This window comes from Methylobacterium sp. Leaf123, from assembly GCF_001423405.1.
Lineage (GTDB): Bacteria > Pseudomonadota > Alphaproteobacteria > Rhizobiales > Beijerinckiaceae > Methylobacterium.
The window spans coordinates 281,670-337,473 of the sequence record NZ_LMNS01000039.1; the positions used below are offsets into that span (position 1 = coordinate 281,670).

Here is a 55,804-nt window from a genome sequence, read left to right on the forward strand (position 1 = left end):
GTCGGCGGTCAGGTCGCCCTGCTCGACATGGAAGGGGCCGGCGACCTCGAGAACGGCGTGGCGCGGATCGTAGACCTGCACCACGGCGGTGGTCGGCCCGAGGGTGAACTTCCCGTCGGAACGGGCGAAGCGGACCGAGCCGCAGCGCAGTTCGAGGCGGAAGGGATAACCGGTGATCGAGCGGTCGGCGCAGGTCCATTGCCGGCCGGCCTGCGCCTCACGGGCGAGCCACGCATCCATCTCGCTCTCGGCCTTGCCGCGGATGAAGAACCACGCGGTGGTCCAGGCGATGACGAGGGTGGCAAGCAGGATATAGGGGAGGAACAGGCCGATTCGCCGCCGCCGGGGGGGCGGTCCGCCGGAAATCGGATCGGGTGTCTGCGCCATCGGCCTCGTTCCTGCGCGGCCCGGCAGGAGAGGCCGGACGCCCCCGTGTTTGGAGACCGGGGCTGTCCAAGGCAAGGCCCCTGCCCACCCTCCGGCTTTCACAGCCCGGAAAGGGGAGGCCGGCCGAACGCCGGATCAGGCGTTCGTCGGCTCCGTGTCGGCGGCGAGGTCCTGCACGACGGCGCGGCGCTCGTTCTCTCCCTCGGCGAGGCGGTGAACATGCATCTCCGTCGCGCCTTCCTGGCGGGCGCGGGCGAGCCAGTTGCGGTGCAGGCGCTCGCGCGGCCCCTTGCCGGTCGCGGCAATGGAAACGGCCTGGGCAATGCCGGCCTCGTCTCGCCGCACGGCGATGACCACCGCCTCATCGACCTCGGCGAGGTCGGGCTCGGCGAGTTCGTGGACGCCGACGACGTAGCGGCGGCCGGACCGCCCGCGCCACGCGCTCAGCGCGGGGGCGGCAACGCCGCGCAGGCCCGCCATGGTTCGGAGACGCTCCTCGCGCACATCCGCTCTCCGGGATCGATCGTCCTTCAGATCGCGGAGCGCGACCGACCAGGACAGGGCTCGTTTGTTCGCCATTTGTTCTGTTCTACAGCGCTCGTCCGATCGCCGTCAAGGCGCTGGTTCGGAACGGTTTCCGGGGTCAGGATAAGGTGGGGATCGCCGCTTGGTTCCACAAGCGATATTGCCCCCCGGCGTCCCGATTCGAATGCGCGATCATCGTCCCGCCGCACAGCATTCTTAAAGCATGAGTCTGGCAGGGTGACCGGGCGCGATGCCTGCCGTACAAGCGAAGCGGTGTGCTGCGCTTGGGGTCGGAGCGACGGTTTTCGGACGGATCGACGTGACGCGGCGGGGAACAGCCTTGGGGCAGGGTATGGGTGTGGCGAGGAACAGGCCGGGGGTTCGGATCGCGCGGCTCGCGCTCGCCGCCGGCCTCGCGCTGAATCTCGGTGCCTGCTTTCGTCCCCTCTACGGGCCGACGGCCTCGGGCGAATCGATGCAGGGCCTGCTCGCCGCGATCCAGGTCGATGACGTGAACATGGCGCAGGATCAGGAGCGCCTCGGGCACTACCTGCGCAGCGAGTTGATCTTCGATCTCGACGGTTCCGGCCAAGCGGCTGTGCCCAAGCGCTACCGGCTGAAGATGCAGGGCTCCGAGCAGGTCCAGACGCCGATTGTCTCCTCGACCACGGCGCGAGCCGAGGCGGGTACCATCGTCGGTACGGTGAAGTTCTCGCTGGAGAGCCTGGACGGGCGCCGCGTCCTCACCGAGGGCGTCGCGACCGGCACAGCGACTTACGACCGTTCGATCCAGCGTTTCGCCTCCCTGCGCGCCGCGCGTGACGCCGAGATCCGCCTCGCCAAGGTGCTGGCCGAGCAGATCAAGACCCGGATCGCCTCCGTCCTTACCGTCAAGACGAACCCCTGACGGGCCCGGCATGACGGCGGTCAAAGCCGGCGATGTCGAGGGGCTGGTCCGGCGCGGCCCCGATCCGCGCATCGCGGTGGTTCTGGTCTACGGGCCGGATGTCGGGCTCGTCGCCGACCGGGCGATGCGGCTGGTCCGGGGGATGGTCGCCGACCCCGACGACCCCTTCGCGCTCATCAGGATCGACGGCGACACCCTCGCCTCCGATCCCGGTCGCTTGGTGGACGAGGCCGGCACCGTTGGCCTGTTCGGCGGCAGCCGCACGATCTGGGTGCGCTCCGGCAGCCGCAACTACGCACCGGCCGTCGATACGGTGTTGAAGGCGTCAACCGACGGGGTCCGCATCGTCGTGGAGGCCGGCGACCTCGCTCGCTCCGCCCCCCTGCGCACGCTCTGCGAAGGCTCACCCAAGGCGCTTGCCCTACCCTGCTACCCAGACGACGAGCGCACGCTTGCCGACCTGATCGAGCGCACGTTGCAGGAGGACGGGCTGCGCATTGATCGCGACGCCCGCGACCTGCTGACCGGCAGCCTCGGCAGCGACCGCCGCGCCAGCCTCTCCGAGATCGGTAAGCTCGCCCTCTACGCCCGCGGCCAGGGCAGCGTCGGCGTGGATGATGTCGAGGCGATCGTCAGCGATGTCGGCGCAAGCGTGCTCAACGCCCTGATCGACGCGGCCTTCGCCGGCCGGGCCAGCGAGGCCGAGCGCGAGTATCGCCGCTTCCGCCATGAGGGGATGGACCCCTCGGCGATGCTCGGCGCCGGTTTGCGCCACGCCCTCACCCTGCTCTCTCTGCGCCTCGACAATCCGCGCGGTAGCGCCAGCCAGATCGTCGCCAATTGGCGCGGCCTGCATTTCCGCCGCAAGGCCTTGGCCGAAACTCAGCTTGCCCGCTGGTCGGCACCGGGGCTGCAACAGGCCGTGGCGTGGCTTCAGGACGCGGTGCTCGCTTGCCGTCGCTCGGAGCCGGATCTCGCTCACGCCCAGGCGCAGGGCGTGTTCCTGCGGATCGCTATCGAGGCCGCGCGGCGGCGGGCCTGAGGGCTGAGCGAAGCCACCCAGATATCCTCGGTGTCAGCACCCCGAGCCAGATGCCGTCTCGGTAGCTCGCCCCTACCGCAGCGGGGTGCCGAAGGCGAGCGGCAGGACCGTACGCTCATCGACATCGGAGCAGCCGACGACGAGGAAGCCCGTCATTGGCCGCGCCAGCACTCAGGCGCGGGTCTTCTCCCTGAAGGGGAACGGGCTCGTCACGATGTCGCGCATGACCCCTTTCGGGATCACGGCATAGGCCTCACTGAAAGCCACGCGTCCGGTATGGAGACTGTCTAGTCGGGAAGGCCGCCACTCATTTCGTGAGACCGGCGGTTCATTCTCTCAGGCTCCGCCGAGCTTGCGGCAGAGGGCATCGCGCTCCTCGGCGCTGGCGTAGCGGATGCGGATCTCGCCCTCCCCGCTCGCCTTGGCCTTCACCGCCACGCTGTAGCCGAGCGCCCGGCCGAGCACGTCTTCCAGTGAGCGCAGGGCGGCGTCGCCCTCGGCGGAGCGGCGCGGACGGCCAGGACGCGGCGTGTCGTCCTGCGGGGTCTCTGCGGCGGCCAGCGCCTCGACCTCACGCACCGACAGCCCTTCGGCCACGATCCGGCGGGCCACCGCCTCCGGATCGCGCACGGAGAGAAGGGCGCGGGCATGGCCGGCGGTGATTTCGCTGGCGATCACCCGGTCCTGAATCGCCGGGGGAAGCTGGAGGAGGCGCAGGGTGTTGGCGAGATGGCTGCGGCTCTTGCCGAGCAGGTCGGCCAGCTCGGCCTGGGTATATTTGAACTCGCCCATCAGACGCTCGTAGCCCGACGCCTCTTCGATGGCGTTCAGGTCGGCCCGCTGGACGTTTTCCAGAATTGCGTATTCGAGCGAGGTGCGGTCGTCGATCTCGACGACCACCACCGGCACCTCGTTGAGGCCCGCGCGCTGGGCGGCGCGCCAGCGGCGCTCGCCAGCCACGATTTCGAAGGTGCCCGGCACCCCTGAAAGCGCGCGCACAACGATCGGCTGGATCACGCCGCGCTGGCGGATCGAGGCGGCCAGTTCGTCGAGTTCCGGCTCCGAGAAGCGGCGGCGCGGGTTGCGCGGGTTCGGGCGCAGGAACTCCACCGCCACCTTGCGCTGCGCGTGTGCGGCGGCCGTGCGGGCCGCCTCCTCCGGTGCGTCGTCGGAAAAGTCGCCGATCAGCGCCGCAAGGCCGCGTCCGAGCCGCGGCCGCGCCGCATCATCCGCCATTGCCACGATTGAAACTCCAAACCATCAAGAGACTTAGGCGGCTGCGGCGGGCGGGGGCGCGCGGCCCTCGCGCTGGATCACTTCGGAGGCAAGCCGCAGATAGGCCTGCGATCCGGCGCATTTCAGATCGTAGAGCAGCACCGGCTTGCCGTGCGACGGCGCTTCCGAAACGCGCACATTGCGCGGGATCATCGTCTCGTAGACCTTATCGCCCATGAAGCCGCGGACATCGGCGACGACCTGGGTCGAGAGGTTGTTGCGCGGGTCGTACATGGTCAGCACGACGCCCTGGATCTGGAGTTTAGGATTCAGCGCTTGGCGAACCTGCTCCACCGTGCGCAGCAACTGGCTCAGTCCTTCGAGGGCGAAGAACTCGCATTGCAACGGCACCATCACCGCATCGGCCGCGGCGAGCGCATTGATGGTGAGCAGGTTGAGCGAAGGCGGGCAATCGATCAGCACGTAGCTGATCGGTTCCATTCCCTCCGGCATCGTGAGATCGCGCAGGATGTTGCGCAGGCGGTGGGCCCGGTCGGACGCGCTCGCCAGTTCGAGTTCGAGGCCGAGCAGATCCATCGTCGAGGGGGCGACGGAGAGGCGCGGCACCGCCGTCGGCGTGATGGCGTCCACCAGCGGCGCCTCGCCGGCCATGACATGGTAGGTCGAAACCTTGCGGCGGCGACGATCGATGCCGAGTCCGGTCGAGGCGTTGCCCTGCGGATCGAGGTCGATCACCAGAACCTGCTCGCCGATGGCGGCCAGCGCCGTGCCGAGATTGATCGCCGTCGTGGTTTTGCCGACGCCGCCCTTCTGGTTCGCGAGCGCGAGCACGCGCAGCGGTTTGGCTTGAGCAGGAGCAACCTGCGCCGGTGAGGCCGTGGGTGAGTCGGTCATGGGTCCACGCGGGAAAGCGACGTGACGCGCACAATCCGTGCCTGCGAGTCGGTGCGGCTCGGAATCAGGTCGCGGGTGAATGTCCACTCATCCTCGGCCTCGGTCAATTCCGTGGCTGCATCACGTCCCTTCGGAAACAGCCCGACGGTGCCTCTTGTCAACAAAGGTTCGGTCCAGGCGAGCAGTTGCGTCAGGGGGGCCAGCGCACGGGCGCAGACGATTTCGGTGTCGGTGAGGGTACCGATCACCGTTTCGATGCGTGCATTGTGCACGGTGACCGGTGCACCGGTGAGGCGCGCGGTCTCCGAGAGGAAGGCGCATTTGCGGGCGTTGCTCTCAACCAAGTGGACATGGAAGCCCGGTCGCTCTTTGCCGGCAATGGCGAGGATGAGGCCGGGGATGCCGGCGCCCGAGCCGAGGTCAAGCCAGCGGGTTGCATCCGGCGCGACGGTCAGAAGTTGGAGGGCGTCGTCGATGTGCCGGTGCCAGACCTCTTTCAGCGTCGCGGGACCGACAAGGTTTTTGACGGTCTGCCAGCGCGTGAGCTGTGCAACGTAGAGATCGAGAGACGCGGCTGTTTCACGTGAAACATGATGCTCGCTCAGGACGCGTGTACGCAGATCAGTGCTCATTCCGCCGTCCTTGTATCGGGGCAGGCTGGCATTCTCATGCCGAGGCCTGGACCCGGCCCCGGCGGGCATGGGCGGCAAGCAGGGTCAGAGCGGCCGGCGTCACGCCCTCGATGCGCGCGGCCTGCCCCAGGGTGGTCGGGCGCACGCCGTCGAGCTTCGCGCGCATCTCGTTGGAGAGGCCGGCGATGGCGCCGTAATCGAGGGAGGTCGGCAAGCGCACGGCCTCGTCGCGGCGGAAGGCCGTGATGTCGGCCTGTTGCCGATTGAGATAGACGGCGTAGGTTGCGTCCGTCCGCAGGCGCTCCGCGACCCGCGGCGGCACCGCTGCCAATTCGGGCCAGACCGCCGCGAGCCGGTCCCAGCCGATCTCCGGGTAGGATAGGATCTGGAAGGCACTGCGGCGCAGGCCGTCATGGTTGAGGGCGAGGCCGTGCTGGGCCGCCTCGTTCGGGGTAAGGCTCAAGCTGTCGAGCCGGGTGCGTGCCTCGGACAACGCCGTCTGCGAAGCGGCGAAATGCGCGGCCCGGACTGAGCCGACACAGCCGAGCGCCGCGCCGCGGGGCGTGAGGCGTTCGTCGGCATTGTCGACGCGCAGGCTCAGGCGGTACTCCGAGCGCGAGGTGAACATGCGGTAGGGTTCGCTCACCCCGTGGGTGACGAGGTCATCAATCATCACGCCGAGATAGGATTCGGCCCGGTCGAAGATCGCGAGTTCGGAGCCGCCGGCCAGCCGGGCCGCATTGAGGCCGGCGACGAGCCCCTGCCCTGCCGCCTCCTCGTATCCAGTGGTGCCGTTGATCTGGCCCGCCAGGAACAAGCCGGACAGACGCTTGGTCTGGAGCGTCGCGTCGAGTTCACGCGGATCGACGTAGTCGTACTCGATGGCGTAGCCGGGGCGCAGGATGCGGGTGCGCTCCAGCCCCGGGATGGCTGCGATAATGCCGGCCTGAACCTCCTCGGGAAGCGCGGTCGAGATGCCGTTCGGGTAGACGGTCGGATCGTCGAGCCCCTCCGGCTCCAGGAAGATCTGGTGGCCCTCGCGGTCACCGAAGCGCACGACCTTGTCTTCGATCGAGGGACAGTAGCGCGGGCCGCGGCTGCTGATCCCGCCGGAATACATCGGCGAGCGATGGAGGTTGGCTCGGATCAGGTCATGCACCGCCTGCGTCGTGCGGGTGATGCCGCAGGCGATCTGCGGTGTGGTGATCCGTTCGGTCAGAGTCGAGAACGGGACGGGCTCTGCGTCCGCGTGCTGCATCTCCAAAGCGGCCCAATCGATCGTGCGTCCATCGAGACGCGGCGGCGTGCCGGTCTTCAGGCGGCCGAGGCGGAAGCCGTGCCGGTCGAGTGTGCGCGCCAACCCGACGGCGGGCTCTTCGCCGACGCGGCCAGCGGGGATCTGGCGCTCGCCGATATGGATGAGGCCGCGCAGGAAGGTGCCTGTCGTGATGACCACGGCTGCCGCGGTCAGGGTGCGCCCATCCGCGAGCACCACACCCGCGACACGGCCTGAATGCACGGTCAGGTCGTCGGCCTCGCCCTCGATCACGGTGAGTTCCGGGGTCTCCGCGACCGCCGCCTGCATGGCCCGGGCGTAGAGCGCCCGGTCGGCCTGCGTGCGGGGGCCGCGGACGGCCGGGCCCTTGCGGCGATTGAGCAGGCGGAACTGGATGCCGGCGGCATCCGCGACGCGGCCCATCAGCCCGTCGAGGGCATCCACCTCACGCACGAGGTGCCCCTTGCCGAGACCGCCGATGGCCGGGTTGCAGGACATCGCGCCGATGGTGGCCGCCCGATGCGTCACCAAAGCGGTGCGGGCGCTGACGCGTGCGGCGGCCGCAGCGGCCTCGACGCCGGCATGGCCACCGCCGACGACGATGACGTCGTAACTGGAAGAATGGGCGTGCATGACCCGTGCTTATGCGCGCGCCATCCAACAGGTCAACGCGGACCCGCTTCATCGCCCCGGTTAGCGGTGGTTCGCCGCCTTCGGCCCGGCCCCATCGTCGCTGCGACCTGGAAGGGAGGCGAAGGATCCGGCGCGGTTCAGGTTAGGCGGCGGAGCGGTGTGGCTCGGAGGCCGTCGAAGTCAGGGAGGGGCGTATCCGCAGCTCGATGCAGAAGGTCTCGGAGGTCGCCTCCTCGATCACTTCCAGCGACCACGTATCCCCGACGCTCAGCCGATGGCCCGATTCCTTGAGCAGCGAGCCGGCATAGTGGACGGCTGTGCGCAGGGCCGCTTCCCGATTGGCGCATTCGACCCCATCGTCATCCGTGATGCCGAGGCCGTCATGCACATTGAAGAAGTACTTGGGCATAGCGCAGTCAATAATTGAACGCAAAGGTAAGCAATGATGCCTTAAGTTTCGTTACGAATAAAGGCTCGTTTTAATGTTTTGTTGGGCAGTTTGCGCTCATGCGCTGCCACGAAAATCTATGTAGCGGCAAAAATTGCTCAGACTATCTTACGACTATAAGAATATGTTACGGCGTCCGACGGCAAATCGCGCGCGTCCTATCGCCCGCAATAAAATTACGGAAAATGGCACTGTCGTGGGTTGGGACGCTCTGTCCAGCCATTTGGGCCAGGGCGAGTTCTGCTTTCTCCACCCTCCCCTCCGCGGCGCCGACGGGCGCACCGAGATCTGGGCGATCGACGCATCGCGGCCCTTCAGTAGGCGGTGATCAGCTTCCGAATCATTTACGGTAACCGGATCGCGGTGTTCCCGCGCTAGCCCCTGGCGGCCGCTACTTGCCGATGCAGAAGCCGGCGAAGAGGCGGTTCAGCATCTCCTCGACGCCGACATGGCCCCCGACCTCACCGAGCGCTCGGACGGCGAGCCGGAGATCCTCCGCCACCAGTTCCGGCGGGAAGCCGATTGAGGCGGTGGCGACGCGGTCGAGATGATCCACGGCGCGGGACAAAGCCTCCCGATGACGCTCGCGGGTCACGAGGGCGTCGCCCTGGCCGAGGGCCGTTTGGGCTGCGGCCTGGATGGCATCCAAGAGCGCGTCGAGCCCGGCACCCGTGACGGCCGAGACGGCGAGACTGCCCTCCCCCGGCTCTTGCGGCGCGAGATCGGTTTTCGTGCGAACGAGTAAGACCGGGGCATCCGCAAGACGCTCGGCGTCGGCATTGCCGTCCGCCGGCACGAGATGGAGCACGAGGTCGGCGCTGCGGATACGGCTTTGCGTGCGCTTGACGCCCTCGGCCTCGATCACGTCCGTTGTCTCGCGCAGGCCCGCGGTATCGACCAGCACGACCGGCAGCCCACCGAGATCGCAGCGCACCTCGATGGCATCGCGGGTCGTGCCCGGAATGTCCGAGACGATGGCCGCATCGCGCCCACTCAGCGCATTGAGCAGCGTCGATTTTCCGGCGTTGGGAGCGCCCGCCAGCACAACGCAGAACCCCTCGCGCAGGCGCTCGCCCCGGCGTCCATCGGCCAGTGCGGCTCGGATCGCATCGCGCAAGGCTGCGGCGCGACCGGACAGGGCGGCGTCGAGGCCGGCCTCATCGACATCGCCCTCATCGGCAAAATCGAGGGCCGCCTCGGCTCCGGCGAGCAGATCGATGCCGGTCTCGCGCCATGCGGCGACTTGGCGGCCGAGGGCGCCGTCGAGCTGGCGAAGGGCCTGGACACGCTGCGCTTCGGTCTCGGCGTCGATGAGATCGGCGATCCCCTCCGCCTCGGTGAGGTCGATGCGACCGTTGAGGAAGGCGCGGCGGCTGAACGCCCCGGCCTCCGCCGGCCGGCAACCCGGCACGCTTCCGAGCGCCCGAAGCACGGCGGACCGCACGGCAAGGCCCCCATGCAGGTGCAATTCGGCCATATCCTCGCCGGTGGCGGTGGCCGGGCCCGGCAGCCATGCCACCAGGGCCTGGTCGAGGATATTGCGGGATTTGGGGTCGCGCAGGCGGCGCAGGGAGAGACGACGCGGTTCCGGGCGTCCGCCGGCCAGCCGGTCGAGCACGGTCCCCGCCGCCGGCCCGCTGATGCGCACCACGGCCACCGCCGCACGGCCAAAGCCGCTCGCCGGGGCGAAGATGGTGTCGTCGCGGTCGGGAAGGGGTGGGGGCATGGCGGTCAGGATTGTCGTGCCGCCGCGCCCGCTTCCTCTTGCGTGGAGGAGAGGCGCGGCAGCCGCGAGACCTGTTGATGTGAGGGGCCGGTCAGACCACGAGATTCACGATCCGCCCCGGCACGACGATGACCTTGCGCGGAGCCCGGCCTTCGAGGGCGCGTTGCACCGCTTCCAGGGCGAGCGTCGCGGCTTCGACGGCCTTGGCGTCGGCGTCGCGCGGAACGGTGACGTCCGCCCGCTTCTTGCCGTTGATCTGGACCGGAAGGGTGATTTCGTCCTCGACCAGCAATGCCTGATCGGCGACCGGCCAAGCCGTCTCCGCGACGAGCCCCTCCCCGCCCAGCACGCGCCAGGATTCCTCAGCGAGATGCGGCATCATCGGTGCGATGAGCTGCACGAGGATGCGGGCCGCCTCGCCCGCCGCGGCCTTCGAGGCACCTCCGCGCAGGCCCTCGTCGAGGGCGTTGGCCAAGGTGTAGATGTGGGCCACGCAGCGGTTGAAGCGCAGGCGCTCGATATCCTCGCCGACCGCGGCGAGCGCCTTGTGGGCGGCCTTTCGTAAGGGCGCATCGGCGGTCCCACCGGGCCCGTTCGCGGCCGTCGCGCCGTGGACGAGGCGCCAGACGCGCTGCACGAAGCGGGCGGCACCCTGCACGCCCTCCTCGGTCCAGATCACGTCGCGCTCGGGCGGCGAGTCGGAGAGCATGAACCAGCGGGCGGTATCGGCGCCGTAGCTGGCGATGATGTCGTCGGGATCGACGACATTCTTCTTCGACTTCGACATCTTCTCCGTCGGGCCGATCTCGATCGGCTCGCCGGTTTTCACGTGAAAAGCCTTGCGCGCCCCGTCCTGCGTCTCGAAGCGAATCTCGGCAGGCGGCGTCCAGGCACCGGCTGCATTCTTGTAGGTCTCGTGGACGACCATGCCTTGCGTGAACAGGCCCGCGAACGGCTCGGACACGCCGGACCAGCCCGTCGCCTGCATCGCCCGCATGAAGAAGCGCGAGTAGAGCAGGTGCAGGATCGCGTGCTCGACGCCGCCGATATACTGATCGACCGGCAGCCAGTGATCGACGGTCGTCCGGTCGGTCGGGGCGTCGGCGAGCCAGGGGGCGGTGAAGCGGGCGTAGTACCAGGACGAGTCCACGAAGGTGTCCATGGTGTCGGTTTCGCGCCGGGCCGCCGCGCCGCAGCGCGGGCACGGCACCTGACGCCACGCCTGATCCCGCTCCAGCGGATTGCCGGGCTGGTCGAACGAGACCTCGTCCGGCAGCTTCACCGGCAGGTCTTCCACCGGCACGGGCACCGGGCCGCAGGCCTCGCAATGGATGATCGGGATCGGGCAACCCCAGTAGCGCTGGCGCGACACGCCCCAATCGCGCAGGCGGAACTGGACCTTTCGGCGGGCGACCGGTGCATCGCCGAGCGTCTCGCCTTCCAGCCGGTCGGCGACGGTCTTGAACGCGTCGTCGGTGGTCATGCCGTCGAGGAAGCGCGAATGGATCATCCGCCCGTCGCCGTCATAGGCGGTGTCGGTGATGAGGAAGGCTTCCGGGTCCTGCCCCTCGGGGCAGACCACCGGCGTGTTGCCGAGCCCATACTTGTTGGCGAAGTCGAGGTCGCGCTGGTCGTGGGCCGGGCAGCCGAACACGGCGCCGGTGCCGTACTCCATCAGCACGAAGTTCGCGACGAAGACCGGCAGCTCCCAGGACGGATCGAGCGGGTGGCGCACCGTGAGGCCGGTGTCGAACCCGAGCTTTTCCGCCGTATCGATCGCTTCCTGCGCGGTGCCGATGCGGCGGCATTCCTCGGCGAAGGCTTGCAACTCCGCAGCCTTCGGGCCGGACTCGGCCAGCGCCCTGGCGACCGGATGATCGACGGAGATCGCCAGGAACTTGGCGCCGAACAGCGTGTCGGGGCGGGTGGTGTAGACCGTCACCTCGTCCGTGCCGGCGAACGGTGCGGCGAGGGCGAAGCGCACCTCCAGCCCCTCCGAGCGGCCGATCCAGTTGCGCTGCATCAGCCGGACCTTTTCCGGCCAGCGCTCCAGGCCGTCGAGGGCGTCGTGCAGATCCTGCGCGAAATCGGTGATTTTGAAGAACCACTGTGTCAGCTCGCGCTGCTCGACGAGCGCGCCCGAGCGCCAGCCGCGCCCGTCGATCACCTGCTCGTTGGCGAGCACGGTGTGATCGACCGGATCCCAGTTCACCTTCGCCGTGCGCCGGGTAACGAGCCCCTTGCCGAGGAAATCGAGGAACATGCGCTGCTGGTGCTTGTAGTAGTCGGGATCGCAGGTCGCGATCTCCCGGCTCCAATCCAGCGACAGGCCCATGCTCTGGAGCTGCCCGCGCATGGTCGTGATGTTGGCGTAGGTCCATTCCCGCGGATTGACCTTGCGCTCCATGGCGGCGTTCTCGGCCGGCAGCCCGAAGGCATCCCAGCCCATCGGGTGCAGCACGTTATGGCCCTTGGCGCGCTTGTAGCGGGCCACCACGTCGCCCATCGCGTAGTTGCGCACGTGGCCGATATGGATGCGCCCCGACGGGTAGGGGAACATCTCCAGCACGTAGTATTTCGGGCGGGGATCGTCGTTCTTGGTCTCGAACAGCTTGGCCGCGTCCCAGGCCTGCTGCCAACGCGGCTCGGCGTCCTTGGCGTTGTAGCGCTCTTGGTGACGCTCTGGCGCGATCGAGGAGGGCTGTGCGGAATCGGTCATCGGGAGCGCCGGGATCAGCGGAAAAGGGAGTGGGCTGCACGCAACGGTGTCGCGGGGCCCGAAGCCCGGCACCTAGCATATCCCTGCGGGCAGGGGTCAACGATCGAAGCCGCTTGAGTGGCTTTACGGCGCGCGCGGTTCAGGTCTGCTGATAAACGGCCACCACGCGGTCGAAGCGCCGCTCGGCCAGATCGGAGGCACGGATCAGGAAGTAGACGGTGCCCTCCCCGTCCTCCTGCAGGAAGTCACCGACATCGATCTGCAGAAGCAGGCGCCATGTGCGCGCACCGGCATCGATCTCGGTCCGGTGCGTCTCGATCTTGTCCCGCTCGAGGTGCTGCACGCCGAAGCGGCTGACGACTTCCGCCTCCACGCGCGGATCGCTCTGTTCCGGCAGCGGCGAGCCGAGGAGCTGGTTGCGCCGGCCGGCATTGGCCGCCCCGTGATAGCGGTCGAAGGCCTGCGAGAAGAGATCTTGATAGGCATCGCGAAAGCCCTCCTCGCCGTCGGTGCGGAGCGCCAATGCCGCCTTCAGGGCCGGTTGGGCGTCCATCTCCAGGCTCTCGATCGCCGGCGGGCGCAGGGTGGCGTGCAGGCTCATCGGCCGGGCCGGGCCGCCATAGGGCGTGCCGGAACCGGGCTTCGGAAGGGGCAGGTCGAACTGCCGGTTGCTCTTGGTAATCTCCGCCCGGTGCGCATCGGCCGCCGCTGCAAGGTCGGCGGGCATGGTCTGCGGCGTGAGGCCTTCGCGCGGGCTGTCGTCCCAGAACACGCGGGCGGATTCGGTGCCGTTGTCCCACGGGCCGGCAGAGAGATCGTAGAAGAACAGCAATCGGCCGTGCCCCGGCAGGGCGGCGGCACCGCCCTCGCCGCTCGCTAACCCCTTGGCCTGCCCCCGCGCCTCCCCAAGATCCACCTGCGCGAAGAAGGCGTAGGGCAGCTCCTTGCGGAAATGCCGCCGCATCTCCTCCCCCGCCTCCGCGTTCCCGCGCTTGGCAATCGCCTCGATATCGGCGGGCTTGGCCCGGCGCGGCCAGGTCAGCCCCGGCGGAAGGTCCGGTGTCCCGCCGATCCGCGTGCCGCCGAGGCTTCCCTTCTCCGCCGTCCGCGGGCGAAACACGAGCGTCGGCACCAGCGCTCCGACCACCATCTCGACCTGGGGGCGCAGGAAGTGCTGTGCGAGTTGGGCCTGGGCGTCGGCGGGCGTATCGAACATCGGCGAGGCTTCTCCGTTCGAATCGGGAGAGGCCAGGATATCGCGGGCGCGAGACAGGGAAACAGGCCGCCAACTCTTGAAGTCGCGTCTGCCTCGCCGCAAGGAGGGCCCATGATGGAAGAGAGCCAGACCCCGGATCAGACCCTCGACGCCAAGCCGCCGGTCGGCGAGGCGGATGTCGCCGCCGGGCTCGCGGAGGTGCGCGCGGGCATCCGCCGGGCGGCCGAGGACAACGAGCGCGACCCGGCCAGCGTGCACCTCGTCGCCGTCTCGAAGACGGTGCCGGCCGAGGGCATCCTGCCGGCGCTGGAAGCCGGCCAGCGGATCTTCGGCGAGAACTACGTTCAGGAATCGAAGGCCAAGTGGCCGGCGCTTCGAGAGCGCTTTCCGGATGTCGAGCTGCACCTCGTCGGCCCGCTCCAATCGAACAAGGCACGCGAGGCGGTCGAGCTGTTCGACGTGATCCACTCTCTCGACCGGCTGTCACTCGCCGCGGCGCTCGCCAAGGAGATCGAGCGGAGCGGCCGGGCGCCCAAGCTCCTGATCCAGGTCAATACCGGCGACGAGACGCAGAAGGCCGGCGTCTCACCCGATCAGGTCGATGTCCTGCTCTCGGAGTGCCGTGAGACCCACAATCTCGCGATCCACGGCCTGATGTGCATCCCACCGGCCGAAGACCCGCCCTCCCCTCATTTCGCCCTGCTGGCCCGCATCGCCGAGCGCCATGGCCTGCCGATCCTATCGATGGGCATGAGCGCGGATTTTCCGGCGGCGATCCAGATGGGCGCCACCCATGTCCGCGTCGGAACGGCCATCTTCGGCCGGCGGACGAAGCGGGCTTGAACGGCGGCCCGCATTAGCGATGAGCCGGTTAACGGCCGATCATCGCCCGATCCTCATCCGTGTTCCCGGCCCGAGGCGGCGGAGCAGGCGCAGCAGGTCGGCGGGTTTCAGGGCAACGCAGCCTTCCGTCGGGCGGTAGCCGCTGCGGGCGATATGCAGGAAGATCGCCGAGCCCCGGCCCGGACGGATCGGGCCGCGGTTGTAATCGAGGTCGATCACGAGGTCGTAGAGACCGTCATCGCGCCAGAGCTGCTCGGCGCTCGCCGCCGTGCTCGGCAGCCGGATCGGCCGGTTGTAGCGACGATCCTGGGGCGCGTCGCACCAGCCGTCGTCCCGTCGCGTTGGCCGCAAGGGGAGCGCGGTGACGGGGCGGACGGGGAAGCGGTCGGGCCGGTAGAAGCCGCCGCGCAGGCGAAAGATGCCCCGCGGCGAGGCCCCGTCCCCTTCCCGCTTGTGGGTCGTGATGCCGGAGCGCCCGAGGGCACAGGGGATCACGACCCCAGCCGCGATCAGCGTGCCGCGGGTCGGATCGCCCGGCAGCGGGCGCACCCGCAGCACGCTGAGGGCGCCAGACGGCCTTCCCCGTGCTGGGGTGGCGGTCCCGGTCTGCTTTGCAACTTGAGCGCGGCGCATGGCCCGTTCGTCCCAACTCGCTCCGAGCTTGGCCCGGCCTGACGTCATGTCGCGGCAGACAAAGCTGGAACATGGTAAAAATTCTGCATAAGCGCGCAATCCGGATTTCCCGGCGCGTAAAACGAACTAGGTTTGTCGTCAGACGGCGCCGTAGGGTTTCCGTCCGCGGCCAGCCAACGGGCAATATGCCTACTCAGATCGGCGTGCCGTGATGAAATTGTCTTGGCTGCCTGCCTGATCTCTGTCCGATATCCAGGTGTCCGGAAAGCTTGTTGAGAGCCGCTGCGTCGATGTCCAACCCCTATTGCCTCCTCGTCTGTGACGACGACGACGCCCTGCGTGAGGCATTGACGGAGCAGATCGACGCCTATGACGAATTCACCGTCATCGGCGAACCGACAGCGACCGGGGCGCTGAACCGCGTCACGCAGGAATCGGTCGATCTCGTGGTGATGGATGTCGCGCTGCCGGACATGGACGGGCGCGAGGCGGTGCGGACCCTGCGCCGCAACGGCTATCGCGGCCCGATCATCATGCTGACCGCCCAGGAATCCGATGACGACATGGTCGAGGGCCTGGAGGCGGGCGCCAACGACTACGTGATCAAGCCGTTCAAGTTCGCCGTGTTGCTCGCTCGCATCCGGGTGCAACTGCGCCAGCACGAGGCGAGCGAGGATGCGGTGTTCCGCATCGGCCCCTACACCTTCCGGCCCGGTGCCAAGCTGCTGGTCGGCGAGCGCGGCTCCAAGCTGAAGCTGACCGAGAAAGAGACGGCGATTCTGCGCTACCTCTATCGGGCGGGCCGCGAGGTGGTGGGGCGCGATACGCTGCTCGCTGAGGTGTGGGGCTACAACGCCCACGTCACCACCCACACCCTCGAAACGCACATCTACCGGCTGCGCCAGAAGATCGAGCCGAACCCGGCGGTCGCCGCAATCCTCGTCACCGAAGGCGGCGGCTACAAGCTGCTGCCCTGAGGGCCGATCTTTCGCTGGTATCCACCGTCCCGCACAGGCTGCGGCCGGGCGGCGTATCGCGCCGCCTCGGCATCGGTTAAGCTTGCGCCCGGACAGTCAAGCATCGTCCCGAAAGGTGGTCGCCGGCTTTCGGAGTGAGAGTGCCTCACAAAACTCCCGATCACCGATCGTTTCCCTTCTGGGCACGGCGGCGCAGCGGGAGTTTTGTGAGAGACACCGAGGCGATGCAAAAGGCGTGGCGGATCGCGGCCGAGGGGCGGAGAGGCGTTGGGGCTCGACGACGACATCGCGATCCTCGCCGCGGCCCCCGTGTTCGAGCTATTCGGGCGCGACGCCCTGCGCCTGCTCAGCTTTGCCGGTGAGCGCCGCCTCCTGGGGAAGGGCGAGCTGCTGTTCGCCCGCGGCGAGCCGTCCGACGGCGGCTACGTCGTCATGTCCGGCACCATCGCGCTCGTCCCCGCGCGGTCGGGTGCGAAGCCGGTCACGGTGTCCCGCTCCGGGGTCATCGGGCGCAACGCCCTTTTCCGTCAGGTCGAGCGGCCGGCGGAGGCTCGCGCGGTCGAGCCGGCCGAAGTGATGCGCGTGACGCCTTCGGTGATGAGCCGCGTCCTGCGCGAGTTTCCCGACGCGGCGGCGGCAATCCATGACGGCATGGCCGAGGAGCTGCTCGATCTCGTCCAGGGTCTATCCGGCGTGCGCGAGCGGCTTGTGGGCCTCGCGCCACGCAAACGGTGACAGAACCGGGCGGCTTTTGTAAGCAACGACCACCTTTCGCGCCGAATGCGAGATGCCGGCCCGATTGTATCGGCCGACGCCTCCAGCTCCTCGTGTCAACGTGCCTTCTCTCGACGAACCGGTTGCGACGTCGTCGGAAGGCACTTCAGTCCGGAACACCCCGATGTCACACGCCGATCTCGAAAAGACCATCGAAGCCGCTTGGGAAGAGCGCGCCGGCATCTCGACCACGACCACCGGCGCGGTGCGCGAGGCGGTGGACGAGGCGCTGAGCCTGCTCGATTCCGGCAAGGCCCGCGTCGCCGAGAAGGCGGGCGATACCTGGCAGGTCAACCAGTGGCTCAAGAAGGCGGTGCTGCTCTCCTTCCGCCTCAACGACATGGTGCCGATCGAGGGCGGCCCCGGCTCCTCCCCGTGGTGGGACAAGGTGCCCTCGAAGTTTTCCGGCTGGGGTGAGGCCGAGTTCCGCGCCGCCGGCTTCCGCGCCGTGCCGGGCTGCTTCGTGCGCCGCGGCTCCTACATCGCGCCGGGCGCGGTGCTGATGCCGAGCTTCATCAACCTCGGCGCCCATGTCGGCGAGGGCACCATGGTCGATACCTGGGTGACGATCGGCTCCTGCGCGCAGGTCGGCAAGAACTGTCACATCTCGGGCGGCGCCGGCATCGCCGGCGTGCTGGAGCCGCTCCAGGCCAACCCGGTCATCATCGAGGACAACTGCTTCGTCGGCGCCCGCGCCGAGGTCGCCGAGGGCGTGATCATCGGCGAGGGCTCGGTCCTGTCGATGGGCGTCTATATCGGCGCCTCGACCCGGATCATCGACCGCACCACGGGCGAGACCTTCTACGGCCGCGTACCGCCCTACTCCGTGGTGGTCTCGGGCACGACGCCCGGCAAGCCGCTGCCCGACGGCACCCCCGGCCCCGGCCTCTACTGCGCCGTGATCGTCAAGCGCGTCGATGCCGGCACCCGCGCCAAGACCGGCATCAACGAGCTGCTGCGGACCTGATGGCGGCTGCCGCCGCATCGGTCGCCACCCGGACCCTCGACCTCACCGTCGCGGGACATCGGGTGGCGACGCCCTGTGCCGTGGTCGGGGAGGGCGCCGACGCATTGCTGCTGCCCGCCCTCTCCTCGATCTCGGCGCGCGAGGAGATGCTGCCGCTCGCCGGCGAACTCAGCGCGATGCATCGCTGCCTCGTGCCGGACTGGCCGGGCTTCGGCGCGCATGCGCGGGCGCGGCTGCCGCTGAATCCCGCCAACCTGCACGCCTTCCTCGATGCGCTTCTGGCGGCCGCCCCCGGCCCCTACGCGCTCGGCGTCGCCGCGGGCCATGCCGCGCCCTACCTCGTGGCCGCCGCACGCCGTCATCCCGGCGCCTTCGCGCGGCTGGTGCTCGTGGCGCCGACCTGGCGCGGACCATTGCCGACCGCCATGGGGCCGGAGCGCGCCGCGTGGTTCGGCCGAATCCGCCGGGCCGTGGAGATGCCGCTCCTGGGCGAGGCGCTCTACCGCATCAACATCAGCCCGCCGATCATCGGGCGGATGATGCGCGCCCACGTCTATGCCGAGCCGAAGCATGTGACGGCGGCCGTGATCACTGCCAAGCATCGCATCACCCGCCAGAGCCGGGGCCGGTTCGGCACCGCGGCCTTCGTGACGGGCGGCCTCGATCCGGTCGCCTCGCGCGAGGAATTCCTGGCTTCGTTCGGCGACGGGCTGCCGCCCGTGCGGGTGCTGCGTCCGGAGAAGGCGCCGCGCCGCTCGGGTGCCGAGATGGATGCGTTGATCGGCACGGGCCGCGTCTCGGCCCTCACCGTACCGGGGGCGCTGAGCGCCCACGAGGAGTTTTTCCGCGACGTCGCCGCCGCGATCCGGGCGCCCTGACGCCGGCCTGAAAAAGCGGCGTGGTCTGACAGCGGATCGGGACTGTGACGCATCCGTCGCACGTCCCTCCTAGACAGGCCGGAAGCATCAGTCTGAAAACTGAAGCCCGCTCCTGGCCTCCGCCACGATCCGTTCAGCCCCGGCGCCTGAAAGCTTCTCCCCCGATGACCCGCCCGACCCGTGCGCCGGTGCGCTTGGCCGCCCTGCTGACGCTGATCCTGGCTGCCCCGCCCCTCCAAGTCCTCCCCCTCAGGGCTGAGCCGGCGGCCCCGGCCGGCCCGGCAACCTCCGCGCCCTCGCTGGAGAAGGACAAGCTCGCGGCCGCAGCCCCGAAGGGCTATCTCAGCGACGAGGCGACGCCGAACCTCGTGCCGATCCTACCGCCGCCCCCCGCGGGCCACTCGGCGGCGGAAGCGGCGGACCGGGCGCTCTACAATGCGACCCGAGCCTTTCAGGGCAGCCCGCGCTGGGCGCTCGCCACCAACGACGTCGCCGATGGCGGTGCCGCACTTCTCGAGGATTATGCCTGCGTCCTCGGCCAGCGCATCGACCAAGCGAGCGTGCCGGACCTGATGCGGCTCCTCGACCGGGCCCGCATCGATATCGCCCGCGCCACCCGCGTGGCCAAGCGGCGCTATCGTCGCCTGCGCCCCTTCGTCGGCAACGACCTGCCCATCTGCGTCGCCCGCACGGCCGAACTCGCCGACAGCTTCAGCTATCCCTCCGGCCATGCCAGCCAGGGATGGGCCTACGGGCTGATTATGGCGAACCTGATGCCGGAGAAGGCGACGCAGTTCCTGGTGCGCAGCCGTCTCTACGGCGAGAGCCGGGTCGTGTGCGGCGTCCATTGGCTCAGCGATGTCGAGGCCGCCCGCACCGGCGCCTCGGCGCTGGTCGCCGTGCTGCTCGCCGATCCCGGCTTCCGCACCGATCTGGAGCGCGCCCGAGCCGACCTCAAACGCGCGCTGAGCGGGGAGGGGGCAAAGCCCGATGCGGCGCTCTGTGCCCGCGAGGATGCGGCCGCGCGCCAGCCCCTACTCTGACGAAGCCGGGATCTCGCCGGCTGCGCTAGGCTGGGGGCTTACCGCCCCCGGCGCCTCACCGCTTCCAGACGCCCAGCCGCTCGGTACGGGCGTGGTCCTCGGCCGCCGCGAGATCCGGCGTCGCCTCCGACGAGGCGCGACCGCCGCCGTTGAACAGCACCACCTCAGAGAGGTCGCGGCCCTCGACGGTGCAGATATGCGCGCTGCTGCCGGGCGCGGGTTGGCAGGTCACCGAGCGCTTGCGGAGATACTTGCTCAACTCGTCGGACTGGCCGCCGCGGACCCACTCGACGCCGAACAGGCGCACGACCTTGCCACCGACTCGCAGCGTCGCCGTGTCGATCACTTCCGGCACGCCGACGATGGCGTTGGCGCTATTGCTACCCTTGCGCGGCGCCTCCGGCTCGGTCGGGCGCTCAGTGGCATTGCCCGGCGCATCCGTGGGCGGTGCGTCGGCGGCCGGCTCCTCCGTCGCCGAGCCACGATCCGCGGCCGGGGGCGATCCGGCCGGCGCGGTCTGCGGGGCCTGGGTTTCGGCGGTCTGCTGGGCGGGGCGACTGGATTCCTCCGTGTCGCGTCCGCTCAAGGAGAGCGCCGCGACGAGGCCCGCGCCCGCCAAGGCGCCGAACGCCATCAGCAGAACCGGCCGGCGGCTGCCGGCCGCGAAGGCATCCTCGGCGCGGTCGCGGATTCGGGCCGCCGTCTGGCGGGGCTGAAGCCCACCGGCCACGCGCCGCCAGCCGTCTCCGACGCGGGCGCGCGCCTCGGCAAGGCGCTCTGCCGTGTTCGGCGAGGACTCGGCCGGATCGAGGGAGGCGCTGACCGGTGCGGGCCTCGGCCGGGCCTTCAGCCGCTCGGCGAGGCGGCTGCGCCAGCCCTCGACGGTCTCGCTCGCGGCGCTCGCGAGCGCCCGGCTGCGCTCGGCGGAGCTGGTCGCAAGCGAGCGCGCCAGCGCCGATTGCGTTTCCACGAAACGGGCGCCCGCGGCCCGCACGTCGGCGATGGTGTCGCGGGCGGGTTCCGGCTCCGGTTCGGGGGCAGGGGGGAGAAACAGCGGCGCGTGCTGCTCACGAAGTTCTTCGACCAAGTCGTGCAGGGTCAGCGGCACCCCGGCGCCCGCCTCGCCCCGCAGGCGCACCGCGCCGGTTCGATCGACGATCCGGTAGCCGGGCACCCCGTCGGCGGGCTCGACGAAGCCCTCGGCGATCAGAGCCAGCGTCCGGCGGGCCACCGGCCGCGCGCCGCGCCGGTCGAGCTCGGCCAGGATCAGCGCGCGGATCCGGCGGTCGTCCTCGGAGACCGGCGCCTCCGGCGGGGCCGTCGTCTCGTCCTTGCTCCGGCCTGCGGCCTTTGCCGATCCCTTCACGCGTGCGATGCCCTGTTCTCGTTCGTCGCCGGGGCGCCCGCTCACGGCGGCGCCCATCGGCTGCTTCTACAACATGGACCGGCCGGAGTATCCGGTCGATGCGGCGGCTGATCCTGCAGGATGATCGCTTGGAGCCATCATCCTGTTTCCCGTCAGGCCCCCGCCCGGCTCAGGACGCGGCTCGCCTCCGACACGATGACCGGTGCGCCCCCGGCAAAGCTCACCGTCAGCGTGAGTTCGGCGACCCCCTGCGAACGCGCGCCGCGCGCCGGACTGACGGCGGTGAAATCGTGGACGATGCGCACGAGGCAGGTGGCGCTGGGTCCGTCGCAGGCGATCCGCGGCTCCCCGTGCGGCTCGTAGCGCCGCTCGGGCCAGCGCTGCGCGAAGCGCCGCTTCTCGGCCAGGAGCGCGTGGGTGGTCATGACACGGCCGTGGAAGCGCACCGTGCTGCCGTAGAAGCGGGGCGCGGCGGACAGCATCGCGCCGTTGGGCGCCGACACGCTGTCGAGATAGCCGAGGCTCAGGCGACGCGCCGCCACGGCCCAATCGGAGAAGCGCGGATCCGGCTCGGCGCGGGCCATGTTCGCGGCGGGCGGGGCAGGGCGGTGCATCCGGGCGGTGTGCGAGTGATTTTCTTCGCGCGCCCGCTCGCGGATGGCGGCCCGGCGGGCGCGGCGCATCTCGGCGGCACGGGTGCGGTCCTGGCGGTGCATGTCCCGCCGGGCGGGGGAGGGGGCCGCGGCCCGGCGCGAGCGGCTTCCGGCCTCGGGTTCGACCTCGAAACGGGGGGCGGATTTGGCCGCCGGCTTCGCCCGCTCGCCGCCGGCCGGGGCAGCGTCGGATTTGGCCGGTGGGTCGATCCAGTTCGATCCCTGCTGGGCCAGGGCGCCTCCCGCCGCGCAGGCCGAGGAGAGGAGAAGGGTCAGAAACAGGACGGGGCGCATGACGGGACCGATCGGGCGAGCAGGCCTGAAGATGCCTCGCGGAAGGCCGGGTCACCGTCGGCGCTCACCTCGGATGGGTGACGGCGGCCGGCACTCCGCGGAAGGCGGTCGGTGAGACGGAACGCGTGATGGCACCGCTACGGTTCCACGCCTTTCTGCCACCGGCTTCGTGCCTACACCGAGTCGGGCGCCCGTGCGACCGGCGCCAGCGCCGGAAGGCCTGTTACCCCCGCTGTCCCGGCTTCCCTGGGCACAGTCCCCAATGCGGAACCCGTGCGGCGCGGCCTCGCCCCGCGCCCTTGCCATCGCGCGGGAAGAGCCCACCTTGAGCGTAAGATCCCGGCTCGTCCTGCGCGCGAACGATTGCAGGCCGGGCGGGCCCGGTGCCAAGCATCGGGCGGGATCACCGAGGACGGGTCCGGGCCCCTCTGACGGTCGAGGCGTCGACCGTGATGTCGGATCCTTTCACCGCTGGCGCGAACGCGGCGCGGAAGCGTGCGAGGATATCCCTGTGCCGGCCATGCTGGTTTTCCTGTTCCGGCCCCAAGCGAGCGGAGCGGCGGCTTGAGCGCGCCCTCGCAGACCGGGAAGCGCCGCGCCCTCCTTCTCGTGAACGCCAAGGCGCGCAGCGGGTCCGCGCCGCTGGATTCGATCCGCACGATTCTGCGCGAGGGGGGACTCGACCTCATCGAGCCGGAGGGCAGCGCCGATTGCAAGGAGGTGATCGGGCGGCATGCGAGTTCCGTCGATCTGGTGATCCTCGGCGGCGGTGACGGCACCATGAACGCGGCGGCGCCGGCCCTGGTCGAGACGGGGCTGCCCTTCGGCATCCTGCCGCTCGGCACCGCCAACGATCTTGCCCGCTCCCTCGGCCTGCCCCTTGAGCCGGAGCCGGCCGCCCGCGTGATCCCGACCGCGCCGGAGAAGGCGATCGACCTCGGCTGGGTCAACGGGCACTACTATTTCAACGTTGCGAGCGTCGGCTTTTCCGCCGATCTCGCCGGCGAGCTGACGGCGGAAGCCAAGAAGGCCTGGGGCACGGTGGGTTATGCCATCGCGGCCTTCCGGCTCCTGCGCCGTGCCCGCCCCTTCACCGTGACGATCGAGCATGATGGCCAGACCGAGAAGGTGACGACCATCCAGGCCTCGGTCGGCAACGGGCGCCATTACGGCGGCGGCATGACCGTGCAGGAAGACGCCACCGTCGATGACGGACGGCTCGATTTCTACAGTTTGGAGGTCGCCCATTGGTGGCGGCTGATCGCGCTGCTGCCGGCCCTGCGCCGTGGGACACACGGCAAGGCCGCGGATGTGCGTGCCTTCGAGACCACAGAGCTGGTGCTGAAGACGCGCAAGCCGCGGGCGGTCAACACCGACGGCGAGTTGACCACCTGGACGCCGGCCCATTTCAAGGTGATGCCGAAGGCGGTGCGCGTTCTGGCGCCGCTGGACGCCGCGCCCGGCAACAACAGCCGGTTCCCTCTCCCCTTCTGAACCCCGGACCTGCCCGTGGACAGCTTGCTTCACCTCGCCGCCGATCCCACCGCCTGGGTGGCGTTGGCGACCCTCGTGGTGATGGAGGTCGTCCTCGGCATCGACAATCTGATCTTCATCTCGATCGTCACCAACAAGCTGCCCGAGGCCGAGCGGAGCCGGGCGCGGCGCTTGGGCATCGGCCTCGCGCTGATCCTGCGGCTGGCGTTGCTCGGCACGGTGGCCTGGATCGTCCACCTGACCGAGCCGGTCTTCGCGGTGCTGGGCAAGAGCTTCTCCTGGCGCGATCTGATCCTCATCGCCGGCGGCCTGTTCCTGCTGTGGAAGGCGACCAAGGAGATCCACCACAGCGTCGATCCGAGCCCGGAGGAGAAGCCCGGTAGCCGGGCGGCGGTCACCTTCGGCTCGGCCATCGGCCAGATCCTGGTGCTCGACCTCGTCTTCTCGATCGATTCGATCATCACCGCTGTCGGCATGACCGAGCACGTGCCGATCATGGTCATCGCCGTCGTCACCGCCGTGACCGTGATGCTGATTGCCGCGAACCCGCTGTCGCGCTTCATTGCTGCCAACCCCACCGTGGTGATGCTGGCGCTCGGCTTCCTCATCATGATCGGCATGACGCTGATCGCCGAGGGCTTCGGGGCGCATGTGCCGAAGGGCTATATCTACACCGCCATGGCGTTCTCGGCCGGCGTGGAGGGTCTCAACATGGTGGCCCGCCGCCGCAGACGATCGAAGTCCTCGACGGGCGGTGTCTGAAGCGTGGCAGTTTTCCCGTGAAAACTGCCGGGACCGGCTGAGAGGGCATCCCGTTTCCGGGGCCGTTGCCCCCGGTCGCGTTGGCTACGGCGAGTGAGGCCAGGGCGTGCCCAGTTCCGGCGCCGGGCTCGTTCGGATCGCGCGTTTCACGTGCGTCCAAGTGCGGTCGATCCGAGCGAGGCGGTCAACGGACGGTAAGGCATGGCGGCCGATGCCTGACTATTTCAGCCAGCGCGGTAAGGGTCCGTTCACGTAGAACCGGGTGTTTAGGCCGTATGACCTGAACCCAGGCGACTGCTCGCATGCGCTTCCTTCTCGCACCGGCCCTGCTCGCTGCCGCGTGCGGATCCTCCCTCGCAGCTACACCTTCGCCGTACCGCGCAGCCCTCGCGGCGGCCGGCGGCTGCGGCGTGCATCGTGTCCTTGCGGAGGAGAGGCTTGGCCGGCTCGGCGCCCTCACGGGACCCACCGTACCGCAGGGCGAGGCCGACCTGTTCGGCAAGCCGGCGGGGCAGTGGAGCGAGGACGAGATCCGCGACGCCGTTGCCGCCTTCGCGGCCTGCGAGACCCGGTCGGGGTCGGCTCGCATCGGAGTGAGCGAGCGCCTCGCCCGCGACCTGCGCGGCCTGGAGACGGCCCTGCGCCGCGCCATCGTCGTCGGACATACCCGCGCACCCGTCGAGGCGAGCGAGGAGTGGGCACCGCCCAGGGGCGGTCGCGGTGGCAGTTCGACTGGGCCAAGCCAGCTTCGACAGGGCCCGGCCTTCACCCCCGCCCTGCGGAGTGGCGGACCGCCGGTGGAAGCGCCGCGCGCGCTCGCCACCATGCCCGTTATCTCCCCCGATGCGCGGGACGACGCGCCGCCTGTCCGAGCTTGGCAAGCACAGCCGACGGCCGCCGATGCGGCGGGCGAGCCGCCTCGCCCCGCCACGGCGTCGGTTGCTGCGCACCGGCCGCCGACGGAGCGGACCCCATGCTCGGTCGGCCTTGACACCTTCGACCTGCTCCAGGCCGAGATGCGTCTGTCCGAGGCCGAGGGCCTGCTCGGCTGCCGCGGCACCATCGACGCCACCGCGACCATCCCCGGGCTCGGCACCTTCGAGACCTATCTCTGGTCGGACCGCGGCGGCGGTGGCACCGTCACGCTGGTCTTTCAGAACAAGCGCCTGCGCTCGAAGGCGCAGCGCGGCCTCGGCGCCGAAACCGGGCGCGGCGGCTGAACCGGGTTACCGCCGAGATTTCGGGGACTTTCGGGGCAGCGCCCCCCATTCCCGAGGGCGCGCTGCGGCCGGATCGGTTCAGCGCAGCAGGTTGGACTTGGCCAGATCGAGGATCGCGTCGCCGCGTCCGTTCATGACGGCCCGGAGCGCGTAGAGGCTGAAACCCTTCACCTGCTCGGCCTGGAGCTTCGGCGGCATCGCCAGTTCCTGGCGGTTCGTCACCACATCGAGCAGGGCCGGGCCGGGATGGGACAGCACATCCTGGATTGCGCCTTCCAAGTCACCCGGATCCTCGACCCGGTGGGCATGGATGCCGATGGCGCGGGCCATGGCGGCGAAATCCGGGTTTTCGAGCGTGACGCCAGTCTCGAGATAACCCGCGGCCTTCATCTCCAGCTCAACGAAGCCGAGGGTGCCGTTGTTGTAGATAACGACCTTCACCGGCAGCCGCTCCTGCGTCAGAGTGAGGATGTCGCCCATCAGCATGGCGAAACCGCCGTCGCCCGAGAGCGAGATCACCTGCCGGCCGGGACTCGCTGCCTGGATGCCGATGGCGTGGGGCAGGGCGTTTGCCATCGAGCCGTGCGCCCAGGAGCCGATCAGGCGCCGCCCGGCGGTCATGGAGAGGTAGCGCGCGGCCCAGACCGTGGGCGTGCCGACATCGGCCGTGAACACCGCGTTGTCGGTTGCCGCCTCGCTGAGGAGCCGGGTGAGGTATTGCGGGTGGATCGGCTTGCGCCCCGGCTTGCCGGTGGCGAGATCGTCGAGATCCTCGCGCGCCTTGGCATAGTGCTTGAGGCTGGCCTCCAGATGGCGCCCGCTGTCGTTGCCGGTCAGGCGCGGCAGCAGGGCTCCGATGGTGGCGGCGACATCGCCGACGAGACCGAGTTCGAGCCGGCAGCGCTTGCCCAGATTCTCCGGACGCAGATCGATCTGCGCGATCTTGGCGTCTTCAGGGTAGAACTGGCGGTAGGGGAAGTCGGTGCCGAGCATCAGCAGCGTCTCGCAGGCCTCCATCGCCGCGTAGCCCGAACTGAACCCGATCAGCCCGGTCATGCCGACATCGTAGGGGTTGTCGTGCTCGACATGCTCCTTGCCGCCGAGCGCGTGGACGATCGGGCTCTTGAGACGCTCGGCCAGTTGCATCAGCGGCGCATGCGCACCGGCGCAGCCGCGCCCGCACAGCAGCGTGATTTTCTTGGATCCGTTGAGGAGATCCGCCAAGCGGTCGAGTTCGTCCGCGGGCGGAACGGTGACCGGTGCGCGCGGGCGCAGCGTCGCCGGGGCGGACAAGGCGCGCTTGGGCGCTTCCTTCAGCGCGACGGTGCCGGGGATGACCACCACGGCGACGCCGCGCTGGCCGACAGCCGAGCGGATCGCCGCTTCAAGGACGTTGGGCAATTGCTCCGGGTCCGAGATCGTCTCGCAGAAATGGCTGCAATCCCGGAACAGCTCCTCGGGCCGCGTCGCCTGGAAGTAGTTCAGGCCGATCTCGCTCGACGGGATATGCGCGGCGATCGCCAGGACCGGCGTGCGCGTGCGGTGGGCATCGAACAGGCCGTTGATGAGGTGGAGGTTGCCCGGTCCGCAGGAGCCGGCGCAGACGGCGAGTTCCCCCGTCACCTGCGCCTCGCCGGCGGCGGCGAAGGCGGCGACCTCCTCGTGACGGACATGGACCCAATCGATGACGCCGCGGCTGCGGATCGCCTCCGTGATCCCGTTCAGGCTGTCGCCGACGAGGCCGTAGACGCGGCGCACCCCCGCCTGCTGAAGCGTCTCGACTACGAGATCCGATACATTGCGGGTTGCCATGCGCCGTCTCCAAACAAAACCGCCTCGAAAGGCGGCAATGGCGGGCCAACGTCAGACGCAAGCGAAGGTTCGATGGATCGAAGATTTTGTAATGACTGCACAATTTCGCATGCCGGGAGCGTCGTCTCCGGCAAGATCGTCACAGTGTCGGCACTGGCCTGATCGGATCGGCGATGGCCCTTTGCCGTCCGGGCGGCGTTAGGCCCGACCCATCCCGTTGCGCGAGAACGTCAGACACAAAAAGGGGCCGGCCGATCGTGTCGGCCGGCCCCTTTGGCAAAAAAGCCTCGGCGAGAAGGCTCGCCTCAGGTGTTCATCGAGTCGAAGAAGTCGCTGTTGCTCTTCGTCTGGCGCAGCTTGTCCATGAGGAACTCGATCGCGTCGGTGACGCCCATCGGGTTGAGGATGCGGCGCAGGACGTAGGTCTTCTTGAGCGCGTCCGCCGGCACCAGCAGCTCTTCCTTACGGGTGCCGGAGCGGGTGATGTCGATGGCCGGGAAGATGCGCTTGTCGGACACCTTGCGGTCGAGAATGATCTCGGAGTTGCCGGTGCCCTTGAACTCTTCGAAGATCACCTCGTCCATGCGCGAGCCGGTATCGATCAGCGCGGTCGCGATGATGGAGAGCGAGCCGCCCTCCTCGATGTTGCGGGCCGCACCGAAGAAGCGCTTGGGACGCTGCAGGGCGTTGGCATCGACACCGCCGGTCAGCACCTTGCCGGAGGACGGCACGACGGTGTTGTAGGCGCGGCCGAGGCGGGTGATGGAGTCGAGGAGGATCACGACGTCGCGGCCGTGCTCGACCAGGCGCTTGGCCTTCTCGATCACCATCTCGGCGACCTGCACGTGGCGGGTGGCCGGCTCGTCGAAGGTCGAGGCGATGACCTCGCCCTTCACCGAGCGGATCATGTCGGTCACCTCTTCCGGGCGCTCGTCGATGAGCAGCACGATGAGGTAGCATTCCGGATGGTTGATCGTGATCGACTGCGCGATGTTCTGCATCAGCACGGTCTTGCCGGTGCGCGGCGGCGCGACGATCAGCGCGCGCTGGCCCTTGCCGATCGGCGAGACGATGTCGATGATCCGCGGGCTGAAGTCTTTTTTGGGCGGATTGTCGAGTTCGAGCTTGAAGCGCTGTGTCGGGAACAGCGGCGTCAGGTTGTCGAAGTGGACCTTGTGCTTGATCTTTTCCGGGTTCTCGAAGTTGATCGTGTTGACCTTGAGCAGCGCGAAATAGCGCTCGCCGTCCTTGGGGCCGCGGATCGGGCCCTCGACGGTGTCGCCGGTGCGCAGGCCGAAGCGGCGGATCTGGGTCGGCGAGATGTAGATGTCGTCCGGACCCGGCAGATAGTTCGAATCGTGCGAGCGCAGGAAGCCGAACCCGTCCTGAAGCACCTCGACCGTGCCGGCGCCGATGATCTCGGTCTCGTTGGCCGCGAGCTGCTTGAGGATCGCAAACATCAGCTCTTGCTTGCGCATCGTCGAGGCGTTCTCGACATCGACCTCCTCCGCGAAGGCCGTGAGCTCGGTCGGCGTTTTGGACTTGAGGTCCTGAAGCTTCACCTCACGCAGGGCGACGAGATCGGCCGGCGCGATGACGGCTTCGGCCGGAGCTTCGACGGGGGAGAGAGCGTCGTTCTGTGACGTCATGTGGGGAGATGCAACCAACGAAGGGCGGGGAGTGGTCGGCCGGTTCGGGAGCAGAGCCGGGCGCCGGAGAAGCGCCCCGGGGTCCGTAGCCGTCGCGGGCGCGCGGCCCGGCCCACGCATCGGTTCCGCTGGGCCAGAAAGACCTCGGAATGCGACACGGCTGCAAAGGGAGAGCATGGCTCAGTAGCGCGTTTCGCCACCCGGCTCAAGACCCCGCTCGCCAGATTCATCTTAGGGTTTGGCGCGCCTGTACCGCCCGGCATTGCCTCTCTGTCTTCGGCCTATCGCCGCCGCAGACGCACGTAGAGGGCACCGCCTCCGCCGTGGTGGCGGGCCGCCTCCTCGAAGCCGAGCACGAGGCCGCGCAGTTCCGGGCCCCGCAGCCAGTGCGGCACGCTGCGGCGGAGCACGCCGCGCTCGGAAAAACCGCCGCGGTCGCGGCCGCCGAAATCCTCACCGCCCTTGCCCGTCACCACGAGCACGCGGGCATGCCCCGCCGCGCGGGAGCGCAGCAGGAAGCCGACCAAGGCCGCATGCGCCTCTGCCTGATACAGGCCGTGCAGATCGATGCGGGCCTCGATCGTCAGCGTACCCCGCTCCAACCCGCGCCGCTCCCGACGCTCCAGGCCCGGCGCCCCTGGGGACGCCGGGGGAACGGGCGGATTGGATACGGCGCTGGCCCGAGCGATCTCGGGAGCGAGGTCGCCGAGCTTGAGCGGCTTCGACGCGACCCGCGGCAGGGCGACGGCGGGGGCAGGTTTGAGTGGGACAGGTTTGGCCGGAGGAGGGGAGGCGGGTTTCCAGACAGGCTTGGCGGCCGGCTTCGGGGCCGGCTTGGCGACTTTCACAGCCGGCCCCGCAATCGGCGGCGCGGGCTGTTCGGCCGCGGCGGCAGGCACCTTCTTCGGCTTGGCGCGGCCCCGCAGGGGCGTGATCAGCTTGGCGATCTCGCCCCAGAGATGTGCCTCCTCGCGCGAGAGCAGGCGCGAGCGCCGCGGCGGTCGCGCGCTCACGGCCGCGCCTCTCCGGCAGCGGCCTCCGGTGCCGCCGCGTCCTTCGGCGCGTGATCCGGGGCGGGGGCCGGCTTCGGGATCAGCACCACGAAGCCCATCCGATCATGCAGGTCGCCGGCCGCCCGTCCGGCGGCGGCGCCGGTGCCGACATAGAGGTCGCCGCGCGCCGGGCCGACGATGGCCGAACCGGTATCGGCGGCCACGACCAGATGGCCGCGTCCGGGCTGGCCCGGCAGCTTGCCTTCCAGCCAGAACGGCAGGCCGTAGCGCCACAGATTGCCATCGACGGCCATGCTGCGCCCCGGACTCAGGGGCACACCCGCAGCGCCGGGCGGCCCGAGAGCGGGGTCGGTCACCGGCTCGGTCCGGAAGAAGATGTAGGACGCGTTCATCCGCATCAGCCGGCGGGCATGGTCGGGATTGGCCCGCAGCCACGCCGTCCAGCGCTCCAGGCTCAGCCCGTTGATCGGTAGGTGGCCCTCGTTGACGAGCAGCTTGCCGATCGAGGTGTAGGGCTGGCCGTTCTTGCCGTCGTAGAGCACCCGTATCCCGCGTCCGTCGGGCAGGCGCACCCGCCCGGACCCCTGAACCTGCAGCACGAAGAGGTCCACGGCGTCGCGCAGCCACAGCAGCGGCCGGGTCCGTTCGCCGAGCGCCCCATCCTCGATCGCCGCGCGGTCGGGATAGGGGACGAGCCCTGTCTCGGTGCGCCGGCCCGCCCGGTAGAGCGGATCGAGCCCCGGCACCGTCTCGCCGGGGGCGAGGCTGACGAGGTCGTCCGGTCGGGACAGCACGGGAGCCGTATAGCCGGGGCCGGGTTCGAGTGACCCGGTGAGTTCCGGCTCGAAATAGCCGGTGAGGAAGCCGACCCGGCGCTCCGGCTCCGCTCCAGAGGCCGGGCGGACGATGCGGTAGGGGGAGAACCGCGCCTCGAAGAATTTTTTGGCCTCACCCGGCTTCACCGCGGCGGCGGCGGCGCAAGCGGCGGCAAGGTCGGCGGGCGAGCCCGTCACACCCTCGACCTGGGGCGGATTGGGGCCGGGCCCGGCGCAGGTGCGGCGGAAGGCATCGAGGGAGGCGGCCCCGTCATCCTCGCGCCAGCCGGGCAGGGCGGCGAGGGAGACCGGCTCCAGCACGGCTCCGGGCACGCGGGGAGGCTCGGCCGCGCGTGAGGATACGGCGGGAATGGAAACGGCCGCAGCGGCGAGGACCGCTGCGGCCGGAAGGGAAACGTGCAAACGCAGCATGAGGCGAAACGATCAGCCGCCCGCGTCGGTGGCGACGAGCTGCCAGTTCGGGTCGCGCGAGCCCAGCGTGCGGGCGAAGGTCCACACGTCGGGCACCTCGACGCCGGTCTCGGCATTGCCGTCGATCACCTTGCCGTCCGCGTCGCGGGTAGCGGTGATGAGGTTCGAGAGGAAGCGCACGGTGATCTGGGCGGCGCGGTTCTTCACCTCGACGGCGGCGATCTCCGCCTTGTCGATGGAGATGAAGGTCGTCTCCGCCGTCTCGTTGCGCTTCTCGCGCTCGGAGATCGCCCGCTCGAAGCCCTCGCAGACCTCCCGCGAGAGCAGCGCGCGCAGGGTCTTGCGGTCTCCCTTGGCGAAGGCGGTGACGATGGTCTCGTAGGCGCCCTTGGCCCCTTCGAGGAAGGCGCGCGGCTCGAAGGTGGGTTCGAGCTGCACCACCTGTTCGAGGCCGCGGGCGACCGCCGAGCCCGGCTCGGCGATGCCGCGCCAGTCGCGGGTCGCGGTCTGCACGGCCGCCGCTCCCGCCGGGCTGCGGTCGGCGCCGGGCAGGCGAACCACGTTGTCGCCCTCACCGCGGCCGGCCGGCGGCTCGGTGCGGTTGCGCTCCACCGGCCGGAAGGGCGAGCGCTCGGTTCCGGTCTTCTGGCCCAGGACCGAGCGCAGCCGCCAGATCACGAAGACGGCCAGCGCCAGGAAAATCAGAGTGGTTGCGTCGAAGGAATCCTGCATCACCGATCCGAATCGTGACCGTCGCACACGTAAGTCCGGCGCCCGTAAGGCCGCCCGGACGGGAAAGGTCCGCCCCCTGATCCCGCTCGCCGCGCTCCGGGAGATGACTTCGCGAGGTTCCCGACCGGAGCCGGAGGGTTCGCAAAGCCGGCTCTTAGCCGAGGGCGGCGCGGGGATCGACCCGGGAACGGAGACCTTGGTAGGCGCTTGGGTCTGAGTGTCTCCGACTGTTCGAAGTCCGTGACCTTACCGTGATATGGGCGGACCTGCGAGGTATTCCAGGGAAACGTATAAGACGAGCCTCCGCGTCCCATTCACGCGCGCTGCGGCGGGGGCCGCAAAACCGGGCTTCGAGGCCTCGTTCCAGCCGAAGCGATTGCCTCCGTTCGGCTTGTTCGCTGGATACGGGCATGGTAGCCGCAGCCCGCGCCGGAGGGGCGCTCTTTAGCGCGGGACATGTGCGCGCCAAAGACGACGCAAGAAGGAGAGACGCCATGGCCGATACCGCGGCACCGAACGGCAACGGCGCGCAGGGCCAGGATCTCGCGCCCGCGATCAACGCGCTGGCGCAATACGCCAAGGATCTCTCCTTCGAGAACCCGAATGCGCCGCGCTCCCTGCAGCCGCAGGAGGGCGGGCCCCAGATCAACATTCAGGTCAACGTCAACGCCCAGCAGATCGCCGAGGCGGACTTCGAGGTCGAGCTGACGCTTGAGGGCGACGCCAAGATCCAGAACGAAGTGCTGTTCGCCTTCGAACTGAAGTATGCCGGCATCTTCCGCATGCGCAACATCCCGCAGGAGCAGATCCACCCGGCGGTGATGATCGAGTGCCCGCGCCTGCTCTTCCCCTTCGCGCGCCAGATCGTCGCCGAGGCCGTGCGCAATGGCGGCTTCCCGCCGCTCTATATCGATCCGATCGATTTCGTCGGCCTCTATCAGCAGAAGATGATGGAAGCGCAGGCCCAGGGCGGCCAGCCGGGCGCGCCGCTCGCCTCCTAAGGCAAGCTGTCGGGCTCACAGTCCGATCAGGCTCTCGAGTTCTCTGAACAGAACCCCGAGGCTGACGGCCTCGGGGCTTTGTTTTGCATCATTTGTTTGATTTGTGGTGGCTTGTGGCTCTCTGGCCGCAGGGCTCCCGTAACAGCTGTGTTAGCGCGCCGGTCGCAGCCGATTTTGGCTACCGACCCGAGCCTTCCCGATGTTCCGCCGTCCGACCTTTGTTGCGCTCTTCCTGGCGCTCGGCCTGTCCGCCTGCACCACCGTCGCGCCCAATACGCTTTCCCCGCAGGACACCGCCAACCTGCGCTGCACCAGCCTGGAGGTTCGGGTCCCGCCCGAGGCCGCGATCCGTTGGAGCGCCGCCGAAGACGATTACCTGCGCGCCCGCGGCCTGTCGCAGACCGATCCGGCCCTGACGGCCACACCGGAGGCCCGCGCCCATCTGCGGGATCTCGCCGCGAGCCGCCTCAAGCGTGCCCTGGAGCGCGCGGTCGCACACCGGCCCGAGGGCTCCCGGCCGGTGCGGCTCGTCGCCACGATCAACCGGGTCGACATTCCCTCCGCCGCGCAACGCGTGCTCATCGGCGGCCATCCGACCGTGCAGGCCGACATCGCTGTGGTCGATGCGCGCTCGGGCGCGCTGCTGACGACTTACAAGGGCGCGATCGGCACCCGACCCGCCGGCCAGGGCGCGGTCGCGCTGGTGGATGCCGTCATGGTTTCGGCCGGGGCCGACGACCAGTTCGACCGGGCCGCCAACGATTACGCCGACGGCTTCCAGCGCTGGCTCACGCCGCGGTAGCCGGGCCCCACGATCCGGAGCCTGCGCATCCGGGTCGCGCAGCCGGGCCTGAAGCCCGGCGGCGATGGTGAGCGTTGCTCTGGGGGCGGCGGTACGCTACGGCCGCCGCCCCCGGCCTCGCCCCCAAGGACAGCATGGCGCCCACCACCCACCTCGCCCTGATCAACGTCTTCATCGGCGACATCCAGGGCGGGCTCGGGCCGTTCCTCGGCACATGGCTCGCGCAGATGCGGCAGTGGAGCCCGTCGCAGGTCGGGCTCGTCACCACGCTGGTGGGCGTTGGCACGCTGCTGCTCAGCGGCCCCTTCGGCGCGCTGGTCGATCGCCTCGGACGGCCGCGCCTGCTCATCGTGGTCTCCTGTGCCGCAATCCTCGCCGGCACGCTGCTGCTGATGCCGGCCCATGCCTTCGTGCCGGTGCTGGCGGCGCAGTTCCTCGCTGCGGCCGGCGGAACGCTGCTGCTACTCGCGGTGACGGCGCTGACGTTGGGCGTCGTCGGCAAGGACGCGTTTCCGCGCCAGCAAGGGCGCAACCAAGCCTTCAACCATATCGGCATCCTGATCGCGGCCGGGCTCATCACCCTCGGCACCGCCCATTTCGGGCCGGAGATCGCCTTCTGGGTGCTGGGGGCCATGGCCGCCGCCGCCATCGCCGCCGCGCTGGCGATGCCGGCCCGCGCCTTCAGCCAGCGCCGGGCGGCGGGCTGGAAGGAGGAGGACGAGGCGGAGCCGGCTCGCTCCTCCTACCTCCAGATTTTCGCAAACAAGCGGCTGCTCGTGCTCGCGGTGGCGCTCGCTTTGTTCCAGCTCGGCAATGGCGGCATGCTGAGCCTGCTGGGGCAGAAGCTCGTGCACACGGCGGACAACCCCACCGCCTGGACCGCCCGCTACGTCATGGTCGCCCAGCTCGTGATGGTGCCGGTGGCGTTGGCCGCCGGCTCCCTCGCCGACCGGCGCGGCCGGCGCCAGCTTCTCATCGCCGCCTGCCTCGTTCTGCCCATCCGGGCGGCGCTCTCGGCCTTCATCGACGACCCGTACTGGCTCATCACCGCCGAGATCCTCGACGGTGTCGCCTCGGGCATCATCGGCGTGGCGGTGCCGGTGGTCGTGGCCGACCTCACCTGGGGTTCGGGTCGCACCCAGACGGCGCTCGGCACCGTCAACGCCGTGCAGGGCGCGGGCGGCGCGCTCTCGGCGTGGTATGGCGGGCTCGCCCAGGGCTGGTTCGGGTGGAGCGGGTCCTTCCTGGCCCTCGGCGCGGCGGGCGTCGGGGCCCTCGCCCTGGTCTGGTGGCTCGCTGCCACCACGGAGGAGAGCCGCTCCCAGCGGCGCCGCACCCGGCGCGACGAGCGCCGCCGAGCCACCCTCTCCGCGGAGAAGCCGGCCTGATCGCGCGGAACAGGCCGCGCGGTCCGGCCGTTCACCGGGCGTTTCTCTTAACGCCGCTGAAGCGCAGATGGCTCGACCCCCGACGGCCCGTTCCCAGGACGACGCGACCGGCCGCACGATTCACGCGCACGAGCCCCGTGCCGTGCCCTGGTTCAGCGTCGTGTTCGGCTACGGGCCAATGCTGCCCTTCGTCGCCGGGGCGGGGCTGGTCTGGGTTCTGCGCGGTCCGATGGCCGAGGCGGTCTTCACCCTGACGCTGCTTTGGGGGTGCGCGATCCTGCTGTTCCTCTCCGGCGTGCGCCGCGGCGTCAGCTTCCGCACAGAGGGCGGGGCGACGCTGGCGCAGATCGCCACGATGCTGAGCCTGTTCCTGCTGGGCTACGGCGCCCTCCTCGCCTTCGCATTCGGCAAACCCGCCCTCGCGCTCGGGCTGCTGATCATCGGCTTTACCGAGATCACGATCCTCGATCCCATTGCCGCGCGGCGGGGCGAGGCGCCGCTGTTCTTCGAGCGCCTGCGGCCGGCGCAGATCCCGCTCGCGGTCCTCAGCCTCGCCGCGCTGCTGGCCTACCGCCTCACGCTCTGACCCACCGTTCAGGGTGATTGGCGAAGATCGGCGGCTTTCGTAGAACGCCGCCGATCCTCCGTCACGCGCTCCGACCGGCCATGCATATCAGCCACGATCCCACCGCCCCGGAATCCGAAAAGATCGGGTTCGACGCCTTCCTTGCCGTCGATATCCGTGTCGGCACCGTCGTCGCGGCCGAGCCGTTCCCCGAGGCGCGCAAACCGGCGATCAAGCTCGTCATCGATTTCGGGCCGGTGATCGGTGCCAAGCGTTCCAGCGCGCAGATCACCGAGCATTACAGCCCCGACACCCTGGTCGGCCGGCAGGTCGCAGCGGTGGTGAACTTCCCGCCGCGCCAGATCGGAAAATTCCTGTCGGAGGTGCTGACGCTCGGCTTTGCCGACACGGCCGGCGCCGTCGTGCTGTTTGCCCCCGACAAGCCGGTGCCGGACGGCAGCCGCCTGTTCTGAGGTCTCTCACGAGACGCCCGCGTAGTCGCCGCGGGAGCGATAACGGTCCGCGACCGCGCGTTTCGTGAGGCCCTCCGAGGCCGCATCGGGTTGCCGCCCCGCCCGCGGCTGCGATAGAGCCCAAGCCTCATTCCCGACCCATCCCGCTCCGATCGGCGACGACATGGCCAAGGCCGACACCCTGAAACCCCGCCTGCCGCGTGGCTTCCCCGACCGCACCGAGGCCGACATCCTGGCCCAGGGGCGGATGCTCGACACGATCCGGCAGACCTTCGAGCTCTACGGCTTCGAGGCGCTGGAGACCCCCTTCGTCGAGTACACCGAGTCGCTCGGCAAGTTCCTGCCGGATCTCGACCGGCCAAACGAGGGCGTGTTCTCGTTCCAGGACGATGACGAGCAATGGCTCTCGCTGCGCTACGATCTCACGGCGCCGCTCGCCCGCCATGTCGCCGAGAACTTCGACGCGATCCCGAAGCCCTATCGCAGCTACCGGGCGGGCTATGTCTTCCGCAACGAGAAGCCGGGGCCGGGCCGCTTCCGCCAGTTCATGCAGTTCGATGCCGACATCGTCGGCGCGGGCAGCGTCGCGGCCGATGCCGAGACCTGCATGCTGATGGCCGACACGCTGGAGCGGCTCGGGCTTTCGGGCCAGTACGTCGTCAAGGTCAACAACCGCAAAGTGCTCGACGGCGTCATGGAGGCGATCGGCCTCGCCGGCCCGGACAAGGCCGGCCAGCGGCTCACGGTGCTGCGCGCCATCGACAAGCTCGACCGTCTCGGCGCCGACGGCGTGCGCCTGCTGCTCGGCGCCGGCCGCAAGGATGAGAGCGGCGACTTCACCAAGGGCGCCGGGCTTGGCGACGAGGCGATCGAGCGCATCCTCGCCTATGTCGGCTTCGAGGCGAGCCCGCACGAGGGCGCCGACCGGATGGCGTTCTGGGAAAAGTTCTTCGGCTCCTGGCAGGAGGTCGTCGGCACCTCCGAGACCGGCCGCGAGGGCATTGCCGAACTCCACGCGATCATGCGGCTCTGCGAGGCGGCGGGCTACGGCCATGACCGGGTGCGGGCCGACCCCTCCGTGGTGCGCGGCCTCGAATACTATACCGGCCCGGTCTACGAGGCGGAGCTGACCTTCCCCGTCACCAACGAGGACGGCCAGACCGTCCGCTTCGGCTCGGTGGCGGGCGGCGGGCGCTATGACGGCCTCGTCGGGCGCTTCCGCAGCGAGCCGGTGCCGGCGACCGGCTTCTCCATCGGCGTCTCGCGGCTGTTCTCGGCCCTGCGGCTGACCAAGAGCCCCCTGGTGGAGGGCGCGGCCAAGCCCGGCCCGGTCGTGGTGCTGGTGCTCGATCGCGAAAACATCGCCGAGTATCAGGCGCTGGTCGCGCGGTTGCGCGCGGAAAACATCCGGGCCGAGCTCTATCTGGGTGCGGCCGGGATGAAGGCGCAGATGAAATATGCCGACCGTCGCCGCGCGCCGGCGGTGGTGATCCAGGGCTCGAACGAGCGCGAGGCCGGCGAGGTCCAGATCAAAGATCTGATCGCGGGCGCCCGCGCGGCCGAAGACATCGCCAGCAATGCCGAATGGAAAGCCGCGCGCCCGGCCCAGGTCTCGGTGCCGGTAGAGCGGATGGTCGAGGCGGTTCGCGAAACGCTGGCCCGGCATTTCGGGTGAGCCAGTCCCACCCGAAACGTCGGTCCGTATGAGCTTATCCCCTCCCCCCGCTGGCGGGGAGAGGGGAAGACCTACGCTTGTCCCTTACAGACCGTGCGCCGGCCGTGAAGTCTCGTTGAAGCCGGGCCGAGCGCCGGTCGCTTGGCCGGTTGCCGGCCCGCCCTGCTGACCACTCTGCGGGCCACCGTCCGCGCTCGCGCGCTTGACCGCCGCATCGAGATTTTCGGGATCGAGCGCCGTCTCGACGAAGGCGCGGCCGCGATGGGTCAGGTCGCGGGCGTAGCGGATGCCCTGATCGCGCAGGTCGTCGGCATAGGGGCCGAGCGCCCGGTCTTCCTGGCGGGTGCGCGGCAGGAGCGCGCCGAGCAGCAGGCCGGCGGCGAGGCCGACCACGCCGACGAGGATTGGGTTCTCGGAGACGAACTGCTCCGTGGCGGTGCGGCCCTCGTTCAGGCGGCGATAGCCGCGATCCGCGAGGTCGGCGGCACGCTGGCGCTGCGTCTCGTAGCGGTCTTCGGCCCAGGAGCGGGCATCCTCGTAGGTCTCGCTCGCCCGCTCGCGGGCGGCGCGAACCGTGTCGCCGGCCTGGGCGCGGGTGGAATCGGCGGCCTCGCTCACGCGGTTCTTCAGCTCGGAGGCCCGGTCCGCAGCCTGATCGCGCAGGTTGCGTGCACCTTCCCGCGCCTGTTCCGTCGTATCCTGCAAGCCGGCCTGCAGGCGGGCATTGGCGTCGCGGCCCTGCGCCGTCGCCCGGTCGGAAATGTCGTGCAGATTGTGCTCGACGCCGGATTCACGGGGCATGCCGGAACGGGCAGCGATGTTCTCGGGCAGGGTCTCCACCGGCGCGCCGGTGGGCGGCGTAGTGACCGGACCTTGATGGTTGGGGCCTTGGCTCATGATGGACTCCGATTCCTGGTCGGCCGTCGGCGCGGAGCGTCCGCGCGCGGCTTGAGATGAGGGGTCAGACCTGACGCTCGGGCGGCAGATCGTGGAGGGGGCGCCCGCCGGGGGCGTCGGGGTCGTAGGTGCGGTCGGCTCCCGTCACGGTGACGGGCTTGGCCTCCACCGGCACCACGGCACGGGAGGGAGAGGGACGACGGACGGTCCGCATGCCGTTGAGCAGGAGACCGACGCCGGCCGCGATCAGCAGCACCGGCACGGGGTTGCGCCGCACCGCCAGCAGGGCGTCGTCGTAGAAGCCGCTATAGGGCGTCTGCCGGGCCGAGCCGAGCATCTCATCGACGAGGCTCGACGCGTTCAGGCGCCCCTGGATCCGGTCGATGGTCTCATCGAGACGGGCGCGGCTCTGCTCGATGTCCTTCTCGAGATCCGAGATCGATTCGCTCATCCCGAAACCCTTTCCGTCAACGCGCGGGCATCCTGCCGGACCTGACGCGAGGTCCGGGTCGGCGCGAGGTTGGACAGCGACATCGCCCGGGCGCCGATGACGCCGAGCACGACGGCCACGAGCAGCATGCCGCCGCCCACGAGCAGGGCTGCGAGCCACTCCGACCCCACCAGGGTCGCGACGAACTTCACGAGCGCGCCGATGAGCACCAGCATCGCGGTGACCGCGAACACCGCGGCCAGCACCATCATCGCGAGGCCGATGAACAACGAGCGGATGTTGCTCGTCATCTCCGTGCGGAAGAGGGCGATTTCCTTGCTGGCAAGCTCACTGGCCTCGCGCAGGGCGTCGGCGACGAGGGCTTGGATCGACGAAGGGGGAGGGGAGGGGTTTGGGCCTGCCATGGCGCGTCCCTTCAGGCCCGGTAATCGTCGTAGGCGCGGTCCGTCTCGGCGGTGCCCGAGGCCTTGACGAAGCGCGACAGCAGGAAGCCCGCCGCGAACGCGCCGACCGCCACCGTCACCGGGGAACGCCGGGCATAGGTTTCCGCCTGACGGTAGAAGTCGTCGAGGCTGCGTCGCTCGATCGAACCCGCGAGGTCGTCGAGCCCCTCGGCGGCGCTGTCGAAGAAGGCGCGGATGTTCGGGCGGTCGTCGAAGGTCTTGCCCGAGTCGCGCAGGGACTTGGCGAGGTCTGAGACGGACCGGGCGGCCTCGCCCTTGCGGTCATCGACGTAGGAGAGCGCCTGCTGGCGTGCGGCGGCAGCGAGACCCTTGCTGCGCTCGGCCGCCAAGCTTGCCGTGTCTTCCACGTCGTGGCGCAGATCGTCCAGGTCGGCCTTGGTCTCGGCCGGCCTGGCGCCGCCGACGGGATCTGGGGACGCGGACGAGGTCATGGGCTTGTCTCCGGCAAGATGGATGGTCACAGTCGCTGGACCGGCGCGGATGCGCTGCGATCTGCGATGAACGTGGCCGGAGAACCGTTGGCTGCCTCGCGGAGTTCCGTTTCACGAGACCCTTCCGGGCCGCGGGTGCCGAACGAAGCGCCTTCGCGAGCGGAAGTCAGAACAAGCGAGGAAGCGCCGCCGCTCCGATGCCGATGCCCGTCCCCACCATGCGCCCCGGCCCGATGCCGGTTCAGGACCGGATGTCATCACCTATTCAGCTTAGCCCTTGCATGGTGGTGGCGGCTCTGCTGCACTGCGGGGAACGCAGGAAGGCGTGGGGGCCGGTCGGGCGGATGCGGGATCGAACAGCGGTGACATCGTCGGTCCGCCCGCTTGACCTGCAGGGGGGGATGCGTTTGGCTGCATCTCGACGGATCGCGCCAGGCTTCCGCGCGTTTTCTCCCCGACGCAAGACCCTTCGGCCGGCGCGCTCCGCGTGCCGGCCTCAGCGAGGACCGGAGCCGGGTTCGTGGCACGTCTGATCATCGTCTCCAACCGTGTCGCCGTGCCCGCCGAGGGCAAGGATGCGGTCTCCGCAGGGGGACTCGCCGTCGCGGTCAAGGAAGCTTTCTCCTCCTACGAGGGGTTGTGGTTCGGTTGGAGCGGAAACATCCGCGAAAACCCGAGCACCGAGCCGGAACTGATCGACCGCGGGTCGATCCAGTACGCCGTCCTTGACCTGTCGCCGCAAGACCACCGCGAGTATTACGCCGGCTTCGCCAACCGGGCGCTCTGGCCGATCATGCATTACCGGATCGGGCTCGGGACATTCTCCCGCTCGGATTATGCCGGCTATCGGCGGGTCAACCAGACCTTCGCCCAGGCGCTCGCCAAGCTCGTCGAGCCCGACGACCTGATCTGGGTGCACGATTACCATCTGCTGCCGCTGGCGAGCGAACTGCGCGGCCAGGGCATCGCCAACCCGATCGGCTATTTCCACCACATCCCGTGGCCCGCCGCCGACGTGTTCAACACCCTGCCCGCCAGCAACGAGCTGCTGCGCGCCATGGCCGATTACGACCTGATCGGGCTGCAGACCGATTCGGACGTGCAGAATCTCTCGCGCAACTTCATCGACACGATGCGGGCGATCCCGCTCGGTGGCGGCTCGATGATGGTGGACGGGCGCCGCACGCGAATCCGCGCCTTCCCCATCGGCATCGATGTCGCCAGCTTCAAGGAAGCCGCCGACAAGGCCGGCTCCAACAAGGTGGTGCGCGAGACCATGGCCGGCCTGCGCACCCGCAAGCTGCTCATCGGCGTCGATCGGCTCGACTATTCGAAGGGCGTGCCCGAGCGCATGGAGGCGGTGGACCGCTTCTTCGCCTCGAATCCGGACCAGCGCGGCAACGTCGTCTACATCCAGATCACGCCGAAATCCCGCAGCGAGGTGCCGGAATACGAGCAGCTCTCGCGCGAGGTGAACGAGAAGGTCGGCGACATCAACGGCATGCTCGGCGAGCCGGCCTGGACGCCGATCCAGTACGTCACCAAGGCCTATCCGCGCCCCGTCCTCGCCGGTCTCTACCGGGCGGCCCGCGTCGGCCTCGTCACGCCGATGCGCGACGGCATGAACTTGGTGGCCAAGGAATACGTCGTCGCCCAGAGCGAGGAGGATCCCGGCGTCCTCGTCCTCTCCAAGTTCGCCGGTGCGGCCCGGCAATTGCCCGAGGCACTGCTCGTGAACCCCTACGACCGGTTCGAGGTCGCGGAGGCGATCCGGCAGGCGCTCTACATGCCCCGCGGCGAGCGCCTGGAGCGCTGGAAGCCGATGGCCGACCGCATGCTGCGCGAGGACGTGGATTGGTGGGCCCGCTGCTTCATGGTGGAGCTGGAGACCTTCCGCACCGTCGAGCGTGAGCCGCCGAGCACGACGGCGGCGGCGGCGGAGTAGAGCGGGGCTTCCGCCTCGGCGACGAATCGGCCTAAGTCGAAGCGTGGCCTTTCATTTTAGGCCCGCTTTACGAAAGACCGGAATGATCGTCATCGAGGAGGGCCTGCCGACGCCGTTGGGCGCGCATTTCGACGGCCGTGGCGTCAATTTCGCTCTCTTCTCGCAGAACGCGACCCGGGTCGATCTCTGCCTGTTCGATCCCGGCGCCCGCCACGAATCGCGCACGATCCGCCTTCCTTGCCGGACCGACGACGTCTTCCACGGCTATCTTCACGGCCTTCTGCCGGGGCAGCAATACGCCTACCGCGTGTTCGGCCCCTGGGATCCGGCCGCCGGCCACCGCTTCAACCCGGCCAAACTCGTCCTCGACCCCTATGCCCGCGAGATCGCCGGCCGCATCCGCTGGCATGACGCGCTCTACAGCCATCGCCATGGCGGCGTCCGCGAGGATCAGATGGACCGGCGCGACAGCGCCCCGTTCCTGCCCCGCGGCGTGGTCACCCGCCCCGATACCCCCGACGCGATCGCCCTGCCCGCGCCGCGCCCGCTCCAAGAGACGGTGATCTACGAAGCGCACGTCAAGGCGCTGACCCGGACGCATCCGGCGCTCTCGGAGGCCGAGCGCGGCACCTATCTCGGCCTCGCCCATCCGGCGATCATCGAGCACCTGTTGAAGCTCGGCGTCACCGCCCTCGAACTCCTGCCGATCCAGGCCTTCGCCGACGACCGCTTCCTGATCGACAAGGGCCTCGTCAATTTCTGGGGCTACCAGCCCTACAATTACTTCGCGCCGGAGCCGCGCTATCTCGGCGAGGGGGGCCCAAGCGGGCTGCGCTTTGCCATCCGCGAACTGGCCTCGGCCGGCATCGAGACCCTGATCGACGTGGTCTACAACCACACGGCGGAGGGTGACCATCGCGGGCCGACGCTCGCCTTCCGCGGCATCGACAATGCGAGCTACTACAAGCTCGACCCGGAAAATCCGCGCCGCAACATCGACTGCACCGGTTGCGGCAACACCCTGAACGTCGCCCATCCGCGGGTGATGCGGATGGTGCTCGACAGCTTGCGCCACTGGGTAACTGCCTATGGCGTGGCAGGCTTCCGCTTCGATCTCGCGACGAGCCTCGGCCGCGCGCCGAGCGACTTCTCCCCCCAGGCCGCGTTCTTCCAGGCGGTGCAGCAGGACCCGGTTCTCTCGCGGGTCAAACTCATCGCCGAGCCCTGGGACATCGGCGGGGGCGGCTACCAGCTCGGCGGCTATCCCTATGGCTGGAGCGAGTGGAACGACCAGTTCCGCGACAACCTGCGCGGCTTCTGGCGGGGGGATTCCGGCACGCTCGCCAAGCTGACCCAGGGGCTCTCCGGCTCGCGCGAAATCTTCCTGCCCTCCGGCCGCTCGCCGCTCGCCAGCATCAACTTCGTCGCCTCGCATGACGGCTACACGCTCGCCGACGTGGTCGCCTACGAGGAGAAGCACAACGAGGCCAACGGCGAGGAGAACCGCGACGGCCACGGCCATAATCTCTCGGCCAATTACGGCGTCGAGGGCCCGACCGACGATGCCCGCATCCTGGCCGTGCGCGCCCGCCAGAAGCGCAACATGCTGGCCTGCGTGTTCTTCGCGCAGGGCGTGCCGATGCTGCTGATGGGCGACGAGCGGTCCCGCACGCAATCCGGCAACAACAACGCCTATTGCCAGGACAACGCCCTGAGCTGGATGGATTGGGAGACCGATCCCGATCCGACGCTCACCACGTTCGTGGCGAACCTCGCCGCGCTCCGCCGGGTCTGCCGTTCCCTGCGGCGGCGGCACTTCCTCGTCGGCAGCCGCATCGGCGAGACGGCCCTGAAGGACGTGCACTGGCTCTCCCCCGACGGGACCGAGATGGACGTGGCCGCCTGGGGCGACGGCGAGCGCCGCGCCTTCGGCATGCAGATGAGCAACGACATCGAGGGGTCGGAGCGCGTCCTCATTCTCATGAACGCGGCGCCCGAGCCCTGCCCCTTCGCCCTGCCGCCCGATCTCGGCGGCCCCTGGCGCCCGGTCTTCGACACCACCCTCGACACCGGCACGGTCCCCGACGGGGCGCGGCCGCCGGTCCCGGTCGGCGGCACCGTTGAACTGCCCGAGCGGGCGGTGCTGGTGCTGAAGTCGCCGCCCATCCTCGATTGAGCCGCTCGAGCGGGAAAACGTCCCGCGCGTCTCGGCTTCCTCCGCCCCGCGTGGCATCGTGCGGCCCGGATCGCGACAGGGATGAGGACGGTATCGATGCAAGCGGAGAGCGGCGGCGCGGCACGGGTGACGGTGGTCGATCACCCCCTCGTCCAGCACAAGCTGACGATGATGCGCGACAGTGACCGCTCGACCAAGGGGTTCCGCGAACTCCTCAACGAGATCGGGATGCTGCTCGCCTACGAGGTGACCCGCGACCTGCCGCTCGAACCGGTCACCATCCAGACGCCGATTCAGCCCATGGAAGGGCGCCGGATCGCCGGCAAGAAGCTCGTGCTCGCTCCGATCCTGCGGGCCGGTGTCGGCTTTCTCGACGGCATGCTCTCGCTGATGCCCTCGGCCCGCGTCGCCCATGTCGGGCTCTACCGCGATCCCGACACGCTCCAGGCGGTGGAGTATTATTTCAAGAGCCCGTCGGATCTGGCGGACCGCACCGTGCTGGTGCTCGATCCCATGCTCGCCACCGCCAATTCCGCGGTCGCGGCGGTGGAGCGGCTGAAGAGCCGGGGTGCGAAGGATCTCCGCTTCGTCTGTCTGCTCGCCGCGCCCGAAGGGATCGCTCGCTTCCAGGCGGCGCATCCGGACGTGCCGGTCTGGACCGCAGCCATCGACAGCCACCTCAACGATCACGGCTACATCGTGCCGGGCCTCGGCGATGCCGGCGACCGGATGTACGGCACGCGCTGATTCTCCTGCTTTCGATCCGTCCGCGGTTGGCCGCCATGACGGAGGCGGTTCACGCCTCGACGCACCCCGTCCCCTGCGCCATGTGACCGGGCATGCGAGCGACCAACCCGCCGCATGTGCCCCGAGGGAGCCCCATGACAAAAACCCTGCCCGAGACCATGCGCCAGATCCGCTTCACCGGTGCGGGCGGCCCGGAGGTCATCGCGGTCGAGACCGTGCCGCTGCCGGAGCCCGCGGCCGGGCAGGTTCTGATCGAGGTGGTCGCGGCGGGGGTCAACCGGCCCGACATCATGCAGCGCCAGGGCAGCTACCCGCCGCCCAAAGGCGCGACCGAGATCCCCGGCCTCGAGGTCGCCGGCCGCATCGCCGCGCTGGGCGAGGGGGTGACGGGTCTGTCCGTGGGCGATGAGGTCTGCGCGCTCGTCATCAGCGGCGGCTATGCCGAGTTCGCCGTCGCCGAGGCCGGGCAGGTGCTTGCCAAGCCCGGGCCGCTCTCGCTGGTGGAGGCCGCCGGCCTGCCCGAGACCACCTTCACCGTCTACTCCACGGTGATCCAGCGCGGGCGGCTGCAGAAGGGCGAGACCTTCCTCGTCCATGGCGGGTCGAGCGGGATCGGCACCACCGCGATCCAGATCGCCAAGCAGCACGGTGCCCGCGTCCTCACCACCGCCGGCTCGGCCGAGAAGTGCCGGTTCTGCGAGGAATTGGGCGCGGATGCCGCCATCAACTACCGCGAGGCGGATTTCGCCGAGGAGGTGAAGCGCCTCACCGACGGCAAGGGGGTCGATGTGATCCTCGACATGGTCGGCGCGGCCTACCTGCAGAAGAACATCGCCTCGCTGGCGGTGGAGGGGCGCCTCGTCCAGATCGCCTTCATGAAGGGCTTCAAGGCCGAGAACCTTACCCTCACGCCGATCATGCTCAAGCGTCTGACCCTCACCGGCGCGACCCTGCGAGCCCAGGCTAAGGAGGCGAAGGCCGCCATCGCCGAGGGGTTGAAGCGGGATGTCTGGCCGCTGGTCGAGGCCGGCAAGATCCGCCCCGTCGTTCACGCCACCTTCCCGCTGGAAGAGGCGCGCAAGGCGCATGAGCTGATGGAGACCAGCAGCCACACGGGTAAGATCCTGCTCACGACGGGCCGCTGACGTCGCATCCGGACGATGCTTCCGGCGGTCTGAAAGCAATGTGACCGAATCGAGAAGCTTGAGCCCCGTCCCGAAGACAGGACGCGGCGCAAGGCGCAGCTTGCTCAGGAACTCTCGGAGCCGGACCGGCGTTGGCCAAGCATAACCGATGCTGACGCCGCCCCTTTCGCCGGGCGGAAGAGAGGGAATTTTATGGCCCAGATCGAGACCCAAACCGATGCCCGCCAGGGATCGAAGGGCAAGCCTGTCCTCTACGTGCTGGTGGCGAGCCTCGTCCTGCTGGCGGTCGCCACGGTCGGCCTCCTGAGCTGGAACCGGGCGGAGACGACCTCCGACTATGCCGGCAAGAGCCAGGAATCGTCGCGTGAGGTGACGACGGGTTCCGTCAACAAGGCCCCGTCTTCCAACAGCGGCAACGTTCCGGCCGAGAACCCGGCCTATCCGCAGCCGGCACAGAAGTCGGCCCAGTAAGGCCTGAGACCGCGATCACGAAAAAGCCGCCCGGGACGATGTCTCGGGCGGCTTTTTCTTTTGGATGTCGGGGTGACGCGCCTCAGCGCGTCGGAACGGGCGTCTCGCCGCGGTAATCGTAGAAGCCGCGCTTGGTCTTGCGGCCGAGCCAGCCGGCTTCGACGTATTTCACCAGCAGCGGGCAGGGGCGGTACTTCGAATCGGCCAGCCCCTCGTAGAGTACCTGCATCACCGAAAGGCAGGTATCCAGGCCGATGAAGTCGGCGAGCTGGAGCGGGCCCATCGGGTGGTTCGCGCCGAGCCGCATTGCGGTGTCGATCGACTCGACCGAGCCCACGCCCTCATAGAGCGTATAGATCGCCTCGTTGATCATCGGCAGCAGGATGCGGTTGACGATGAAGGCCGGGAAGTCCTCCGACATGGTCGAGGTCTTGCCGAGCTTGGCGATGAAGGCCTTGGCCGATTCGTAGGTCGGATCTTCAGTGGCGATGCCGCGGATCAGCTCGACGAGCTGCATCACCGGCACCGGATTCATGAAGTGGATGCCGATGAACCGGTCGGGCCGGTCGGTCGCCGCCGCAAGCCGCGTGATCGAGATCGAGGACGTGTTGGTCGCGACCAGGGCGTCGGGCTTGAGCGAGGGGCAAAGCGCCTGGAAGATCTTGCGCTTGGTCGCCTCGTCCTCGGTCGCCGCCTCGATGACGAGGTCGCAGGGCGCGAGGTCGTCGTAGCCGCGGGCCGCGGCGATGCGGTCCAGGGCGCTGCGGCGCTGCTCGTCGCTCAGCGTTCCCTTCTGCACCTGACGCGTGAGGTTCGCGTCGATCTGCGCGAGGCCGGCATCGATCCGCAGCGGATCGCGGTCGTTCAGCCGAACGTGGAGGCCCGACGTCGCGCAGACATGCGCGATGCCGTTCCCCATCTGGCCGGCACCGACGATGCCGACCGTCTTGATCTCGATGCCCATAACCGTATCGCGTCCTACCTGCTGCGGCATCGTCCTCTCGACCGCATCCCTAGAATGCGGCACTGCAACAAATGCGTCAAACCGGTCTCAAGCCGCAGGCGCCCAAGCCGGTTCGACGGTGTCGCGAGGTGCGTTACCGATCCGTCTACCGATGCGTCTAACGATCCTTGGCCTTGGCGATCTCGGCCTGCAAGTCCGGCACGACCTGAAACAGGTCGCCGACCAGCCCGTAATCGGCCACTTGGAAGATCGGTGCGTCCTCGTCCTTGTTGACGGCGACGATGACCTTCGAGTCCTTCATGCCGGCCAGATGCTGGATCGCGCCGGAGATGCCGACCGCGACGTAGAGGTCGGGCGCCACCACCTTGCCGGTCTGGCCCACCTGCCAGTCGTTCGGGGCGTAGCCGGCATCCACCGCCGCGCGGGAGGCGCCGACCGCGGCGCCGAGGGCGTCGGCCAGCGGCTCGATCAGCTCCTTGAACTTCTCCGCCGAGCCGAGCGAACGGCCGCCGGAAACGATGAACTTGGCCGAGGCCAGCTCCGGCCGGTCGGACTTGGCGATTTCTTCCGACTTGTAGGCGGCACCCAGCGCGTCGGGCGCGGCGGCCGAGACCGCCTCGATCGCGGCCGAGGCGCTGCCCGGTTCCGCCGGCTTGAAGGCGGCGGTGCGCACCGTGATGACGCGCTTGCCGGAGCCGGCCTGCACGGTCTGGATCGCGTTGCCGGCGTAGATCGGCCGCTCGAACGTGTCGGGCGAGATCACCTTGATGATGTCGGAGATCTGGGCGACGTCGAGGAGCGCGGCGACGCGGGGCAGGGTGTTCTTGCCCGTGGTCGTGGCGGCGGCGACGATCGCATCGTAGGGCGCGGCGATCGCGGCGATCAAGGCGCCGGTCGTCTCGGCGAGGTCGTGATCGTAGGCGCCGTCCTCGGAATTCAGCACCTTCTCGATGCCGTCGAACTTGCTCACGGCCTCGGCCGCGGCCTTCGAGCCGGTGCCGAGCACCAGGGCGTGGATGGGCGCGCCCAGTTCCTTGGCGGCGGTGAGGGCCTTGAGCGTGCCGTCCTTGATCTGCCCGTTGGCGTGCTCGACGTAGAGGAGCGTGGTCATCGGCGAAACTTCTCGAAAAGAGGGGAGGCGCGCCGCTCGACCGGAGGCCGGGAGCGGCGCCGCGAGGATCAGCGCCGGATCAGAGCACGCCGGCTTCGATCTTGAGCTTCTGCACCAACTCGGCCGCGGAGCCGACCTTGACGCCCGCCTGCCGGCCCGACGGCTCGACGACCTTGAGCACGGTCAGCTTCGGCGCGACGTCGATCCCGAGCCCCTCCGGCGTCAGCTCCTCCAGCGGCTTCTTCTTCGCCTTCATGATATTAGGCAGCGACGCGTAGCGCGGCTCGTTGAGGCGCAGGTCGGTCGTGACGATCGCCGGCAGCTTGAGCGAGACGGTCTGGAGGCCGCCATCGACCTCGCGGGTCACGTCGATCGCGCCCTCTCCGAATTCGAGCTTGAAGGCGAAGGTGCCCTGCGGCCAGCCGAGCAGCGCCGCGAGCATCTGGCCGGTCTGGTTCGAATCGTCGTCGATCGCCTGCTTGCCTAGGATGACGAGGTTCGGATTCTCCTTCTCGACGATCGCCTTCAGCACCTTGGCGACGGCGAGCGGCTCGCAATTCACGTCGGTCTTCACCAGGATCGCCCGGTCGGCGCCCATGGCGAGGGCGGTCCGCAGGGTCTCCTGCGCCTGCTGCGGGCCGATCGAGACGGCGACGATCTCGGTGACCTTGCCCTTTTCCTTCAGACGGATCGCCTCTTCGACGGCGATCTCGTCGAAGGGGTTCATCGACATCTTGACGTTGGCGAGCTCCACGCCCGACCCGTCGGCCTTGACGCGGATCTTCACGTTGTAATCGACGACCCGCTTGACGGGCACCAGAACCTTCATGGCTGTCGCTTTCCTCCGCTCCTGCGAAGTCCCGGCGTCACTTGCTGGACGGCTCTCGGACCCGCTTGACCGCGATCGATGGGATTGTCAGGGCGGCGGGACCGTAGCGAGGCGATTTCCCGGTTGTCAACGCGCCTTACCGGGGAGCCGGGCCCGCCGGATTTCAACGGTTCTGGCCTGGAACCCAGAGCACGTCGTCGGCGCCGTCGCGGTTGGCCGCGCGGGAGGCCACGAACAGGAAGTCCGACAGCCGGTTGAGATATTGCAGGGCTTCCGCCGAGATCGCCTCGCTCTCGACGGCCGACAGCGCGACCACCAACCGCTCGGCGCGGCGGCAGACGGTGCGGGCGAGGTGGAGCGCGGCCGCCGTGGCCGAGCCACCGGGCAGGACGAAGGATTTCAGCGGCGTGATGTTCGCGTTGAGCGCGTCGATCTCCGTCTCCAGCCGCTGCACCTGGGCGGCCACCACGCGAAGGGGCTCATATTCGAGCGGCTTGTCGCTCGGCGGCGTGGCGAGGTCGGCGCCGAGATCGAACAGGTCGTTCTGAATGCGCGCCAGCATCGCGTCCAGGGCGGGCTCGGCCGTCAGCCGCGCAAGGCCGATGCAGGCATTGGTCTCGTCGACGGTGCCGTAGGCCTCCACCCGCAGATCCGCCTTGGAGCGACGTTCGCCATTGGCGAGCCCGGTCGTCCCCTGGTCGCCGGTGCGGGTGTAGATGCGGTTGAGCTTGACCACGGCGTCTCTCCCGCGGGCCTTTAATGTTCTTCAATGAGAAGACCCGCCGGGCGATGTTTCGCGCCCGGCGGGTCTTTTCAACCCATAAAACTTTGGCAGCCCGCAAAAGCGGCTTTTGGTCAGAAGGTGTAGCCGAGCTTGCCGCCGAAATTGGTCAGGCCGCGGTTGTCGCCGCACAGGCCGGCATTCGACATGTGCTCGACGGTGGCCATCACGCTCCAATGCGCGTCGATGCGGAAGCCGAGCGCCGCCGCCTCGCGGAACAGCGGATTGCAGCCCAGCGCGTTGAAGCCGTAGGGCGCGTTCGCCTTCACGCCGGTATAGCCGTTATGGGCCGCGCCGCCGAAGAAGCCTTCGAGGAAGACGCGGCGGTTCAGGGTCTCGGGGAAGAGGTCCACGGTCCAGGTCGCGCCGATATAGGCGTAGCTGGTGCGGCCGCCGGTGTTGTAGCTGCCGCCCACGGTGGGCCGCGGCACGAAGGCCTGCCAGAACGGATCGGTGGTCACGAGCGGCTTGGCGAACAGGATCTCGCCGTTGACGTTGGCGGTGCTGAAGCCCGGCAGCTTGCCCTCGGCGCTGCCCGGATCCTGCACCGAGCCGCCGATGCGAACCTCGGAGACGATGGAGTAGGGCTGGACGGGAGCGAAGTAGGGCGGCGGCGCGGGAGCCCGGGCGGCGCCGAGATCGGCGGCCTGCGTGGTCGTGATGGCCGAGGCGGCAAGGACGCCGACGCAAATCCGGGCGAGGGGTGACTTCATCGGCGGTTGGTCCGTCCGTTTCAATTCGTCTCAAATATCACGGCGTTCTGAGCACAGCCTGCGGATTCATCCGTTCCCGATCTTTTTGCCGGCCGGGTGGGGCGTGCGCGCCACACCGGTCCGGTCCGCCGCCCTCTCCACCCGCTGGCCGGCATCAGCCGAACGCAGCAATCATGGCTGCGATGCAACAAATGATGCATCGCACAAGGCGCTGCCGCGTTGACTGACCGCTCCAGATGCGAAGTGCATCATGCAAACGGATGGATCATGCGGACGACGATGGGAATGCTGGCAGCCGCGGCTCTGGCGACGAGCTTGACGCCGATGTCGGCACGGGCGGAGAGCGACACCCCGCTCAAGGGCCTCTGGAAGCTGGTCTCGTACGAGGTGGAGGTCCGCAAGGACGGCGAGAAGGTGCCGGTGATGGGCGAGCACCCGACCGGCTACGCCTATTTCACTCCGGAGAAGCGCGTCTTCTTCGTGCTGACCGGCGAGGGCCGCAGGCCCGCCAAGGACGACGCGCAGCGGGCGCACCTCCTTGAAACGCTCGTTTCCTATACCGGCAAGTTCCGCCTCGACGGCGACAAGTGGATCGCCGACCTCGACGTCGCCTGGGATCCGAAATGGGTCGGCTCGGAGCAGACCCGGACGTTCGCGCTCGATGGCGAGCGCCTCCGGGTGCTGACGCCCTGGCGGGTGATGCCGAACTGGGCCGACAAGGGTGAGACCCGCAGCATCGTCACCTTCGAGCGTGCGAAGGACTGATACGGTTTCCGCTTGATCCAAGCGGGGATCGTATCAGCAGGCCCGCGGGGCGCCTGAGCGACTTCCAAATCCGTCATCCCGAAGGTGATCAACCGGATTTGGACATCGCAGTGGCGGGCGGTCAGGCCGCCCGCCACCAGACCACGCCCATGATGACGATGATCGCGACGAATTGCAGGAGCACGCGCAGGCGCATCAGCTTCTGCGAGAGGTTGGCGCTGCCGCCCCGCATCATGTTGACGAGGCCGAAGAGCAGCACGCCGGCCACGGCAAGGCAGGCGAGGAGAACGAGCTGGTTGGCGGACATGGGTCGTTGATCTCGTGAGAGGCCGTGCTTGCACGAGCACGGCCCGAAATGGGGTTCGATCGGCGGGGGTTAGTTCCGGCGGAGCAGACGCTCGAAATAATCGAGTTCTTCCTGCGGGCGCGAGGGGTCGCCGAGCTTGCGCCGCAGCTCCTCCATGATCCGGCGGGCGCGCTGCACCGCGGATTCGTCGGCATTGGGCACCCGCACGTTGCCGTTCGAGAGGTCGCGCCCGCGGGTCGGACGGCCGAGCGGGTCGTCGTCGGCGGAGCCCGAGCGACCCTGCCGGCCCGGGGACTGGCCCTCCTGCTGGCCTTCGCCCTGGCCCTCGCCCTCGGCCATCTGCTGCATCTGCTTCTGCATGCCCTCGGCGCCGCGCTTCAGCCCGTCGAGGGCGCGGCCCTGCGCGTCCACCGCGTCGCCGTTGCGGCCCTGGCCCAGGGATTCCTCGGCCTCGCGCATGGCCTCCTCGGCATCCGACAGCCCCTCTTCCCCCTGAAGCCCCTGCTGCTTCATCCGGTTCTTGAGATCCTGGAGCTGTTCGCGCAGGCCCTGCTGGCGCTGCTGCCCGCCGCCCTGACCTGGCTGGCCTTGACCCTGCTGACCCTGGCTGCGCTGCCCCTGCTGACCGCGGCCCTGCTGCCCCTGTTGGCCGTCCTGGCCCTCGCCCTGCTGGCCGGGCTGCTGCCCGCGCTGGCCTTGCTGCCCCGGCTGCGGCCTCTGGCGCTGGCCGGGACGCGGCTGGCCCTGCTGGCCTTCCTTGTAGGTCTCGTCGCGCAGCTCCTGTTGCTCGCGGGACATCTTGTCGAGTTCGTCGAGCTGCCGGTTCATCTCGGCCATGCTGCCGTCGGACTTCTGGCCGTTCTCGGCGTTCTGGAGGTTTTCGAGGACGTTGCGGAGCTGTTCGAGCAGGCGCTGGGCTTCCGCCGTGTCGCCGCGCTGCATGGCCTCCTGCATGTCCTTGATCATCTTCTCGAGATCGTCGGGCGTGACGGTCTGGCCGTTCTGCTGCGGTTGCTGGCGCTCCGATTGCTGCCGGTTCTGCGGCTTCGCCCGCTGGGCGAACTCCTTCATGAACTTGTCGAGGGCCTGTTTCAGATCCTCGGTGAGCTTCTTGACCTCCTCGTCCGGCGCATTGCGCTCGATCGCCTCCTTGAGGCGGTCCTGAGCGGCGCGCAGGGCCTTCTCCGCATCGGAGAGGTCGCCGTCCTCGATCTTGAGGGCCATCTCCCACAGGAGGTCGGCAACGTTGGTGAGATCCTCGTCCGACTTGGCCGCGCGCAGCCGGTTGGCGGCGGTGGTGAGGCCGAGGAAGATCGCGGGCTGCGGCGTGAAGCGCTCCGGCGCGATCCGCAGGGCGTCAAGCGCGGTCTGGACGCGGGCGCGATCGTCGTCGGGCGCGGTGACGAGGCGGCGGCGCTCCTCGGCGAGCGCGCGGGCGAGCGGCTGGCTGAAGGCGCGCGCCGGCAGCACGATCTCGGCGGTCTCGGTGCGGCCTTCCTGCCCGGCTTCGTCGCGCACCACGAGGGTGAGCTTCACCCGCGCGCCGGACCAGGGATTGTCGGTGAGATCGACCAGCGTCTTGGTGTCGGTCTCGCCCGTGGCGTCGGCGGGGAGGGCCAGCGCGATCTTCGGCACCGGCACGAGCGAGCGGCCGGCTTTGAGCGGCTCGACCAGCCCTTCGGCGGCGGCGATGCCGTAATCGTCCTTGGCGCGGTAGCTGAGATTGAAGGTGCCGCGCCCGTTCACTTCGAGGTCGCCGACCCGCTTCACCTCCGGCGGCTGGTCCGGGATCGTCTCGATCACGAGGCGCTGCGGCTCCGATCCGGAGGTGGCGATGCCGAGTTCGGCGGTGCCGCCGGTGAGCCGGAAGCGCTCCTCGCGCAGGGTCGCGCGGGTCTCGTTGGGCTTCGCGCCATTCTGCACGACGCCCTGCGGAGCGGGCCGGCCGGCGGCGGCCTTCTCGTCCTTGGCCACCGGCACGAGGGCGGCATTCGGGGTCAGTTCCGCCTCGCCCTGGCCGGCGATGCGCACGATCAGGGTGGAATTGACCGGCGCGCGCAGGCGCTGCACAGGATCCTTCGGGGTGCCCGACATCGTCACGATCAGCGGCGGCACGCGGGTGTAGATCGGCGGGTCGATCCAGCCATCGACGCGGAAGCTCGGCGCGGCGGCCTGGGGCTCGCGCCAATCGAAGGCGGCGGCGACACGCCCGCGCCATTCCGGCCCGGCCACGAACAGGGCGGCCAGCGTCGCGACGACGACGCCCGCACGGAGTGCCAGGGGATCGTGGCCAGGCATGTGCGGGCGCGGGCGCCCCGCCTTCAACCGCGCGACGGCGGCCGCCGCCCGCGACTGGTGCAGGGCCCACAGGGCGCGGGTGACCGGATCGCTCTGGCCGACGGCCAGCGTGTCCTCGATCGAAGAGGCCGGATCATGCGCCGTCCCACCCTTGCGGGCGGCCTCGCGGTCGATCCGGGCGAGCGCCTCGCGCCGGCTCAGGGTCCGAAGCCGAACGGCCGGCCACAAGGCGGCGACGAACAGGGCGGCGAAGAGCCCAAGCCCGACCATGCGCCCCACTGGGGGCAGATCGAGCCACAGGCCGAGCCAGGAGGCGGCGAGGAAGGCGAGGACGACGCCGAGCCCGCGCCACAGCACCGGCCAAGCCCGCTCCCACAGGCCGGCGGCCCGCGCCTGCGCCACCAGCCGGTCGAGGCGGTGACGCGTCGCGCCCTGTGGATCGCCGCTGCTCGAATTCGTCCGTTCGGCCTCGCTCATCGTGTCCGGTCGCGGCTCCCGCGGGCGCCGGGCAGACGAGCCCCGCGCACGAATGAGGAAGCTAGCATGGTGACGGTCGCGCTCCGCCGGGTCAAATCCGCCCAGCCGCGCTTGGTGCGGTCAGGCCGCAGCCTGGGAGAGGTCGCGGCCGATCCGGGCGGCCAGCGGCACGCTCGCTTGGTTCTTGCCCTTGGCCTCGATCTCGAAATCGGTCCAGGTGAGGTGACGGGCGACGAGCGCGTTGACCGCCTCGTTCCACATCAGGTCGGAATGGGCGGCCAGATCACGCCAGGAATGGCCCTGCTCCGAGAGCGTCGCGTAGTCCGGCAGCGTGCCGGTGTCGTGCGCGGGCAGGACCGTTTCCCGTGAAACACTGATATGGCTCACCGGCCGCACCCCGCGCCAGGAGGCGATCACCGCTGGGATGCGGGGATCGTCGGGCTCGATATAGACGCCGCGGCTCTCGACCCAGTGGTGGTGGAGATCGAGCACCACCGGCACCCTGTCGCCGAGCCGCAGCACCGCATCGAGGCCGAACAGCGACTCGTCGTTCTCGACGGTCAGCAGGTTGCGCGCCGTCTCCGAGATCAGCGACAGGCTTTCGCGAAATCCGTCGATGCCGGGCTCGCGCCCGCCGATATGGATGTTCACGTGGGCCCCATGCGGGTGCCAGCCGGAGCCGTAGCCCAGCATCGCCATCACCTCGGCATGGTATTCGAGTTCGGCGATGCCGTTCCGCTGCGCATTCGGGTTGCGCGAGGCGATGATGCAGAACGGGCCGGGATGCATGCTGAGCCGCACATCCCCCGCCCGCGCCTGCTCGCCGACCCGTGCGAGGCCGGCCTCGATCAGGGCGCGCATCGGGGCTTGCGCATAGAGCGGCTCGGCCACCGGATGGGTGTAGCCGGGCAGCACCGAACTCGCCATGCG

The 55,804-nt window shown here is 69.3% G+C and carries 53 protein-coding genes and 1 pseudogene (2 of these 54 only partly in view); 23 read left to right on the top strand and 31 right to left on the bottom strand.

Features of this window, described 5'->3' with window-relative positions; translation table 11 throughout:
* Together ASF53_RS23370 and ASF53_RS23375 are read right to left on the bottom strand one after the other, a co-directional pair.
* Nucleotides 1-387: the 5' portion of a DUF2125 domain-containing protein gene (locus ASF53_RS23370; RefSeq protein WP_056204600.1), read on the bottom strand. Its footprint begins 717 nt before the window's first position; only the first 387 of its 1,104 coding nucleotides appear in the window; it begins with the start codon at nt 385-387; its stop codon lies beyond the left edge, outside the window.
* Nucleotides 388-522: 135 nt separating this feature from the next.
* Nucleotides 523-867, bottom strand: coding sequence for a hypothetical protein (locus tag ASF53_RS23375; protein ID WP_056204881.1), 345 nt, complete (start codon nt 865-867; stop codon nt 523-525).
* A 397-nt stretch (nt 868-1,264) separates the two neighbouring features.
* On the opposite strand from ASF53_RS23375, the gene lptE reads away from it, so the two are divergent.
* Nucleotides 1,265-1,819 carry an LPS assembly lipoprotein LptE gene (lptE, locus tag ASF53_RS23380; RefSeq protein WP_003601459.1) on the top strand — a complete coding sequence of 185 codons (555 nt, stop codon included), beginning with the start codon at nt 1,265-1,267 and terminating at the stop codon, nt 1,817-1,819.
* A gap of 10 nt (nt 1,820-1,829) precedes the next feature.
* Nucleotides 1,830-2,861 carry a DNA polymerase III subunit delta gene (gene holA, locus ASF53_RS23385; RefSeq protein WP_056204602.1) on the top strand — a complete coding sequence of 344 codons (1,032 nt, stop codon included), beginning with the start codon at nt 1,830-1,832 and terminating at the stop codon, nt 2,859-2,861.
* Between the two features lie 174 nt (nt 2,862-3,035).
* On the opposite strand, the pseudogene ASF53_RS26085 reads toward holA, so the two are convergent.
* The 9 genes and pseudogenes from ASF53_RS26085 to ASF53_RS23425 form a co-directional block, all read right to left on the bottom strand.
* Nucleotides 3,036-3,146: pseudogene (locus ASF53_RS26085) on the bottom strand ((S)-ureidoglycine aminohydrolase); the annotation flags it as partial.
* Nucleotides 3,147-3,197: 51 nt separating this feature from the next.
* Entirely contained in the window at nt 3,198-4,097 is a 900-nt protein-coding gene (locus tag ASF53_RS23390) for a ParB/RepB/Spo0J family partition protein (protein WP_056204605.1), read from the bottom strand.
* A 33-nt stretch (nt 4,098-4,130) separates the two neighbouring features.
* Nucleotides 4,131-4,991 carry a ParA family protein gene (locus ASF53_RS23395; protein ID WP_056204607.1) on the bottom strand — a complete coding sequence of 287 codons (861 nt, stop codon included), beginning with the start codon at nt 4,989-4,991 and terminating at the stop codon, nt 4,131-4,133.
* A complete protein-coding gene (rsmG, locus tag ASF53_RS23400) occupies nt 4,988-5,623 on the bottom strand; it encodes a 16S rRNA (guanine(527)-N(7))-methyltransferase RsmG (protein WP_056204610.1) in 636 nt (211 codons plus the stop codon). Before rsmG ends, ASF53_RS23395 begins: the two co-directional genes overlap by 4 nt.
* A gap of 34 nt (nt 5,624-5,657) precedes the next feature.
* Nucleotides 5,658-7,532 (bottom strand): tRNA uridine-5-carboxymethylaminomethyl(34) synthesis enzyme MnmG, encoded by a 1,875-nt coding sequence (mnmG, locus tag ASF53_RS23405; RefSeq protein ID WP_056204613.1) that lies wholly within the window; start codon nt 7,530-7,532, stop codon nt 5,658-5,660.
* Between the two features lie 142 nt (nt 7,533-7,674).
* A complete protein-coding gene (locus ASF53_RS23410) occupies nt 7,675-7,941 on the bottom strand; it encodes a DUF6894 family protein (RefSeq protein WP_056204616.1) in 267 nt (88 codons plus the stop codon).
* A 430-nt stretch (nt 7,942-8,371) separates the two neighbouring features.
* Nucleotides 8,372-9,706, bottom strand: coding sequence for a tRNA uridine-5-carboxymethylaminomethyl(34) synthesis GTPase MnmE (gene mnmE, locus ASF53_RS23415; protein ID WP_056204619.1), 1,335 nt, complete (start codon nt 9,704-9,706; stop codon nt 8,372-8,374).
* 91 nt (nt 9,707-9,797) lie between these two features.
* A complete protein-coding gene (leuS, locus tag ASF53_RS23420) occupies nt 9,798-12,425 on the bottom strand; it encodes a leucine--tRNA ligase (protein WP_056204622.1) in 2,628 nt (875 codons plus the stop codon).
* Nucleotides 12,426-12,564: 139 nt separating this feature from the next.
* Entirely contained in the window at nt 12,565-13,641 is a 1,077-nt protein-coding gene (locus ASF53_RS23425; RefSeq protein WP_056204624.1) for a DUF1963 domain-containing protein, read from the bottom strand.
* Between the two features lie 111 nt (nt 13,642-13,752).
* On the opposite strand from ASF53_RS23425, the gene ASF53_RS23430 reads away from it, so the two are divergent.
* A complete protein-coding gene (locus tag ASF53_RS23430) occupies nt 13,753-14,484 on the top strand; it encodes a YggS family pyridoxal phosphate-dependent enzyme (RefSeq protein ID WP_056204626.1) in 732 nt (243 codons plus the stop codon).
* Nucleotides 14,485-14,523: 39 nt separating this feature from the next.
* Here ASF53_RS23430 and ASF53_RS23435 read toward each other — a convergent pair whose 3' ends face one another.
* Nucleotides 14,524-15,117 carry a L,D-transpeptidase family protein gene (locus ASF53_RS23435; protein ID WP_056204629.1) on the bottom strand — a complete coding sequence of 198 codons (594 nt, stop codon included), beginning with the start codon at nt 15,115-15,117 and terminating at the stop codon, nt 14,524-14,526.
* 290 nt (nt 15,118-15,407) lie between these two features.
* Here ASF53_RS23435 and ASF53_RS23440 point away from each other — a divergent pair, with 290 nt between their 5' ends.
* The 5 genes from ASF53_RS23440 to ASF53_RS23460 all read left to right on the top strand — a co-directional run bounded on the left by ASF53_RS23440 (nt 15,408) and on the right by ASF53_RS23460 (nt 19,756).
* Nucleotides 15,408-16,094, top strand: coding sequence for a response regulator transcription factor (locus tag ASF53_RS23440; protein ID WP_056204634.1), 687 nt, complete (start codon nt 15,408-15,410; stop codon nt 16,092-16,094).
* A 267-nt stretch (nt 16,095-16,361) separates the two neighbouring features.
* Nucleotides 16,362-16,829 carry a Crp/Fnr family transcriptional regulator gene (locus tag ASF53_RS23445; protein ID WP_056204637.1) on the top strand — a complete coding sequence of 156 codons (468 nt, stop codon included), beginning with the start codon at nt 16,362-16,364 and terminating at the stop codon, nt 16,827-16,829.
* Nucleotides 16,830-16,992: 163 nt separating this feature from the next.
* Entirely contained in the window at nt 16,993-17,835 is an 843-nt protein-coding gene (dapD, locus tag ASF53_RS23450; RefSeq protein ID WP_056204640.1) for a 2,3,4,5-tetrahydropyridine-2,6-dicarboxylate N-succinyltransferase, read from the top strand.
* Nucleotides 17,835-18,713 carry an alpha/beta fold hydrolase gene (locus ASF53_RS23455; protein WP_056204645.1) on the top strand — a complete coding sequence of 293 codons (879 nt, stop codon included), beginning with the start codon at nt 17,835-17,837 and terminating at the stop codon, nt 18,711-18,713. Before dapD ends, ASF53_RS23455 begins: the two co-directional genes overlap by 1 nt.
* A 164-nt stretch (nt 18,714-18,877) precedes the next feature.
* The gene (locus ASF53_RS23460; protein ID WP_056204648.1) at nt 18,878-19,756 is read left to right on the top strand and encodes an acid phosphatase; all 879 of its coding nucleotides are present in this window, start codon (nt 18,878-18,880) and stop codon (nt 19,754-19,756) included.
* A 55-nt stretch (nt 19,757-19,811) separates the two neighbouring features.
* Here the strand turns inward: ASF53_RS23460 and ASF53_RS23465 are convergent, their stop codons facing one another.
* Both ASF53_RS23465 and ASF53_RS23470 read right to left on the bottom strand, forming a co-directional pair.
* Nucleotides 19,812-21,122, bottom strand: a complete 1,311-nt coding sequence (locus ASF53_RS23465) for a thermonuclease family protein (RefSeq protein WP_056204886.1) — start codon at nt 21,120-21,122, stop codon at nt 19,812-19,814.
* Between the two features lie 152 nt (nt 21,123-21,274).
* Nucleotides 21,275-22,069 (bottom strand): hypothetical protein, encoded by a 795-nt coding sequence (locus ASF53_RS23470; protein ID WP_056204651.1) that lies wholly within the window; start codon nt 22,067-22,069, stop codon nt 21,275-21,277.
* A gap of 564 nt (nt 22,070-22,633) precedes the next feature.
* On the opposite strand from ASF53_RS23470, the gene ASF53_RS23475 reads away from it, so the two are divergent.
* The 3 genes from ASF53_RS23475 (at nt 22,634) to ASF53_RS23485 (ending at nt 25,545) form a co-directional block, all read left to right on the top strand.
* Nucleotides 22,634-23,563 carry a lipid kinase gene (locus tag ASF53_RS23475; protein WP_056204654.1) on the top strand — a complete coding sequence of 310 codons (930 nt, stop codon included), beginning with the start codon at nt 22,634-22,636 and terminating at the stop codon, nt 23,561-23,563.
* A 15-nt stretch (nt 23,564-23,578) separates the two neighbouring features.
* A complete protein-coding gene (locus ASF53_RS23480) occupies nt 23,579-24,325 on the top strand; it encodes a TerC family protein (RefSeq protein ID WP_056204657.1) in 747 nt (248 codons plus the stop codon).
* 410 nt (nt 24,326-24,735) lie between these two features.
* Nucleotides 24,736-25,545 carry a hypothetical protein gene (locus tag ASF53_RS23485; RefSeq protein WP_286134679.1) on the top strand — a complete coding sequence of 270 codons (810 nt, stop codon included), beginning with the start codon at nt 24,736-24,738 and terminating at the stop codon, nt 25,543-25,545.
* Between the two features lie 78 nt (nt 25,546-25,623).
* Here the strand turns inward: ASF53_RS23485 and poxB are convergent, their stop codons facing one another.
* The 5 genes from poxB to ASF53_RS23510 all read right to left on the bottom strand — a co-directional run bounded on the left by poxB (nt 25,624) and on the right by ASF53_RS23510 (nt 31,998).
* A complete protein-coding gene (poxB, locus tag ASF53_RS23490) occupies nt 25,624-27,357 on the bottom strand; it encodes a ubiquinone-dependent pyruvate dehydrogenase (protein ID WP_056204663.1) in 1,734 nt (577 codons plus the stop codon).
* Between the two features lie 305 nt (nt 27,358-27,662).
* Nucleotides 27,663-29,006: a transcription termination factor Rho gene (rho, locus tag ASF53_RS23495; RefSeq protein ID WP_056204666.1), complete on the bottom strand. Its 1,344-nt coding sequence runs from the start codon at nt 29,004-29,006 to the stop codon at nt 27,663-27,665.
* A gap of 281 nt (nt 29,007-29,287) precedes the next feature.
* Complete coding sequence (locus ASF53_RS23500) at nt 29,288-30,019, bottom strand: Smr/MutS family protein (protein WP_056204669.1); 732 nt, start codon at nt 30,017-30,019, stop codon at nt 29,288-29,290.
* Nucleotides 30,016-31,266, bottom strand: a complete 1,251-nt coding sequence (gene mltA / locus ASF53_RS23505; RefSeq protein ID WP_200943323.1) for a murein transglycosylase A — start codon at nt 31,264-31,266, stop codon at nt 30,016-30,018. Before mltA ends, ASF53_RS23500 begins: the two co-directional genes overlap by 4 nt.
* Nucleotides 31,267-31,278: 12 nt before the next feature.
* Nucleotides 31,279-31,998 carry a Tim44/TimA family putative adaptor protein gene (locus ASF53_RS23510; RefSeq protein WP_056204672.1) on the bottom strand — a complete coding sequence of 240 codons (720 nt, stop codon included), beginning with the start codon at nt 31,996-31,998 and terminating at the stop codon, nt 31,279-31,281.
* Between the two features lie 494 nt (nt 31,999-32,492).
* Here ASF53_RS23510 and secB point away from each other — a divergent pair, with 494 nt between their 5' ends.
* The 6 genes from secB to hisS all read left to right on the top strand — a co-directional run bounded on the left by secB (nt 32,493) and on the right by hisS (nt 37,902).
* A complete protein-coding gene (gene secB, locus ASF53_RS23515; protein ID WP_003601188.1) occupies nt 32,493-32,999 on the top strand; it encodes a protein-export chaperone SecB in 507 nt (168 codons plus the stop codon).
* Nucleotides 33,000-33,198: 199 nt separating this feature from the next.
* Complete coding sequence (locus ASF53_RS23520; protein WP_056204675.1) at nt 33,199-33,801, top strand: hypothetical protein; 603 nt, start codon at nt 33,199-33,201, stop codon at nt 33,799-33,801.
* A gap of 134 nt (nt 33,802-33,935) precedes the next feature.
* The gene (locus ASF53_RS23525) at nt 33,936-35,189 is read left to right on the top strand and encodes an MFS transporter (protein WP_056204679.1); all 1,254 of its coding nucleotides are present in this window, start codon (nt 33,936-33,938) and stop codon (nt 35,187-35,189) included.
* 67 nt (nt 35,190-35,256) lie between these two features.
* The gene (locus ASF53_RS23530; RefSeq protein WP_056204682.1) at nt 35,257-35,775 is read left to right on the top strand and encodes a DUF3429 domain-containing protein; all 519 of its coding nucleotides are present in this window, start codon (nt 35,257-35,259) and stop codon (nt 35,773-35,775) included.
* A gap of 80 nt (nt 35,776-35,855) precedes the next feature.
* Entirely contained in the window at nt 35,856-36,227 is a 372-nt protein-coding gene (locus tag ASF53_RS23535) for a tRNA-binding protein (RefSeq protein ID WP_056204685.1), read from the top strand.
* Between the two features lie 163 nt (nt 36,228-36,390).
* Complete coding sequence (gene hisS / locus ASF53_RS23540) at nt 36,391-37,902, top strand: histidine--tRNA ligase (protein ID WP_056204687.1); 1,512 nt, start codon at nt 36,391-36,393, stop codon at nt 37,900-37,902.
* Nucleotides 37,903-37,986: 84 nt separating this feature from the next.
* On the opposite strand, the gene ASF53_RS23545 is transcribed toward hisS, so the two are convergent.
* The 4 genes from ASF53_RS23545 to ASF53_RS23560 form a co-directional block, all read right to left on the bottom strand.
* On the bottom strand, nt 37,987-38,799 hold the full coding sequence (locus ASF53_RS23545) for a DUF883 family protein (protein ID WP_056204690.1): 813 nt from the start codon (nt 38,797-38,799) through the stop codon (nt 37,987-37,989).
* A gap of 64 nt (nt 38,800-38,863) precedes the next feature.
* Entirely contained in the window at nt 38,864-39,250 is a 387-nt protein-coding gene (locus tag ASF53_RS23550) for a DUF3618 domain-containing protein (protein ID WP_003601200.1), read from the bottom strand.
* Nucleotides 39,247-39,654, bottom strand: a complete 408-nt coding sequence (locus ASF53_RS23555) for a phage holin family protein (RefSeq protein ID WP_056204693.1) — start codon at nt 39,652-39,654, stop codon at nt 39,247-39,249. Before ASF53_RS23555 ends, ASF53_RS23550 begins: the two co-directional genes overlap by 4 nt.
* Before the next feature lie 11 nt (nt 39,655-39,665).
* Complete coding sequence (locus ASF53_RS23560; RefSeq protein WP_056204698.1) at nt 39,666-40,145, bottom strand: hypothetical protein; 480 nt, start codon at nt 40,143-40,145, stop codon at nt 39,666-39,668.
* 520 nt (nt 40,146-40,665) lie between these two features.
* Here ASF53_RS23560 and ASF53_RS23565 point away from each other — a divergent pair.
* The 5 genes from ASF53_RS23565 to ASF53_RS23585 all read left to right on the top strand — a co-directional run bounded on the left by ASF53_RS23565 (nt 40,666) and on the right by ASF53_RS23585 (nt 46,629).
* On the top strand, nt 40,666-42,090 hold the full coding sequence (locus ASF53_RS23565) for an alpha,alpha-trehalose-phosphate synthase (UDP-forming) (RefSeq protein ID WP_056204701.1): 1,425 nt from the start codon (nt 40,666-40,668) through the stop codon (nt 42,088-42,090).
* Between the two features lie 82 nt (nt 42,091-42,172).
* Nucleotides 42,173-44,266 carry a glycogen debranching protein GlgX gene (gene glgX, locus ASF53_RS23570; protein WP_056204704.1) on the top strand — a complete coding sequence of 698 codons (2,094 nt, stop codon included), beginning with the start codon at nt 42,173-42,175 and terminating at the stop codon, nt 44,264-44,266.
* 96 nt (nt 44,267-44,362) lie between these two features.
* Nucleotides 44,363-45,013 (top strand): uracil phosphoribosyltransferase, encoded by a 651-nt coding sequence (gene upp, locus ASF53_RS23575; protein ID WP_003601209.1) that lies wholly within the window; start codon nt 44,363-44,365, stop codon nt 45,011-45,013.
* A 134-nt stretch (nt 45,014-45,147) separates the two neighbouring features.
* Nucleotides 45,148-46,158 (top strand): NAD(P)H-quinone oxidoreductase, encoded by a 1,011-nt coding sequence (locus ASF53_RS23580; RefSeq protein WP_056204705.1) that lies wholly within the window; start codon nt 45,148-45,150, stop codon nt 46,156-46,158.
* 192 nt (nt 46,159-46,350) lie between these two features.
* Nucleotides 46,351-46,629 (top strand): hypothetical protein, encoded by a 279-nt coding sequence (locus tag ASF53_RS23585; protein WP_056204708.1) that lies wholly within the window; start codon nt 46,351-46,353, stop codon nt 46,627-46,629.
* Between the two features lie 82 nt (nt 46,630-46,711).
* Here the strand turns inward: ASF53_RS23585 and ASF53_RS23590 are convergent, their stop codons facing one another.
* The 5 genes from ASF53_RS23590 to ASF53_RS23610 form a co-directional block, all read right to left on the bottom strand.
* Nucleotides 46,712-47,593: a 3-hydroxybutyryl-CoA dehydrogenase gene (locus tag ASF53_RS23590; protein WP_056204711.1), complete on the bottom strand. Its 882-nt coding sequence runs from the start codon at nt 47,591-47,593 to the stop codon at nt 46,712-46,714.
* A gap of 157 nt (nt 47,594-47,750) precedes the next feature.
* On the bottom strand, nt 47,751-48,704 hold the full coding sequence (locus ASF53_RS23595; protein ID WP_056204713.1) for an electron transfer flavoprotein subunit alpha/FixB family protein: 954 nt from the start codon (nt 48,702-48,704) through the stop codon (nt 47,751-47,753).
* Between the two features lie 79 nt (nt 48,705-48,783).
* On the bottom strand, nt 48,784-49,533 hold the full coding sequence (locus ASF53_RS23600) for an electron transfer flavoprotein subunit beta/FixA family protein (RefSeq protein ID WP_056204717.1): 750 nt from the start codon (nt 49,531-49,533) through the stop codon (nt 48,784-48,786).
* A 163-nt stretch (nt 49,534-49,696) separates the two neighbouring features.
* On the bottom strand, nt 49,697-50,269 hold the full coding sequence (locus ASF53_RS23605; RefSeq protein ID WP_056204719.1) for a cob(I)yrinic acid a,c-diamide adenosyltransferase: 573 nt from the start codon (nt 50,267-50,269) through the stop codon (nt 49,697-49,699).
* 119 nt (nt 50,270-50,388) lie between these two features.
* Nucleotides 50,389-51,027: an acyloxyacyl hydrolase gene (locus tag ASF53_RS23610; RefSeq protein ID WP_056204721.1), complete on the bottom strand. Its 639-nt coding sequence runs from the start codon at nt 51,025-51,027 to the stop codon at nt 50,389-50,391.
* Between the two features lie 324 nt (nt 51,028-51,351).
* Here ASF53_RS23610 and ASF53_RS23615 point away from each other — a divergent pair, with 324 nt between their 5' ends.
* A complete protein-coding gene (locus ASF53_RS23615; RefSeq protein WP_056204892.1) occupies nt 51,352-51,792 on the top strand; it encodes a lipocalin-like domain-containing protein in 441 nt (146 codons plus the stop codon).
* A gap of 121 nt (nt 51,793-51,913) precedes the next feature.
* On the opposite strand, the gene ASF53_RS23620 is transcribed toward ASF53_RS23615, so the two are convergent.
* From ASF53_RS23620 to ASF53_RS23630, 3 genes are all read right to left on the bottom strand, one after another.
* The gene (locus ASF53_RS23620) at nt 51,914-52,099 is read right to left on the bottom strand and encodes a twin transmembrane helix small protein (RefSeq protein ID WP_003601223.1); all 186 of its coding nucleotides are present in this window, start codon (nt 52,097-52,099) and stop codon (nt 51,914-51,916) included.
* A gap of 69 nt (nt 52,100-52,168) precedes the next feature.
* Complete coding sequence (locus ASF53_RS23625) at nt 52,169-54,874, bottom strand: TIGR02302 family protein (protein ID WP_056204724.1); 2,706 nt, start codon at nt 54,872-54,874, stop codon at nt 52,169-52,171.
* 120 nt (nt 54,875-54,994) lie between these two features.
* Nucleotides 54,995-55,804, bottom strand: the 3' portion of a protein-coding gene (locus ASF53_RS23630) for a UV damage endonuclease UvsE (protein ID WP_056204729.1). The gene runs 285 nt beyond the window's last position; the window shows 810 of its 1,095 coding nt (coding positions 286-1,095); its start codon lies beyond the right edge, outside the window; the stop codon is at nt 54,995-54,997.

Coding starts and splice junctions, on each gene's coding strand:
- ASF53_RS23375 (WP_056204881.1), bottom strand. CDS start 867: ATGGCGGGCCTGCGCGGCGTTGCCGCCCCCGCGCTGAGCGCGTGGCGC.
- lptE (WP_003601459.1), top strand. CDS start 1,265: ATGGGTGTGGCGAGGAACAGGCCGGGGGTTCGGATCGCGCGGCTCGCG.
- holA (WP_056204602.1), top strand. CDS start 1,830: ATGACGGCGGTCAAAGCCGGCGATGTCGAGGGGCTGGTCCGGCGCGGC.
- ASF53_RS23390 (WP_056204605.1), bottom strand. CDS start 4,097: ATGGCGGATGATGCGGCGCGGCCGCGGCTCGGACGCGGCCTTGCGGCG.
- ASF53_RS23395 (WP_056204607.1), bottom strand. CDS start 4,991: ATGACCGACTCACCCACGGCCTCACCGGCGCAGGTTGCTCCTGCTCAA.
- rsmG (WP_056204610.1), bottom strand. CDS start 5,623: ATGAGCACTGATCTGCGTACACGCGTCCTGAGCGAGCATCATGTTTCA.
- mnmG (WP_056204613.1), bottom strand. CDS start 7,532: ATGCACGCCCATTCTTCCAGTTACGACGTCATCGTCGTCGGCGGTGGC.
- ASF53_RS23410 (WP_056204616.1), bottom strand. CDS start 7,941: ATGCCCAAGTACTTCTTCAATGTGCATGACGGCCTCGGCATCACGGAT.
- mnmE (WP_056204619.1), bottom strand. CDS start 9,706: ATGCCCCCACCCCTTCCCGACCGCGACGACACCATCTTCGCCCCGGCG.
- leuS (WP_056204622.1), bottom strand. CDS start 12,425: ATGACCGATTCCGCACAGCCCTCCTCGATCGCGCCAGAGCGTCACCAA.
- ASF53_RS23425 (WP_056204624.1), bottom strand. CDS start 13,641: ATGTTCGATACGCCCGCCGACGCCCAGGCCCAACTCGCACAGCACTTC.
- ASF53_RS23430 (WP_056204626.1), top strand. CDS start 13,753: ATGATGGAAGAGAGCCAGACCCCGGATCAGACCCTCGACGCCAAGCCG.
- ASF53_RS23435 (WP_056204629.1), bottom strand. CDS start 15,117: ATGCGCCGCGCTCAAGTTGCAAAGCAGACCGGGACCGCCACCCCAGCA.
- ASF53_RS23440 (WP_056204634.1), top strand. CDS start 15,408: ATGTCCAACCCCTATTGCCTCCTCGTCTGTGACGACGACGACGCCCTG.
- dapD (WP_056204640.1), top strand. CDS start 16,993: ATGTCACACGCCGATCTCGAAAAGACCATCGAAGCCGCTTGGGAAGAG.
- ASF53_RS23455 (WP_056204645.1), top strand. CDS start 17,835: ATGGCGGCTGCCGCCGCATCGGTCGCCACCCGGACCCTCGACCTCACC.
- ASF53_RS23460 (WP_056204648.1), top strand. CDS start 18,878: ATGACCCGCCCGACCCGTGCGCCGGTGCGCTTGGCCGCCCTGCTGACG.
- ASF53_RS23470 (WP_056204651.1), bottom strand. CDS start 22,069: ATGCGCCCCGTCCTGTTTCTGACCCTTCTCCTCTCCTCGGCCTGCGCG.
- poxB (WP_056204663.1), bottom strand. CDS start 27,357: ATGGCAACCCGCAATGTATCGGATCTCGTAGTCGAGACGCTTCAGCAG.
- rho (WP_056204666.1), bottom strand. CDS start 29,006: ATGACGTCACAGAACGACGCTCTCTCCCCCGTCGAAGCTCCGGCCGAA.
- mltA (WP_200943323.1), bottom strand. CDS start 31,266: ATGCTGCGTTTGCACGTTTCCCTTCCGGCCGCAGCGGTCCTCGCCGCT.
- ASF53_RS23510 (WP_056204672.1), bottom strand. CDS start 31,998: ATGCAGGATTCCTTCGACGCAACCACTCTGATTTTCCTGGCGCTGGCC.
- secB (WP_003601188.1), top strand. CDS start 32,493: ATGGCCGATACCGCGGCACCGAACGGCAACGGCGCGCAGGGCCAGGAT.
- ASF53_RS23520 (WP_056204675.1), top strand. CDS start 33,199: ATGTTCCGCCGTCCGACCTTTGTTGCGCTCTTCCTGGCGCTCGGCCTG.
- ASF53_RS23525 (WP_056204679.1), top strand. CDS start 33,936: ATGGCGCCCACCACCCACCTCGCCCTGATCAACGTCTTCATCGGCGAC.
- ASF53_RS23530 (WP_056204682.1), top strand. CDS start 35,257: ATGGCTCGACCCCCGACGGCCCGTTCCCAGGACGACGCGACCGGCCGC.
- ASF53_RS23535 (WP_056204685.1), top strand. CDS start 35,856: ATGCATATCAGCCACGATCCCACCGCCCCGGAATCCGAAAAGATCGGG.
- hisS (WP_056204687.1), top strand. CDS start 36,391: ATGGCCAAGGCCGACACCCTGAAACCCCGCCTGCCGCGTGGCTTCCCC.
- ASF53_RS23545 (WP_056204690.1), bottom strand. CDS start 38,799: ATGAGCCAAGGCCCCAACCATCAAGGTCCGGTCACTACGCCGCCCACC.
- ASF53_RS23550 (WP_003601200.1), bottom strand. CDS start 39,250: ATGAGCGAATCGATCTCGGATCTCGAGAAGGACATCGAGCAGAGCCGC.
- ASF53_RS23555 (WP_056204693.1), bottom strand. CDS start 39,654: ATGGCAGGCCCAAACCCCTCCCCTCCCCCTTCGTCGATCCAAGCCCTC.
- ASF53_RS23560 (WP_056204698.1), bottom strand. CDS start 40,145: ATGACCTCGTCCGCGTCCCCAGATCCCGTCGGCGGCGCCAGGCCGGCC.
- glgX (WP_056204704.1), top strand. CDS start 42,173: ATGATCGTCATCGAGGAGGGCCTGCCGACGCCGTTGGGCGCGCATTTC.
- upp (WP_003601209.1), top strand. CDS start 44,363: ATGCAAGCGGAGAGCGGCGGCGCGGCACGGGTGACGGTGGTCGATCAC.
- ASF53_RS23580 (WP_056204705.1), top strand. CDS start 45,148: ATGACAAAAACCCTGCCCGAGACCATGCGCCAGATCCGCTTCACCGGT.
- ASF53_RS23585 (WP_056204708.1), top strand. CDS start 46,351: ATGGCCCAGATCGAGACCCAAACCGATGCCCGCCAGGGATCGAAGGGC.
- ASF53_RS23590 (WP_056204711.1), bottom strand. CDS start 47,593: ATGGGCATCGAGATCAAGACGGTCGGCATCGTCGGTGCCGGCCAGATG.
- ASF53_RS23595 (WP_056204713.1), bottom strand. CDS start 48,704: ATGACCACGCTCCTCTACGTCGAGCACGCCAACGGGCAGATCAAGGAC.
- ASF53_RS23600 (WP_056204717.1), bottom strand. CDS start 49,533: ATGAAGGTTCTGGTGCCCGTCAAGCGGGTCGTCGATTACAACGTGAAG.
- ASF53_RS23610 (WP_056204721.1), bottom strand. CDS start 51,027: ATGAAGTCACCCCTCGCCCGGATTTGCGTCGGCGTCCTTGCCGCCTCG.
- ASF53_RS23615 (WP_056204892.1), top strand. CDS start 51,352: ATGTCGGCACGGGCGGAGAGCGACACCCCGCTCAAGGGCCTCTGGAAG.
- ASF53_RS23620 (WP_003601223.1), bottom strand. CDS start 52,099: ATGTCCGCCAACCAGCTCGTTCTCCTCGCCTGCCTTGCCGTGGCCGGC.
- ASF53_RS23625 (WP_056204724.1), bottom strand. CDS start 54,874: ATGAGCGAGGCCGAACGGACGAATTCGAGCAGCGGCGATCCACAGGGC.